The 57,671-nt window shown below is 38.3% G+C and carries 49 protein-coding genes (1 of these 49 only partly in view); 34 read left to right on the forward strand and 15 right to left on the reverse strand.

What is annotated here, in order from left to right:
- The 7 genes from QL995_RS13300 to QL995_RS13330 form a co-directional block, all read left to right on the forward strand.
- Window positions 1-1,012: the 3' end of an NAD-glutamate dehydrogenase gene (locus QL995_RS13300; RefSeq protein WP_290294360.1), read on the forward strand. Its footprint begins 3,830 nt before the window's first position; only the last 1,012 of its 4,842 coding nucleotides appear in the window; the start codon falls outside the window, past its left edge; the stop codon is at window positions 1,010-1,012.
- 120 nt (window positions 1,013-1,132) lie between these two features.
- Window positions 1,133-2,143 carry a quinone-dependent dihydroorotate dehydrogenase gene (pyrD, locus tag QL995_RS13305; RefSeq protein WP_010552659.1) on the forward strand — a complete coding sequence of 337 codons (1,011 nt, stop codon included), beginning with the start codon at window positions 1,133-1,135 and terminating at the stop codon, window positions 2,141-2,143.
- Window positions 2,144-2,260: 117 nt separating this feature from the next.
- The gene (locus QL995_RS13310; protein WP_007586900.1) at window positions 2,261-2,791 is read left to right on the forward strand and encodes a cell division protein ZapC; all 531 of its coding nucleotides are present in this window, start codon (window positions 2,261-2,263) and stop codon (window positions 2,789-2,791) included.
- A gap of 91 nt (window positions 2,792-2,882) precedes the next feature.
- Window positions 2,883-5,000, forward strand: coding sequence for a bifunctional 23S rRNA (guanine(2069)-N(7))-methyltransferase RlmK/23S rRNA (guanine(2445)-N(2))-methyltransferase RlmL (gene rlmKL / locus QL995_RS13315; RefSeq protein WP_007586899.1), 2,118 nt, complete (start codon window positions 2,883-2,885; stop codon window positions 4,998-5,000).
- The gene (locus QL995_RS13320; protein ID WP_290294361.1) at window positions 4,993-5,232 is read left to right on the forward strand and encodes a glutaredoxin family protein; all 240 of its coding nucleotides are present in this window, start codon (window positions 4,993-4,995) and stop codon (window positions 5,230-5,232) included. The genes rlmKL and QL995_RS13320 overlap by 8 nt, the downstream gene beginning before the upstream one ends.
- A gap of 15 nt (window positions 5,233-5,247) precedes the next feature.
- Window positions 5,248-7,161, forward strand: a complete 1,914-nt coding sequence (locus QL995_RS13325) for an ABC transporter ATP-binding protein (RefSeq protein ID WP_290294362.1) — start codon at window positions 5,248-5,250, stop codon at window positions 7,159-7,161.
- Window positions 7,162-7,172: 11 nt separating this feature from the next.
- Entirely contained in the window at window positions 7,173-8,918 is a 1,746-nt protein-coding gene (locus QL995_RS13330) for a DUF3466 family protein (RefSeq protein ID WP_024589193.1), read from the forward strand.
- Between the two features lie 121 nt (window positions 8,919-9,039).
- On the opposite strand, the gene QL995_RS13335 is transcribed toward QL995_RS13330, so the two are convergent.
- Window positions 9,040-9,546, reverse strand: coding sequence for a DUF2062 domain-containing protein (locus tag QL995_RS13335; RefSeq protein ID WP_007586895.1), 507 nt, complete (start codon window positions 9,544-9,546; stop codon window positions 9,040-9,042).
- Here QL995_RS13335 and QL995_RS13340 point away from each other — a divergent pair.
- The 7 genes from QL995_RS13340 to tcdA are packed head-to-tail and all read left to right on the forward strand — an operon-like array spanning window position 9,526 to window position 16,987.
- A complete protein-coding gene (locus QL995_RS13340; protein WP_290294363.1) occupies window positions 9,526-11,793 on the forward strand; it encodes a DNA internalization-related competence protein ComEC/Rec2 in 2,268 nt (755 codons plus the stop codon). The genes QL995_RS13335 and QL995_RS13340 overlap by 21 nt on opposite strands.
- Window positions 11,794-11,853: 60 nt before the next feature.
- Window positions 11,854-13,599 (forward strand): lipid A export permease/ATP-binding protein MsbA, encoded by a 1,746-nt coding sequence (gene msbA, locus QL995_RS13345; protein WP_033027175.1) that lies wholly within the window; start codon window positions 11,854-11,856, stop codon window positions 13,597-13,599.
- Entirely contained in the window at window positions 13,596-14,576 is a 981-nt protein-coding gene (lpxK, locus tag QL995_RS13350; protein ID WP_290294364.1) for a tetraacyldisaccharide 4'-kinase, read from the forward strand. Before msbA ends, lpxK begins: the two co-directional genes overlap by 4 nt.
- Window positions 14,566-14,763: a Trm112 family protein gene (locus QL995_RS13355; RefSeq protein ID WP_002961789.1), complete on the forward strand. Its 198-nt coding sequence runs from the start codon at window positions 14,566-14,568 to the stop codon at window positions 14,761-14,763. The genes lpxK and QL995_RS13355 overlap by 11 nt, the downstream gene beginning before the upstream one ends.
- On the forward strand, window positions 14,751-15,512 hold the full coding sequence (gene kdsB / locus QL995_RS13360; RefSeq protein ID WP_290294365.1) for a 3-deoxy-manno-octulosonate cytidylyltransferase: 762 nt from the start codon (window positions 14,751-14,753) through the stop codon (window positions 15,510-15,512). Before QL995_RS13355 ends, kdsB begins: the two co-directional genes overlap by 13 nt.
- Complete coding sequence (locus QL995_RS13365; RefSeq protein ID WP_010552669.1) at window positions 15,509-16,189, forward strand: TIGR01621 family pseudouridine synthase; 681 nt, start codon at window positions 15,509-15,511, stop codon at window positions 16,187-16,189. Before kdsB ends, QL995_RS13365 begins: the two co-directional genes overlap by 4 nt.
- Complete coding sequence (gene tcdA / locus QL995_RS13370; protein WP_290294366.1) at window positions 16,190-16,987, forward strand: tRNA cyclic N6-threonylcarbamoyladenosine(37) synthase TcdA; 798 nt, start codon at window positions 16,190-16,192, stop codon at window positions 16,985-16,987.
- A 266-nt stretch (window positions 16,988-17,253) separates the two neighbouring features.
- Here the strand turns inward: tcdA and QL995_RS13375 are convergent, their stop codons facing one another.
- The 3 genes from QL995_RS13375 to QL995_RS13385 all read right to left on the reverse strand — a co-directional run bounded on the left by QL995_RS13375 (window position 17,254) and on the right by QL995_RS13385 (window position 20,332).
- Window positions 17,254-17,670, reverse strand: a complete 417-nt coding sequence (locus tag QL995_RS13375; RefSeq protein WP_007586879.1) for a SufE family protein — start codon at window positions 17,668-17,670, stop codon at window positions 17,254-17,256.
- Window positions 17,671-17,703: 33 nt separating this feature from the next.
- Window positions 17,704-18,930 carry a SufS family cysteine desulfurase gene (locus tag QL995_RS13380; RefSeq protein ID WP_290294367.1) on the reverse strand — a complete coding sequence of 409 codons (1,227 nt, stop codon included), beginning with the start codon at window positions 18,928-18,930 and terminating at the stop codon, window positions 17,704-17,706.
- Window positions 18,931-19,045: 115 nt separating this feature from the next.
- Window positions 19,046-20,332, reverse strand: coding sequence for a citrate synthase (locus QL995_RS13385; protein WP_007586875.1), 1,287 nt, complete (start codon window positions 20,330-20,332; stop codon window positions 19,046-19,048).
- 420 nt (window positions 20,333-20,752) lie between these two features.
- On the opposite strand from QL995_RS13385, the gene sdhC reads away from it, so the two are divergent.
- The 8 genes from sdhC to sucD all read left to right on the forward strand — a co-directional run bounded on the left by sdhC (window position 20,753) and on the right by sucD (window position 30,619).
- Window positions 20,753-21,130, forward strand: coding sequence for a succinate dehydrogenase, cytochrome b556 subunit (sdhC, locus tag QL995_RS13390; RefSeq protein ID WP_076914908.1), 378 nt, complete (start codon window positions 20,753-20,755; stop codon window positions 21,128-21,130).
- Window positions 21,121-21,468, forward strand: a complete 348-nt coding sequence (gene sdhD / locus QL995_RS13395) for a succinate dehydrogenase, hydrophobic membrane anchor protein (RefSeq protein ID WP_007586873.1) — start codon at window positions 21,121-21,123, stop codon at window positions 21,466-21,468. The genes sdhC and sdhD overlap by 10 nt, the downstream gene beginning before the upstream one ends.
- Window positions 21,469-23,241 carry a succinate dehydrogenase flavoprotein subunit gene (sdhA, locus tag QL995_RS13400; protein ID WP_007375750.1) on the forward strand — a complete coding sequence of 591 codons (1,773 nt, stop codon included), beginning with the start codon at window positions 21,469-21,471 and terminating at the stop codon, window positions 23,239-23,241.
- A gap of 10 nt (window positions 23,242-23,251) precedes the next feature.
- Window positions 23,252-23,968 (forward strand): succinate dehydrogenase iron-sulfur subunit, encoded by a 717-nt coding sequence (locus QL995_RS13405; RefSeq protein WP_007375751.1) that lies wholly within the window; start codon window positions 23,252-23,254, stop codon window positions 23,966-23,968.
- A 94-nt stretch (window positions 23,969-24,062) separates the two neighbouring features.
- A complete protein-coding gene (sucA, locus tag QL995_RS13410; protein WP_010552673.1) occupies window positions 24,063-26,882 on the forward strand; it encodes a 2-oxoglutarate dehydrogenase E1 component in 2,820 nt (939 codons plus the stop codon).
- A gap of 3 nt (window positions 26,883-26,885) precedes the next feature.
- Complete coding sequence (gene odhB, locus QL995_RS13415; protein WP_007586871.1) at window positions 26,886-28,403, forward strand: 2-oxoglutarate dehydrogenase complex dihydrolipoyllysine-residue succinyltransferase; 1,518 nt, start codon at window positions 26,886-26,888, stop codon at window positions 28,401-28,403.
- A 177-nt stretch (window positions 28,404-28,580) separates the two neighbouring features.
- A complete protein-coding gene (gene sucC, locus QL995_RS13420; protein ID WP_007586870.1) occupies window positions 28,581-29,747 on the forward strand; it encodes an ADP-forming succinate--CoA ligase subunit beta in 1,167 nt (388 codons plus the stop codon).
- Window positions 29,747-30,619 carry a succinate--CoA ligase subunit alpha gene (sucD, locus tag QL995_RS13425; RefSeq protein ID WP_010552674.1) on the forward strand — a complete coding sequence of 291 codons (873 nt, stop codon included), beginning with the start codon at window positions 29,747-29,749 and terminating at the stop codon, window positions 30,617-30,619. The genes sucC and sucD overlap by 1 nt, the downstream gene beginning before the upstream one ends.
- 60 nt (window positions 30,620-30,679) lie before the next feature.
- Here sucD and QL995_RS13430 read toward each other — a convergent pair whose 3' ends face one another.
- Window positions 30,680-31,750, reverse strand: coding sequence for a DUF3083 family protein (locus QL995_RS13430; protein WP_010552675.1), 1,071 nt, complete (start codon window positions 31,748-31,750; stop codon window positions 30,680-30,682).
- A 218-nt stretch (window positions 31,751-31,968) separates the two neighbouring features.
- Between QL995_RS13430 and glnS the strand changes: the two genes are divergently transcribed.
- Entirely contained in the window at window positions 31,969-33,627 is a 1,659-nt protein-coding gene (gene glnS, locus QL995_RS13435; protein WP_290294368.1) for a glutamine--tRNA ligase, read from the forward strand.
- 309 nt (window positions 33,628-33,936) lie between these two features.
- Here the strand turns inward: glnS and fur are convergent, their stop codons facing one another.
- The 5 genes from fur to QL995_RS13460 form a co-directional block, all read right to left on the reverse strand.
- Window positions 33,937-34,380, reverse strand: a complete 444-nt coding sequence (gene fur / locus QL995_RS13440) for a ferric iron uptake transcriptional regulator (protein ID WP_007586857.1) — start codon at window positions 34,378-34,380, stop codon at window positions 33,937-33,939.
- 186 nt (window positions 34,381-34,566) lie between these two features.
- Complete coding sequence (gene fldA, locus QL995_RS13445) at window positions 34,567-35,094, reverse strand: flavodoxin FldA (RefSeq protein ID WP_007586856.1); 528 nt, start codon at window positions 35,092-35,094, stop codon at window positions 34,567-34,569.
- A gap of 14 nt (window positions 35,095-35,108) precedes the next feature.
- Window positions 35,109-35,387: a LexA regulated protein gene (ybfE, locus tag QL995_RS13450; protein WP_002962928.1), complete on the reverse strand. Its 279-nt coding sequence runs from the start codon at window positions 35,385-35,387 to the stop codon at window positions 35,109-35,111.
- Window positions 35,388-35,389: 2 nt separating this feature from the next.
- Window positions 35,390-35,611, reverse strand: a complete 222-nt coding sequence (locus QL995_RS13455) for a DUF2788 domain-containing protein (protein ID WP_002962930.1) — start codon at window positions 35,609-35,611, stop codon at window positions 35,390-35,392.
- 95 nt (window positions 35,612-35,706) lie between these two features.
- Window positions 35,707-36,474: an alpha/beta fold hydrolase gene (locus QL995_RS13460; protein ID WP_290294369.1), complete on the reverse strand. Its 768-nt coding sequence runs from the start codon at window positions 36,472-36,474 to the stop codon at window positions 35,707-35,709.
- Between the two features lie 220 nt (window positions 36,475-36,694).
- On the opposite strand from QL995_RS13460, the gene seqA reads away from it, so the two are divergent.
- From seqA to QL995_RS13495, 7 genes are all read left to right on the forward strand, one after another.
- Complete coding sequence (gene seqA / locus QL995_RS13465; RefSeq protein ID WP_197188717.1) at window positions 36,695-37,291, forward strand: replication initiation negative regulator SeqA; 597 nt, start codon at window positions 36,695-36,697, stop codon at window positions 37,289-37,291.
- Between the two features lie 9 nt (window positions 37,292-37,300).
- The gene (pgm, locus tag QL995_RS13470; protein ID WP_007586850.1) at window positions 37,301-38,938 is read left to right on the forward strand and encodes a phosphoglucomutase (alpha-D-glucose-1,6-bisphosphate-dependent); all 1,638 of its coding nucleotides are present in this window, start codon (window positions 37,301-37,303) and stop codon (window positions 38,936-38,938) included.
- 121 nt (window positions 38,939-39,059) lie between these two features.
- A complete protein-coding gene (astE, locus tag QL995_RS13475) occupies window positions 39,060-40,112 on the forward strand; it encodes a succinylglutamate desuccinylase (protein ID WP_290294370.1) in 1,053 nt (350 codons plus the stop codon).
- Between the two features lie 265 nt (window positions 40,113-40,377).
- Window positions 40,378-41,592: a thiamine pyrophosphate-dependent dehydrogenase E1 component subunit alpha gene (locus QL995_RS13480; protein WP_290294371.1), complete on the forward strand. Its 1,215-nt coding sequence runs from the start codon at window positions 40,378-40,380 to the stop codon at window positions 41,590-41,592.
- A complete protein-coding gene (locus QL995_RS13485) occupies window positions 41,592-42,569 on the forward strand; it encodes a transketolase C-terminal domain-containing protein (RefSeq protein ID WP_008171214.1) in 978 nt (325 codons plus the stop codon). Before QL995_RS13480 ends, QL995_RS13485 begins: the two co-directional genes overlap by 1 nt.
- A gap of 8 nt (window positions 42,570-42,577) precedes the next feature.
- Entirely contained in the window at window positions 42,578-44,161 is a 1,584-nt protein-coding gene (locus QL995_RS13490; RefSeq protein ID WP_290294372.1) for a dihydrolipoyllysine-residue acetyltransferase, read from the forward strand.
- A gap of 149 nt (window positions 44,162-44,310) precedes the next feature.
- A complete protein-coding gene (locus tag QL995_RS13495; protein ID WP_290294373.1) occupies window positions 44,311-44,676 on the forward strand; it encodes a DUF805 domain-containing protein in 366 nt (121 codons plus the stop codon).
- Window positions 44,677-44,746: 70 nt separating this feature from the next.
- Here QL995_RS13495 and QL995_RS13500 read toward each other — a convergent pair whose 3' ends face one another.
- Together QL995_RS13500 and QL995_RS13505 are read right to left on the reverse strand one after the other, a co-directional pair.
- Complete coding sequence (locus QL995_RS13500; RefSeq protein ID WP_007586835.1) at window positions 44,747-45,922, reverse strand: putative manganese transporter; 1,176 nt, start codon at window positions 45,920-45,922, stop codon at window positions 44,747-44,749.
- A 160-nt stretch (window positions 45,923-46,082) separates the two neighbouring features.
- On the reverse strand, window positions 46,083-47,708 hold the full coding sequence (locus QL995_RS13505) for a M28 family metallopeptidase (protein WP_290294374.1): 1,626 nt from the start codon (window positions 47,706-47,708) through the stop codon (window positions 46,083-46,085).
- 113 nt (window positions 47,709-47,821) lie between these two features.
- Here QL995_RS13505 and QL995_RS13510 point away from each other — a divergent pair, with 113 nt between their 5' ends.
- From QL995_RS13510 to QL995_RS13525, 4 genes are all read left to right on the forward strand, one after another.
- Window positions 47,822-48,634 carry a DUF3025 domain-containing protein gene (locus tag QL995_RS13510; RefSeq protein WP_290294375.1) on the forward strand — a complete coding sequence of 271 codons (813 nt, stop codon included), beginning with the start codon at window positions 47,822-47,824 and terminating at the stop codon, window positions 48,632-48,634.
- Entirely contained in the window at window positions 48,631-49,419 is a 789-nt protein-coding gene (locus QL995_RS13515; protein WP_007586825.1) for an ATP-binding cassette domain-containing protein, read from the forward strand. The genes QL995_RS13510 and QL995_RS13515 overlap by 4 nt, the downstream gene beginning before the upstream one ends.
- A complete protein-coding gene (locus QL995_RS13520) occupies window positions 49,412-50,620 on the forward strand; it encodes an ABC transporter permease (protein WP_165721959.1) in 1,209 nt (402 codons plus the stop codon). Before QL995_RS13515 ends, QL995_RS13520 begins: the two co-directional genes overlap by 8 nt.
- A gap of 278 nt (window positions 50,621-50,898) precedes the next feature.
- Entirely contained in the window at window positions 50,899-53,958 is a 3,060-nt protein-coding gene (locus QL995_RS13525) for an ATP-binding protein (RefSeq protein WP_169043701.1), read from the forward strand.
- A 25-nt stretch (window positions 53,959-53,983) separates the two neighbouring features.
- Here QL995_RS13525 and QL995_RS13530 read toward each other — a convergent pair whose 3' ends face one another.
- The 3 genes from QL995_RS13530 to tsaA form a co-directional block, all read right to left on the reverse strand.
- A complete protein-coding gene (locus QL995_RS13530) occupies window positions 53,984-54,817 on the reverse strand; it encodes a UDP-2,3-diacylglucosamine diphosphatase (RefSeq protein WP_290294376.1) in 834 nt (277 codons plus the stop codon).
- A gap of 316 nt (window positions 54,818-55,133) precedes the next feature.
- Complete coding sequence (locus tag QL995_RS13535) at window positions 55,134-56,858, reverse strand: proline--tRNA ligase (protein ID WP_290294377.1); 1,725 nt, start codon at window positions 56,856-56,858, stop codon at window positions 55,134-55,136.
- Between the two features lie 89 nt (window positions 56,859-56,947).
- Window positions 56,948-57,652: a tRNA (N6-threonylcarbamoyladenosine(37)-N6)-methyltransferase TrmO gene (gene tsaA, locus QL995_RS13540; protein WP_007586811.1), complete on the reverse strand. Its 705-nt coding sequence runs from the start codon at window positions 57,650-57,652 to the stop codon at window positions 56,948-56,950.
- Window positions 57,653-57,671 lie beyond the last annotated feature (19 nt).

Consider the following 57,671-nt stretch of genomic DNA (forward strand, 5'->3'; position numbering starts at 1 on the left):
GTACGCAAAAATGGTATTAAAAGAGTCTTTAGTAAGTGATGAAATTACTGAAAACCCTTACTATCGCCAATTGCTTGTGAAGTCATTCCCACGTCCTCTACGTGAGAAGTTTAACGATGCGATGAACAACCATCCACTTCGTAAAGAAATTATTGCAACTAAACTTGCTAACAGTATCGTTAATGATATGGGTTTAAACTTCATGGTACGTATGCATGAAGAAACCGGTGCCAACGAAGCTGAAATTGCAATGTGTTACTCAATTGCTAGCGAAATATTTGAAATGCGCGATACATGGTCTTCTATCAGCGCACTGGATAATAAAATACCAGCAGCGGTACAAACTGAAATGCTTTACCAACTTCGTCGTACTGTTCGCCGTACTACGCGTTGGTTCTTACGTCATCGTAATAAGTCACAAACGATTGAACAAGGAATTGAATTCTTTGCGCCAACATTTAAAGATTTAAGCGATAATTTAAATACATACATGATTGAAAAAGAAAATGATCGTATTGTAATTGAAGCTAATAAGTTAATTGATGCCGGCGTTCCTGCAGATATAGCTAAGCGTATTGTTTCGTTATCAAGCTTATTCTCTGTGATGGATTTAGCTGAGGTTGCTAATAATTCAGGTAAGAGTATTTCGATGGTATCGAATACTTACTTTAAACTAGGCGCGAGAATGGGTCTGCATTGGTTCTTAGAGCAAATAACTAAGCAACCAGTAGCAAATCATTGGCAAGCACTTGCTCGTTCATCTTACCGTGAAGAGCTTGATTGGCAGCAACGTACGTTATCTGAAGTGGTGCTAAATAGCTTTGAAGGTGACGAGAGCGATGTTGATAGTCAAATAGATGAGTGGATGGATAGCCAAGATTTATTACTTCAGCGTTGGAAACAAATGTTGGCTGAGTTTAAAACATCACAAAGCCACGACTTTGCTAAGTTCTCAGTTGCACTTCGTGAACTTATGTTATTAAGTCACAACTGTGATACATCAGGAAAATAATTTAGCTTTAATCAGTTATTTGTTTAGTAAATAAATAACTGATTGTTAAAATTGTTATACAATACCTCAGCCTTGTCTGAGGTATTTTTTTGTCTGAAATTTAAAAAGAGGATTATATTGATGTTTTATGATTTAGCTCGCCGTTTTATGTTTACCCGTGATGCGGAGTGGGCGCATGAGTTTGCACTTAATAATCTTCGTCGTTTTGCTAATACGCCTCTAAATATAGCTTGGTCACAAAGTGTTTCAGATAAACCCGTAAACTTTTTAGGTCTTGAATTTAAAAATCCAGTAGGGCTTGCCGCTGGCCTGGATAAAAATGCAGAATGTATAGATGCATTTAGTCAAATGGGATTTGGTTTTATTGAAGTTGGAACGGTTACACCGCGTCCTCAAGTTGGTAATGACAAGCCACGTATTTTTAGACTTCCAGAGTCAAACGCAATTATTAACCGTATGGGTTTTAATAATAAAGGTGTTGATAATTTAGTCGAAAATGTAAAAGCAGCAAAGTACAGTGGCATACTCGGTATCAATATTGGTAAAAATAAAGATACACCTAACGAGCAAGGTAAAGATGACTACATTCATTGTATGCGTAAAGTATTTGAGCATGCCTCATATATTACGGTAAATATTTCATCACCAAATACCCCAGGGCTTCGTGATTTACAATATGGTGCTGCACTTGATGATTTATTGCAAAGTCTTAAAAATGAACAGTTAGATTTAATTGCAAAGCATAATAAGCAAGTTCCTATGCTTGTAAAAATTGCACCGGATCTCGATCAAATACAAATAGAGCAAGTAAGTGAGTCACTTTTAAATAATAAAATTGATGGTGTAATTGCCACAAACACAACGCTTGAGCGAGCCGCAGTCATGGGGCAGCAATATGCACAAGAGGCGGGCGGTTTATCAGGTCACCCTGTTAGAATGCGCTCTACAGAGGTAGTAAGTGAGCTAAAACGCTTAACACAAGGTAAGCTACCAATCATCGGAGTCGGCGGTATTGATGATGCTACATCTGCAAAAGAAAAGTTAGATGCAGGCGCAAATTTAGTTCAGGTTTATACTGGGTTCATCTACAAAGGTCCACAATTGGTAAAGTCGATCGTTAACGGCTTATAAGGATCAGTTATCTAAGCTTTTGATCGTTAGCTAAATGTTCTAAGCAAACATTTTAAAAGTGGTCAAAAGCGGTTATACTCTGAGCAATAATTATTCAACATACCCAAGGAGGAGTAAATGTTACAAGCATCAAAGCAATGGCAGTGGATTACTTGTCCTGATAAAAATCGTTTGTTACTTGATTTAAATGACGACATGCAATTATGCACGCCTTATAAATTAAGACAGCTCACCGATTCTGTTTTTAAAAATCCACGTTTTAGTCTCGAAGATGCTGCATTTTACGAACAGGTTTATAATTATCTGGATGGATTTGAATTGTGGTCTGCGGCTCAAATTTGTCAAATATCATTAAATGCAACTGCTGTTAAGTATCACTTAAAACCCGTTTTAGCAAAAAGTTGGTTTTTTGAAGAATACACCGGGACAGAGCCAAGCGTAGAGGCAATAGTAAAATTAACATCTAAAGCGCAGTCAGGTGATTTTTTAATTGTAGAGCATTGTCCTGATGCATCTATTTGTTTGAATTTAAGTGAAACCTTTAAATTAGACGAAAACTTATCTTTAGCGCAATTTGAAGTAATCCGTATTTTGAATAATCGAGTACACCCCATCCTAAATCAGCAATATCAAAGTCAAACCGCCTAACCAAATTTAAGTCTTAAGCGTGTCTTTATGGCGTGTTTGTCGCCCAACCTATGTTATAATCCTGCGCAATTAGCTATTAAGGGTTATTACTTTGCAATTTATCGCACTTACTTCTATCGGAATCGAAAATTTATTGGTTGATGAACTAACAGAACTTGGCGCAACCGTGTCTAAGCAAACTGTTGGTTCTGTTCGTTTTGAGGCTGACTCATTACTTGCGCAAAAGGTTTGTTTATCAACTCGTTTTGCAACGCGTGTGCTTATGCTTATTGAAGAAAAAGAAGGCGTAGATGACAAAAATAGCCTGTATAATTTTGCGCGCTCGCAACCTTGGCAAGAATGGTTTGGACCTACTCAAACATTCGCTGTCGACTTCAACGGTACCAATGACTCATTAAAAAACACGCAATTTTCGGGTCTTGTAATCAAAGATGCGATTGTTGACTATTTTAATGATTTATACGAGCAACGTCCTAACGTTGATAAGCAAGATGCTAATGTGCGCGTAGTTGCACGATTAAATCGTTACGGCGTATCGATGTATATTGACTATTCAGGTCCTCGTTTGTCAGAACGTGGTTACCGCCAAGGCCAAGGTAAAGCGCCTATTAAAGAGCACTTAGCTGCTGCATTAATTAAGCGAAGTGGCTGGCTTGAAAATGTAAAACAGCCTTTATTCGATCCATGTTGTGGTGCGGGTACTATTTTGATAGAAGCTGCCGGTATGGCACGAAACGAAGCGCCAGGATTATTCCGTGAAGGTTTTGCTTTTGAGCGTTTACCCAGTTTTAGAGCCGCTAAGTTTAAAGAGCTTAAAGAAGAGTTACTCGCTAATATTACTGATCCTAAATTGTGGTTAATTGGTCACGATTACGATGAGCAAGTATTAAGTAAAGCAATTGATAATGCTAAACGTGCAGAGCTTGACGACGTGATTAAGTTTAAGCAAAGTGATGCAACTAAACTTACAGCTGTTGCAAAATTACCGGGTGTTGTAATTTCAAACTTACCTTATGGTGAGCGTATTGGCTCTATGGCTGAGCTTGTTGATTTACACCGTAATTTAGGCGTTGGCTTTAAAAAGCACTTCAATCACTGGAAACTTGCCTTATTGGGTATGGACGAGAGCTTATTTAAACTTTTAAAACTTGTGCGCCTTAAGCGATATAAATTTAAAAATGGCCCATTAGATGTTGAGCTTAACTTATATCAATTAGATGATAAGCAAGTAAGTTTGACCACAGATGACAAAAAAGCACTCAATTTTGAAGGCTCAACGTCATTCGCAAATAGATTGAAAAAAAATAAGCAAGGCTTAAAAAACTGGCTTAAACAAAATAAAATAGATGCTTATCGCGTCTATGAAGCGGATATCCCTGAATACAATGTTGCTGTAGATATTTATGGTGACTCTGCTGTAATTTTTGAATATGCAGCGCCTAAAGAAATTGATGAAAAAACATCAGAAAAACGCCTGCAAGACGTAATAAGTTTAACGGCTCAACAGCTTGAGATTTCACCTGAAAACATTGCTGTAAAAGTACGTAAAAAGCAGAAGGGCGAAGATCAATACACCGCTATGTCTAAACAAAACCGTACTATGGTTGTTGAAGAGTTTGGTGCTAAGTTCAAAGTTAATTTATTTGACTACTTAGACACAGGCTTGTTTTTAGACCATCGATTAATGCGCCGTTATATTCAAGAAAATGCTAAAGATAAACGTTTCTTAAACCTTTTTGCATACACAGGTACAGCTTCTGTACATGCTGCTCTTGGTGGTGCTAAAGCCATTACTACAGTCGATTTATCAAAGACCTACTTAAAATGGGGCCAAGATAACTTTGATTTAAATGGTATTAGTAATACACGATACCGTTTTGAACAAGCTGATTGTTTAAAATGGTTAGAGCACGCGACAGCACAATATGATTTGATATTTTTAGATCCTCCAACGTTTTCAAACTCAAAACGTATGAAAGACGCGTTTGATGTACAGAGCGATCACATTAAATTATTAACGTGGGTTAAAAAGATTTTAAGCCCATCAGGTACCTTAATTTTCTCTAATAACAAACGTGGCTTTGTGATAGATGAAGTTGGTCTGATTGGTTTAGGTTTAAAAGCCATTAATATTTCAGATAAAACGTTATCACCAGACTTTAAACGTAATAAAAAAATCCATAATAGCTGGTTAATCACACATGGCTAAATGGGTTTTATACCACACTGATGGTTGCCACTTGTGCGAGCAAGCTGAGCAACTTATCACTGAGGTACTTAGTAATACGAGTGAGTTATTACTAATCGATATTATGACTGATGAGCAGCTTATAGCTGAGTATCAAATTACTATTCCTGTATTAAAAAGTGAAAAAGGCGAGCAATTATTTTGGCCTTTTACTTTACACACTGTGCGCAAATTTTTAGCACAAGCAGAATAAGAGCAAATAAGAACTATGGATTTAATTAGAATTTTAAAAGCACAACTTGCTTTTGGTACGCATGCTTTGCTTAACAAAGCAGATGCCGTTATAGAAAGTGGCGAAAGAGTGTGTGTTGTTGGTCGAAATGGCGCGGGTAAGTCAACTCTATTAAAAGTGCTTGATGGCGAAGTTGTATTAGATGATGGTGAAATAAATCAGCTAGGCGGGATTAGAATTTCTCGTTTAGAGCAAGATCCACCAAAAGGCGCAAATGGCACTGTATTTGATTATGTTGCGCAAGGTATGCCTGAGATTGCAAACTTACTAATTGATTTTCATCATGTAAGTAATGAGTTGCAAACAGTGTGTACTGATAAGTTATTGAACAAGCTTGAACGTTTATCAAATCAACTAGAAGCGGCTGATGGCTGGCGCTTTGATAGCCGAATTCAATTAGTGCTAACACAATTAGAATTAACGCCAGAAGCTAAACTTGAGTCTCTTTCTGGTGGTTGGTTACGTAAAGTAGCACTTGCACGTGCACTTGTTAGTGAGCCTGATTTATTATTACTTGATGAGCCAACAAACCATTTAGACATGGCAAGCGTCATGTGGCTTGAGCAATTTTTAAAAGAGTTTAAGGGCGGAATCGTATTTATATCGCATGACCGTGCGTTTATTCGCGCTGTTGCTACGCGTATTTTAGATTTAGACCGTGGTAAGCTTATTTCGTACCCTGGTGATTACGCTACGTACTTAGAGCAAAAAGCCCATGATTTAAAAGTAGAAGAAAGCCAAAATGCATTGTTCGATAAGCGTTTAGCCGAAGAAGAAACATGGATCCGCCAAGGTGTTAAAGCGCGTAGAACGCGTAACGAAGGACGTGTTCGTGAGTTAAAACAGCTTCGTACAGAGCGTAAGCAACGTGTTGACCAAGTTGGTAAAACTGATTTCAATATTGAAACAGCAGATCGCTCTGGTAAGTTAGTATTTGAAGCTAAGAATCTTTGTCATGCATTTAAAAACAAAGTTATTGCTGATGATTTTTCTACACTGGTAATGCGCGGTGACAGAATCGGTCTAGTAGGCCCAAATGGTATTGGTAAAACAACACTATTAAAGCTAATGTTTGGTGATTTAGAACCAAATAGCGGCATAACTAAGCAAGGTGTTAATTTAGAATTTGCTTACTTTGACCAATATCGTGAAAAGCTTGATGAAGAAGCAACAGTTCAAGATAACGTTGCCGAAGGTAAACAAGAAGTGATGATGGGCGGACGCTCACGTCATGTTTTAGGTTACCTGCAAGATTTTTTATTCCCTCCAGCACGCGCTCGAACCCCTGTTAAAGCACTCTCTGGTGGTGAAAAAAACAGATTACTATTAGCTAAATTGTTTTTAAAACCGTCTAATATCCTTGTTCTCGATGAGCCAACAAATGACTTAGACATTGAAACGTTAGAGTTACTTGAGGACATCATTAATCAATACCAAGGTACAGTGCTGATTGTAAGCCATGACCGTGAATTTATTGATAATACATGTTCAAGTGTATGGGCGTTTGAAGGTAACGGTAAAGTTACAGATATTGTAGGTGGCTATAGCGACTATGAGGCTTACGTTAACTATTTAGCTGAACAAGAAAAAAAAACGCAGCAGCAACCAGTAAAAAAAGTTGAAAAAGTAGTCGCTCCAGTTGCTAAACCTGCAGCTAAAACAAATAAACTCTCTTACAAATTAAAACTTGAATTAGAGCAACTACCGAATAAAATGGAAAAACTAGAAGCTGAAATTGAAGCTCAACAAGCTGTAGTTAGTGACTCAGACTTTTTTAAACAAGAGAGTGATGTAACAACTAAAGCATTGAACCATTTGGCACAACTTGAGTCTGACCTTGAAGCTGCGCTTGAGCGCTGGGAAGAACTTGAAGAATTACAGAATCAGTAGTAAGGACTAAAATGAAATATAAATTACTCGCTGCCAGTATTTTAGCGACATTAAGCACTTCAGCAACAAGTGCGACGTACCAGTTAAGTGAATTAGGGACTCTTGAAGACGCTAAATATTCTTATGTAACAGATGTAAGCGAAAGCGGGCATATTATTGGTTTCGCAAATGGTTTATACAATTTACCTATTGATATCAGCTATATAGATTTTACTGAAAATATTATTGAAAATAGCTACGATAATACAGAGGCTGCATTTGATTTAAGTGATAAAGAGATTACCTTTACACTTGATGACATTGAAAATAATGATGCAGTACTTACTAATTCTGATGCACATACTTTCATGGTTAGTTTTTTATCTTCAATTTCTACAAATTTTGAATATCAAAAATTAAGCTCATTAGTTGGCATAAAGTACAATGACACACAAGTAACAGAGCAACCGTTATTTGATGTTGCATCTGTTGATTATGATGGCTTAACGCGTTCAACTATTAACCTTTTTAATGCTGTAAGTGAAGACGGCGTTACTGTTGGTTGGGGCGGTGCTCCTTACGATAAAGTGTCTTTTACACCTGATGGTGAAGATGATGCAGAAACGTGGTTCACACATGAGTTTATAGAACGTGGGATTGTAATAAGTGCTGATGGCAGTATAAGTGTTGAGTTAGAGCCTGAGTTTAATGAATACGGCGGCACAAGCCGCGCTAACGATATAGTCAAAACAAATAGTGGTTACACTGTTGTAGGTAATATCTCTACAAGTATTCCTGATGACAGACAAGATAATATTGATGATAACTGTGATAATGAAGACGAACCAACGTCAGTGTGTATCAACTTATTAAATTCTAATATTTCACGAGGCTTATTTAATAAGCGTGCTGTTAAATGGGAACTTGATGAATCGTTAAATATTATTTCTGTTGAAGAGCTTGGTATGGCACTTACACCTGATGAAGGTGAAACGGAAGATGACGCATTTACGAGTACTGCTTTAGCAGTGAACAACAACGGTACAATTGTAGGTTCATCAAATACGCGTTATTACAAAAATGATGATACGATTCTTACAATGCCAGTTTATTTTAAAGACGGTGCAGTCACTGACTTTATTAATCAAGAAGACGATTGGCAGGCTGGTAAATCAATCGCTATTAATGATAATGATGTAATTACAGGTTATGCGACAAAGCGTATTGAAGGTACTCTTCGTAATAAATTCTTCTATCATGACATCGAAACAGGTAATACAGTTTTTCCAACTGATTATTTTTCAAGTTCAAGTTCTTATGGCAACGATATAAATAATCAAGGATATATTGTAGGCGAAGGGGAAGTGGGTGTATCTGATAGCTCACGACTTAAAGAAGCCTTTATTTACAAAATTGGTGAAGATAAAATCACTAATTTGAATGATTTACTGCCTTGTTATGACACTGATGGCGAAACTGACTACGCTTACTCAATGGTTGAAGCAACAGCTATCAATGAAAATAATGAAATATTTGGTACTGCGACTAAGACAGTTGAAAAACTTGATTCTTTAGGCGGTGTTGTAACTGATATCAATGGTGAAATTGAATACGAAAGTATTGCAGTTGCAGTTAAGTTAACGCCAATTGCAAATGGTGAAGTAGAAAACTGTGCTCCAGTAGAAGCAGAAGTGTATGAGCGTAACTCTGCTAGCTTTCCTTGGTATACATTATTGCTATTACCATTAGTTGGCTTAAGACGTATATTTCGCTTTTAAAGTTTACTAATATTGATTATAAAAAAAACCAACTTAATAAAGTTGGTTTTTTTTCGTCTATAATATTTTATAAGATTAGGATTGCCATGAATCTTATAATTATTATTTAGCTTTAACGCTACTAATTATTTCGCGATAACCATGCCTTTTTAACAGAACGGCGCCAAATAATATCAATACCAAAATAGCCGATAATTGATGCAATAGAAGCACATACTAACGAACCTAGTAAAAATGCAGGACCAATAGTTTCTATGCTCTCTAGAAACCAAGACCAACTAGCTTCAAATACAAAGTGTTGCTCAGGCTGATTAAGTATTAATGTACCCACTAAGTATGAGCCATAAAAAATAGGTGGCATAGTTAGAGGGTTTGTAAGCCATACTAATGCTACTGAGATAGGTAAATTAACTCTAAATAATATAGCGCCGGCTGCTGCTAAAACCATTTGAAAAGGAACAGGGATGAAAGCAAAAAATAACCCGACTGCAAATGCACCTCGAGCAGAACGTCTATTTAAATGCCAAAGATTTGCATCTTGTAAAAGGCGTCCAAATATTCTTAGTGATTTATGATGTCTAATTTTATTTGGATCAGGTAAAAATCTTTGGATCGTTTTTTTAGCCATTTAAAGCAACCATTTACATCAGTGTGGATAAGTCTTGGGTTTGTAATTGGCTGTATAGCAACCGTATTTTATTATCAAACTCTCGAATTTACAGTATTTACAATTTTCATTGTTATAGTGAGCGCTTATTTTAAGCCGTTTTTAAATGTATTGTTAGGCTTTATTTGTGCAATTTGCTTCGTTGGTCTGCATTTTTACGTTTTTTATAGTTTTGAAATACCAAAACCGGATGAAAAGTATGCACTTGATTCTACATTAATTGTTGAAGAGGTTATTTCTGACAAAAAACCTCAATATATTAAAGTTAAAATAGTGGCATTAGAAGGGAGTAATTTTTCGGATTTTAGATCACCCAAAGCAATGCTCAGTGTTAATTCTGCACAGCCTTTAATAGTAGGTGATGAATTTTCTGCTTTAATTCATTTAAAACATTTTCGTAGTAATAAAAATTTTAATGTATTTGATAATGAACGTTATGCTTTTATAAGTAGAATATTATTTAAAGGTAAAGTGCTTAATAAAAATCTTAATATTATAAATAGCGACAAACAAAGCATAATTTTAGATTATCAACACTTCCTTAAAAACACTTATACGGATACAAAACTACAGTGGCTCTATTATGCATTGCTTAGCGGTGAAAAATCTTTGATGAGCTACGCTGATAAACAATTAATGCAATCTCTTGGGCTAAGCCATTTACTTGCTATATCGGGGTTACATATTGGTTTGATTTTTAGCTTCGGTTATCTATTTACTCGATTCATTTTTGCAAAAATTAATTCTTCGATCGGGCAATCATTTAACCTGACTCTTTATTACAGTTCATGCGGATTTTTAGTAGCCTTGGTTTATGTGTACTTAAGTGACTTTTTAGTATCGGCAACGCGAGCGCTTATCATGCTGGGTTGTTATTTATTATTGTATTTTCTTGCTAAGCAGCCGCTGCGTTGGCGGAGCATTTTATTTGCCTTGGTTATTGTTCTTATTGTTAACCCATTTAATTTACTCAATCCAGGTCTCTACTTTTCATTTTTAGCGGTTGCTATCATTTTTACAGTTATTAATAAATTACCAATATTAAACACTCGCATAAAAAACAAAGTTATTTCACTGTTTGTTATTCAAATAGCGTTATTTATTGGTTTATTGCCACTTTCACTCTATTTTTTTAATGGGGTAAGTATTGCAGGTTTGATAATAAATTTAATTGCTATACCGCTGCTTTCAATCATTATCTTACCTTTTTTAATTGTTTTTACATTACTGAGTATTTTCTTAGATATAAGTATTTTAATAAACCTGTTTGATACTGGCTTATATGCGCTATTTAAATTGCTTAATGAAATACCAGAATCGTTAAGGTGGATAACGACTGGCAGAATTGACTCAATATTTGTCGTTTTTACTTATATTATTATGTTGATGGTTTATTTTCTTCCTTATAAATGGCTCGCTTTTATTCCCGCAATAACGCTTTTATTAAATTATTGGCTAACAGAAAAGTCTAAGTGGCAACTACATGTATTTGATGTAGGGCATGGACTTATGGCATTAATTGAAAAAGATAAACAAGTGCTTATTTATGATTTTGGCCCCAGTTATTTCAATCGCTTTAGCCGTACGCGAAGTATTTTATTGCCTTATATTAAAGCAAATAATTTAACAGTGAAAACGGCGATTCTAAGTCATGAAGATAATGATCACGCTGGAGGATTACAACATTTCATAGATGCTGGCTTTGGTGAAACATTACAACAATTTCATCCTAAAAATACACATAATGTATGTGAAGTCATAAACATTGATTTTGCTGGATTAAAAGTACAAAGCTTTAGTACAAAAGGGTTTGGAAATGAAAATGATGATTCATGCGTTGTTAGGGTATCAGATAATACCCATAGTGTGTTACTTACCGGTGATATATCAAAGGCGCGTGAAGCATCGCTATTAGCGGATAATAAATCATTGAAAAGTACAGTAATGTTAAGCCCGCATCATGGCAGCGATACATCCTCAAGTGTTAATTTTATTAATAACGTTGCTCCTAAAGTAGTTATTCATTCAAGTGCCTATAAAGGGCAATGGGAATTCCCTAAGCCTCTTGTCGTCGAACGTTATAACCAAATAAACGCTCAGCAATTTACGACAGGCGTTGAGGGGCAAATCAGTATTAAATTTTATGCAAAGAATTTGTCTATAGAAACAGCAAGAGGGCAGGAAAGTTACTGGTTTATCAAAGATTGACGTTTAGTTTTATCTCATCGGAGGATACAATACAGATTGTTACTGTATTTAGAGAGTGTTATGGATCAAAGTACTACACAAATTTATAAACGTCTTGTCTCATATGTTGGCACCTACAAAAGCGTCGCATTTGTCGCAATTATTGGGATGATAGGCTATTCAGCAATGGATGCTTTATTTATTCAATTAATGAAGCCGTTTATTGATCAAGGTTTGAACCAGCGTAATACAGAAGTTTTAAAGTACGCTCCTTTTGTCGTTATCGCGTTAGTTCTAGGGCGTGGTGTTTTTAACTTTATGTCTTCCTACTGCTTAAGTTATGTAGGCTCCCAAGTTGTACGTTCTTTACGCCAAGAGTTATTTGAGCACATATTGCACTTACCCGTTTCTTTTCATGACAAAAACTCAACGGGAGATTTAATTTCAAAAATCACATTTGATACAGAACAAGTTCAACAGGCGATTACTAAAGCCTTGCTAATAGTTGTACGTGAAGGGGCATTTGTTGTATTTTTACTTGCGGTAATGTTCTATACCAGTTGGCAATTATCACTGATATTTTTAGTGATCATCCCACTTGTTGCTATTATTGTCGCCGTCGTCTCTAAACGTTTTCGCCACATTTCTAAAAACATTCAATCTGCCATGGGGCAAGTTACCCGTAGCTCAGAACAAATGCTGAGCGGACATAAAGTTATTCACGGTTTTGGTGGTCAAGATCAAGAGATTAATCACTTCTCGAAAATTAATAATCATAATCGTCAGCAACGTATCAAAATGGACGCAACTAAAGCGCTTAGTGTGTCTATAATTCAAATTTTAGCGGCAAGTGCCATGGCAGTTATTTTGTGGGCGGTGTCGTTGCCATCAATGATTGATACGATTACATCTGGTGACTTCATGGCATTAATTGCCTCAATGATGATGTTACTGCGTCCGCTAAAACAACTTGCCAATGTGAATAGTGATATGCAACGTGGTATCTCTGCAGCGCAAAGTATATTTTTAGTTTTAGACGAAGAAATGGAAAAAGATACAGGCACTGTTTCGGTTGATAAAGTTAAAGGTTTAATTGAAGTTAAGAACGTAACCTTTAAGTACCCAACGAAAGATGAAGCCGTATTAAACGATTTGTCGCTAACGATTGAGGCGGGTGAAAGTATTGCTTTAGTTGGGCGCTCAGGCTCAGGTAAGTCCACAATTTCTAACTTATTACCACGCTACTATGACTTAGAGTTACCGAGTGAAATTTTACTTGATGGCATAGCACTGCAGGACTATAAATTAACTGATCTGCGTCGCCAATTTGCTTTAGTCTCTCAGCAGGTTGTGTTATTTAACGACACGATTGCTAACAATATTTGTTATGGCATAAAGCACGATGTGTCTGTTGAAGAGTTAGAACAAGTTGCCAAACAAGCGCACGTGTGGGAATTTGTTAAAGACTTGCCAGAGCAATTAAACACCATGGTAGGCGAAAATGGCGTAATGCTCTCCGGTGGCCAACGCCAGCGAATAGCGATAGCGCGTGCAATATTAAAAGATGCACCTATTTTGATTTTAGATGAGGCAACATCAGCACTTGATACCGAATCAGAAAAGCTTATTCAGCAAGCGTTAGAAACGCTAATGAAAGATAAAACCTCTATTGTTATAGCACACCGCTTATCTACTATTGAAAACAGTGACCGAATTTATGTTATTGATAACGGTCGTGTGATAGAAAGTGGCGATCATAGTAGCTTATTAGCAAATGACGGTACTTATTCAGCACTTTGCAAAATGCAGTTTGGTGATCAGGCGTGAGCAAAATAGAGCAAAGCTGGTATAAACCATTTGGTCTAATTGCTTTATTGTTATTACCATTAAGTGCTTTGTTTTGGGTTGTATCGGCATTTCGAAAACTCTTGTACAGCGCTAAAATACTTAAACCTTTTGAGTGCAAAACGCCTGTTATTGTAGTCGGCAATATAAGCGTTGGCGGCAATGGTAAAACACCTTTTGTTTTGTGGTTGTATGAGTATTTGACCGAGCAAGGTTTATCAGTGGGTATTATTAGTAGAGGGTATGGTGGGCAATCAGAAAATTACCCGCTGTTAGTCACTGAGCTTGTAGATGCTCAGCAGGCTGGAGATGAGCCTGTGCTTTTATACCATCGTTTAAAGTGCCCAATAGCAGTTGGCCCTAATAGACAACACAATATCGATTTATTAGAAAAAAATTATACGCTAGATGTCATTATTTCTGATGATGGGATGCAGCATTATAAAATGCCTCGTAGCATTGAGTGTTGTATTGTTGATAGTGAACGCCGCTTTGGTAATGGTTTTGTTATGCCTGCAGGGCCACTACGCGAAACAACTAAACGCTTACAAAGTGTTGATATAGTAATTGAAAATGGCGGTCAGGCTAATAATAGCTACGTGCTGCAAGTAAGTAACCTTCGCTTAGTTAATTCAAGTGATAACGCAAAAAGCAACGTAAGCGAGGCACATGCAATAAGTGCAATTGGGAACCCTAAACGGTTTGAAAACTCATTAGAAGCACAAAATATTAAGCTATTGTCGACTCATCACTTTAGAGATCATTATGCTTATACAGCAGATGATTTTACCCAGTTTGGTGATGATTGCATTATAATGACCGAAAAAGACGCGGTTAAATGTAAGTCCTTTGCAAAACCTAATTGGTATTATTTACCTGTAGATGCAGAGCCTTCCGATAGCGTAATAAACACATTAAATTCATTATTAAAAGAAAAAGGAATACTCAATGGCCTTTGATACAAAATTACTCGAGATAATTGCTTGCCCAGTTTGTAAGGGTAAATTACGCTTTGATAGAGAAAACAACGAACTAATTAGTACTGCAGCTAAGCTTGCTTACCCCGTTCAAGATGATATTCCAGTATTGCTTGAAAACGAAGCACGTGAGTTATCTTTAGAAGAGGTTGAAAAGTGGAATTCGTAGTTGTAATTCCTGCACGTTTTGCATCAACCCGACTACCTGGTAAGCCGCTTGCTGATATTTGCGGTAAGCCAATGGTTCAACATGTTTACGAAAAAGCATGTTTATCAGGTGCAAGTAAAGTGGTTATAGCAACCGATCATCAAAAAGTGTTTGATGCAGTAAGTTTATTTACTAGTGATGTTGTAATGACTCGCGAAGATCACCAATCGGGTACTGAGCGTTTAGCCGAAGTAGTTGATTTACTTGATCTCGACAGCAATACAATTGTGGTTAATGTACAAGGCGATGAGCCCTTACTTGCGCCAGAAAACGTATCTCAAGTTGCTGCACTATTAAGTGATTCAACAGCACCAATGGCAACGTTAAGTGTTGCTATTGAAGAGCGTGATGAAGTATTTAATCCAAACGCGGTTAAAGTTGTTAGTGATATAAATAAAAATGCGCTGTATTTTTCTCGTGCAAGTATTCCGTTTGATAGAAGCACAATGATGAATGACAGCAGTGCTCTTAATTTAGCGCCATTTCAGCGCCACGTAGGTATTTATGCGTACAGAGCGGGTTTTATTAAACAATATATAGAATTGAGCGTATCGCCACTTGAGCTACTTGAATCACTTGAGCAGTTACGTGTGTTGTATCATGGTTATAAAATCAAAATAGAGCAAGCTCAAATAGCACCCCATGCTGGAGTTGATACGCCCGATGACTTAGCTAAAGTGATAACGCATATTAAAAGTAAAAACGTGTGAGTGAGCAAGTAAGTAAGATATTAAAAGTTGTTTATACACATAACGATTTTTATATTTTAGAAAAGCCAGCGGGTCTTAATTTTCATTCAGAAGATGGCCCCGGCTTTGTTGTGTTAGCCGAACAACAATTATCGCAAAAGCTTTATGCCGTTCATCGTTTAGATAAAGTGACATCAGGGCTGATTATTTTAGCGCGAAACAAAGCCGCTGCGGCCAGCTTTACTGTTATGTTTACTGAGCATGCGATTGCTAAATTTTATTTAGCGGTTAGTGACGCTAAACCGAAAAAGAAGCAGGGTTGGATTAAAGGCGATATGGCTAAATCTCGCCGTGGCTCGTTTAAGTTACTAACGAGTAAGCTTAACCCTGCAATCACCCGATTTTATTCGCTAAGTTATAAGCCGGGATTTAGAGGGTATATTTTAAAGCCTTATTCAGGAAAGACGCATCAATTAAGAGTGGCACTAAAAAGTATTGGCTCTGCTATTTTAGGCGATGCAATGTATTCAGGCACGCCATCAAATCGTACCTATTTACATGCATATGCATTGAGCTTTTTATGGCAAGGTGAACAAATACAGCTAACTTTATTACCCGATAATGGTGATGAGTATTTGGCGTTAATTAAACATCAAGATTTTCAAGCATGGCAGTCGCCATGGCAACTGGATTGGTAAATGAGCGAAAAAGTTACAGATATACGTTTTGGCGGAATTAAGCGTTTGTATGGTCATCAACAATTTGATTGGCTTCAAGAAGCACACTTTTGTGTAGTAGGTATTGGTGGTGTAGGAAGCTGGGCGGCTGAAGCACTTGCACGTACTGGTGTTGGTAAAATAACATTGATTGATTTGGATGATATTTGCGCGACTAACGTCAATAGACAAATTCATGCGTTAACGGGCACTATTGGTCAAGCTAAAGTAGATGCAATGAAAGCGCGCTGCGAGCTTATTAATCCACAGTGCCAAGTTAATGTAATAGATGACTTTATTACGCTTGATAATATTCAAGAGCATATTCAAGGTTTTGATTATGTGATTGATTGTATTGATGCAGTTAAAGAAAAGGCAGCATTAATAGCGCATTGCAAACGTAATAAACTTCCTATAATTACTACCGGTGGTGCTGGCGGGCAAACAGATCCTAGCCAAATAACTTTTGGTGATGTAGCTAAAACTACGCAAGACCCATTACTTGCAAAAGTACGTTATATTTTGCGTAAGCAGTATAATTTTAGTAATAATCCTAAACGTAAGTTTAATATTGATTGTGTTTACTCAACAGAGCAATTGGTTTACCCAGGAAGCGATGGCAGCGTATGTCATGCTAAGCAAAGTGCTGATGGCTCGATGAATATGGATTGTAATAATGGTTTTGGATCTGTGACTATGATCACAGGAAGCTTCGGCTTTTTTGTTGCGGCAAAAGCGGTGCGTAAATATCTAGATAAAAAACAACGCTTGCAAGCTTAGGGTCTGTTAATCTTTGCGGATTAAAATTTGTCCAAACTAGGGGGAATTTAATCGCGGCGCGAGATTTGTAACCTAGTGGGCTAAGTAAAAACCGAGCAAGAAAGAGTAAACAGCCCCTAGGAAGAACCCTTTGGGCAGCGTCTGTTTGGCATTAATGCTACGTTATCGCCTATTTATGGGGGATAGCCACACTGCATAGGCTCTGCCTTGCCTAAATACCAAACAGGCTGCTGCAAATTTAACCTTGAAAGATCAACAGACCCTAGTTAACTAAGCTTTTGTTGTGCCATAGTTTGTATTTTATCAACCATGGCTTTAATACCATTACCACGTGATGCGCTTAAGTGGCTTATAAGGCCGAGCTTTTCAAATTCTTCATACGCATTTTTATTCACTACTTGCTCTGGTGTGAGGCCATTGTAAAGCGCTAAAATAATGGCTAATAATCCTTTTACTATACGTGTATCTGAGTCACCAATTACAACAAGTGTATTTTCTGTTAAATCAAATTCAACAAACATCCATACTTTGCTTTCACAGCCTGGTACAAGTGCATCATCAGTCTTCAAAACATCAGCTAAAACAGGTAAAGTTTTTCCTAAAAGCATTATCTCACGATATTTTTGCTGCCAAGCGGGCGCATTTTTTATAGATTCTGTGACTTTGTTAAACGTATTTGTCATGAGTTATCCTAATTAATTCTATTAAAGTGACGTTTAGTCCAGTAAAGCGATACATTTTTTAAGTGAATCAATGAATATATCTACATCTTCATAGGTATTATAAAAACAAAAGCTCGCTCTTAGCGTTCCATTAAGCCCTAAATGTGTCATTAATGGCTGTGTACAATGGTGTCCACTCCTTACTGCAACCCCGTACCCGTCAAGTAAAGTTGCCAAATCATAAGGATGTTCATCATTTAAGTTGAAGCAGAGTGTACCAATATTGTCAGATAGGTTGCTGTATATTGTAATACCATCAACCTTTACCAATTTTTGAGCTGCATAACTAAACAATTTTTGCTCATATTGCTGAACTTTTGCGTGATCTAATTCATTTAAATAGTCTAATGCGGCACCAAAGCCTAAAACTCCAGAGATATTTGGTGTTCCAGTTTCAAATTTTGCAGGCGCAGGACGATAAGTACTGTGAGTTAAGTACACTTTATCGATCATTTCCCCACCTGATTGGTAAATATCAAGGGTATTTAATTGCTCATATCGACCATAAAGCACACCTAATCCTGTTGGGCCGAGCATTTTATGGCTTGAGCAGACATAAAAGTCACAGTTTAATTCACGTAAATCGGGTTTTAAATGCAGTGCACCTTGTGCACCATCCACTAGAACAAGAGAATTGACGTCTTTTGCAGCTCTAATTAGTGGTTTTAAATCGGTGATATTACCCAGTGTGTTAGATGCTTGTGTAATAGCTAATAGGGCAGGTTTTGTTTCTTTTATAAATTTACAGCATTCTTTGGTGTTCAGCGTGCCATTTTTATTTAGTGGAAGCGCTATTAATTTAGCACCCGTTTGTTGACTCACTATTTGCCAAGGCACTATGTTTGCATGATGCTCAAGCGGAGATATCATTATGGTATGACTTTCATTTAAGCGCTTTTTTAATCCGTTAGCGACCAAGTTAATGGCTTCTGTAGCGCCTTTAGTCCATACAATCTCTTTACTAAATACATTGAAATACTCTGCAGTTTTATCCCGTACTTGTTCATATGAATAAGTTGCTTGCTCGCTAAGTGTATGGCGTCCACGGTGTACATTAGCGTTTTGAAACGTATAGAATTCAGTAATTGTATCTATAACTGATTGAGGCTTTTGTGAGGTTGCTGCTGAGTCTAAATAAACAAGCGGGCAGCCGTTTATTGTTTGATTTAATGTTGGGAAGTCGTTTCTAATTTTATTTATATCAAACTTTAAAGCAAGCATGGCTCATCTACATAGTGTTTTTAAGGCAGGAATTGTAATCGGTTTATGATAATTCTCAAGTGTTGTTAATAAAAAAGGCCGCAAAATGCGGCCTTTTTAAACTAACCAACGTTAATTAACGCTTGTCAGTTGATACGTAGTCACGTTGAGTGTAACCAGTATAAAGTTGACGAGGACGGCTGATCTTATGACCAGGTTGAGATAGCATCTCATCCCAGTGAGTGATCCAACCAACAGTACGTGCCATTGCAAAGATTACAGTGAACATGCTTGTTGGAATACCAATCGCTTTTAAGATAATACCAGAGTAGAAATCTACATTAGGGTATAGTTTTTTCTCTACAAAGTATGGGTCTTCAAGCGCAATTTGCTCAAGCTTCATAGCAATATCAAGAAGTGGATCTTGGATATTCAGCTCAGCTAAAACTTCGTGACACGTTTGACGCATTACTGTAGCGCGTGGGTCAAAGTTTTTGTAAACACGGTGTCCAAAGCCCATAAGGCGGAACGGGTCAGCTTTATCTTTAGCTTTAGCTACGTATTCATCAATACGGTCAACAGAGCCAATCTCTTCTAACATGTTTAAACATGCTTCATTAGCGCCGCCGTGAGCAGGGCCCCATAAAGATGCAATACCAGCTGCAATACATGCATACGGGTTAGCACCAGATGAACCAGCAAGACGAACTGTTGAAGTTGATGCATTTTGTTCATGATCTGCATGAAGCATAAAGATTTTATCCATCGCTTTTGCAGTTACTGGATTAACTTTATATTCTTCAGCAGGTACAGAGAACATCATGTGTAAGAAGTTTTCTGCGTAGCTTAAATCGTTACGTGGGTATACAAACGGTTGGCCGATATTTGTTTTATAAGCCATTGCCGCGATTGTTGGTAACTTAGCAACAAGCTTAACTGCGCTTGTTTTACGTTGTTCAGCATCAGTAATATCGAGGTCTTCATGATAGAAAGATGATAATGCACCTACTACGCCACAAAGCATTGCCATTGGGTGAGCGTCAAAGCGGAAACCTTGGAAAAAGTTAGCAATCTTCTCGTCAAGCATAGTGCTTGTAGTGATTTCATTCTTAAAAACTTCATATTGTTCTTTAGAAGGTAACTCACCATTTAAAAGTAAGTAACAAAGTTCAATGTAATTTGAGTCTTCAGCTAATTGCTCAATTGGGTAACCACGGTGAAGTAGTACACCTTTACCACCATCAATATAGGTGATTGCAGATTCACAAGAACCAGTCGACATGAAACCTGGGTCATAAGTAAAGTGACCGTGTGAACCTAACGTACGTACGTCGATTACATCTTGGCCAGCAGTGCCTTGATAAATTGGAAGTTCGATTGGATCTAGTCCATCAATTTGGACTGTGGCTTTTTTATCTGCCATCGTTATGTATCTCCTATTAAGATATCTATTCTGATTTTTAGATTTTAAAGTTCTGAAATCTGTTTTAAGCACATCTTCTCATTTTAACGTGAAAGAGGGGGTTAAAGTCAATTTTTATAAACATTATGCATATATGTATAATAAATATTCGGTATTAATTAAATATAATACTATTGGCTAATTCGCAAACATCTCTAAATAAACAAGAATTGTAAAAAGCCCTGTGGGTATATATACTAACGGTGGTTTTAAACCGTATTGTATTTGGGTAAACATATTCTTAACAGCTTAAAATTTACAGGTTTGTGAACTTTAATTGTTTTGGTACGTTTATTTTGATAGTTCCATCAGTAATATTTGGTGGGTTTTTAGAAAAACAAGTAGATGAGCTCCACTGTGAGCAAAGATGGGCAAGTAACTGTGAAAAAGCAAAGACCTGTAAATCTAGATCTAACAACTATATCTATGCCGGCAACGGCTAAAGCTTCAATTTTTCACCGCGTCACCGGTGTTGCATTATTTTTTGCTTTAACGTTTGTCATTTGGGCTTGGTCTGAGTCTCTCTCTTCAGCTGAAAGTTTTGAATTCGTCAAGGGTCTGTTTAACGGATTCATTGCCAAATTTATAGCTTGGGGCACTGTTTCTGTATTAGGTTATCACCTTATTGGTGGTATCCGTCATATGATTATGGATATGGGACATTGGGAAGAACTTGAATCAGGTAACCTCAGCGCTAAAGTTTCAATGGCTCTTGGTGTTGTGTTTGCCGTATTGGCAGGGGTGTGGATATGGTTTTAAATCAAGCAACTCTAAAACGTGATGGTGTACAAGATTTCGTATCTTTACGTACCACGGCATTAATAATCAGCGCTTACGCGATTTTTATTATCGGCTATTTTTTAGCGACGCCAGAAGTCACTTTCGAAGCCTGGACAGGCCTCTTCTCTAACCTAGCAATGAAAGGGTTTACGTTAATTACCCTTGTTTGCATTATGGTTCATACCCGCATTGGCCTTTGGCAAGTTCTTACAGACTATGTTAAGTGCGCAAAGCTTCGTGCAGTTTTAGGTTTTGTATTAAACCTAATGGCCGTTGCTTACGTAGCTATTGGTCTAATCGTATTATGGGGTGTTTAAGTGAAATATTCTGTTCGTGAATTTGACGCCGTAGTAATTGGTGCAGGTGGTGCAGGTATGCGCGCTGCTTTAGCAATTACAGAATCTGGCAAAACGTGTGCATTAATATCTAAAGTATTTCCAACGCGCTCACACACTGTATCTGCTCAAGGCGGTATTACGGTTGCGCTTGGTAATTCACACGAAGATAACTGGGAATGGCATATGTACGATACCGTTAAAGGTTCCGATTTTATCGGTGACCAAGACGCTATTGAATACATGTGTCAAACTGGCCCAGAAGCTATTACCGAATTAGAAAACATGGGTTTACCATTTTCTCGTTTTGAAAATGGCCGTGTTTACCAACGTCCTTTCGGTGGTCAATCGAAAAACTTTGGTGGTGAACAAGCCGCACGTACTGCAGCAGCTGCTGACCGTACTGGTCATGCTTTATTACACCTTCTATATCAACAAAACGTTAAAAACAAAACAAATGTATTCTCTGAATGGTATGCACTTGATTTAGTTAAAAACGATAATGGTGATGTAGTAGGGTGTACTGCAATTGAGATTGAGACAGGTGAAGTTACCTTCTTCAAATCTAAAGCTGTTGTATTAGCTACTGGTGGTGCAGGTCGTATATTTGCATCAACCACTAATGCTCACATTAACACTGGTGACGGTGTTGGTATGGCAACACGTGCTGGTATTTCTATGCAAGACATGGAAATGTGGCAGTTCCACCCAACGGGTATCGCAGGTGCTGGTACGCTAGTAACTGAAGGTTGTCGTGGTGAAGGCGGCTATCTTTTAAATAAAGATGGCGAACGCTTCATGGAACGTTACGCACCAAACGCAAAAGACTTAGCGTCTCGCGACGTTGTTGCACGTTCAATGATGACTGAAATCCGTGAAGGTCGTGGTTGTGATGGTCCTTGGGGTCCACATCTTAAGTTAAAACTTGACCATTTGGGTGAAGAAACACTTAACTTACGTCTTCCAGGCGTATGTGACCTTGCTAAAACATTTGCTCATGTTGACCCTGCAAAAGAGCCAATTCCAGTAATTCCAACTTGTCATTATATGATGGGTGGTGTTCCTACTAATGTAAATGGACAAGCGCTACAAATCGATGCTCAAGGCAACGAAACAGTAGTTCAAGGTTTATTTGCAGTAGGTGAGATTGCATGTGTATCTGTACACGGTGCAAACCGCTTAGGTGGTAACTCATTACTTGATTTAGTTGTGTTTGGTCGTGCTGCGGGTAACTTCTTAGGTAAGTACCTAAATGACGTTGAAATATCTAAAGCTGCTTCAGAATCAGACTTAGAAGCGTCTCTTGCACGTTACAATCGTTGGGAAAATTCAACGGCTGGCCAAGGTGAAGATCCAGTTCAAATCAAAAAAGACCTACAACAATGTATGCAGCTTAACTTCTCGGTATTCCGTGAAGGTGACTCAATGGCTGCAGGTCTTCAAGAACTTAAAGAAATTCGCGAACGTCTGCAACATGCTCGTCTTGATGATAAATCATCAGACTTCAACACGCAGCGTATCGAATGTCTTGAACTAGACAACTTAATGGAAACAGCTTACTCAACTGCAGTAGCTGCAAACTTCCGTACAGAAAGCCGTGGTGCACATTCTCGCTTTGACTACCCAGATCGTGATGACGAAAACTGGTTATGTCACTCAGTATTCAATCCTGTAACGGATGAAATGAGTAAGCGTGATGTAAACTATGCGCCTAAAACGCGTGAAGCTTTCCCACCTAAAGCACGTGTTTACTAGGAGATAGACGATGGCACAAGTACAATTTTCAGTTTATCGTTATAATCCAGATGTTGACAACGCTCCTCGTATGCAAGAATACACCTTGCAAACAGAGGAAGGTCACGACATGATGGTGTTGGATGCACTTATTCTTCTAAAAGAACAAGATCCTACATTATCTTTCCGTCGTTCATGCCGTGAAGGTGTGTGTGGATCTGATGGTGTTAACATGAATGGTAAAAATGGTTTAGCATGTATTACTCCTTTATCTACGCTACAAAAAAATGGCAAAGGTAAAATCGTAGTACGTCCATTACCAGGTTTACCTGTGGTACGTGACCTTGTTATTGACATGAGTCAGTTCTACACTCAGTACGAAAAAGTTAAACCTTATTTAATTAATGATCAGCCTGCAGCAGGCGAACGTCTTCAAACTATTGAAGAACGTGATAAATTAGATGGGCTTTATGAGTGTATTTTGTGTGCATGTTGTTCAACATCGTGTCCTTCGTTCTGGTGGAATCCAGACAAGTTCATTGGTCCAGCAGGCCTTCTTCATGCTTACCGTTTCTTGGCTGATAGCCGAGATACAGCAACTGAAGAACGTTTAGCGGATTTAGACGATGCGTTCAGTGTGTTCCGTTGTCACAGTATCATGAACTGTGTTAGCGTTTGTCCTAAGGGTCTTAATCCGACCAAAGCAATTGGACAAATCAAATCTATGTTACTAAACCGAGCGGTTTGATAGCTTAGTAAAGGTAAGATGGCTAATATTAAATTATATTAGCCATCTTGTTATAATAACTATTAATTTCTGCGCTAAAAAAAAGGGCTTATAAATGCACGAAGGTGTGATGAAGGCATGGCTAGAATCTTCACATTTAAACGGCGGCAACGTTGCTTATGTAGAAGAGCTTTATGAAGCGTATTTAGACGATGCGACTTCTGTGCCAGACGAATGGCGAGAAGTGTTTGAACAATTACCTAAAGTTGATGGTGTGGATGTTGAAGTAAAACATTCAGAGGTTCGAGCACAGTTTGCACAGCTTGCAAAAAACAAGCATAGAGAAGTAGTGGTAGCAGAGGGTAGTGGCGGTGACCTTAAACAGGTTAAAGTTCTACAACTTATTAATGCTTTCCGTTTTCGTGGGCACCAAAATGCAAACCTAGATCCATTAGGTATTTGGCAACGAGAGCGTGTACGAGATTTAGAGCTAGAGTACCACGACCTATCTTCAAGTGATTTTGACCGCGAGTTTAACGTAGGATCGTTTGCCGTAGGGCGCGATACTATGCCTTTAGGTGAACTATACCAAGCACTAAAAACTACATATTGTGGTTCAATTGGCGCTGAGTATATGCACATCACATCAACAGAGGAAAAACGTTGGTTACAACAACGTCTAGAATCTGTCCAGTCTAGGCCTAAATTCTCAAAAGATGAAAAGCTACGTATCCTTAAAGGGCTTACTGCAGCAGATGGTCTAGAAAAATATTTAGGGTCTAAGTTCCCTGGTGCTAAGCGCTTTTCACTTGAAGGTGGCGATGCGTTAGTTCCAATGCTTAAAGAGCTTATTCACCGCGCTGGTGAAAGCGGCCAACAAGAAGCTGTTATTGGTATGGCTCACCGTGGTCGTCTAAACGTTTTAGTTAATGTACTTGGTAAAAACCCATCAGAATTATTTGATGAATTTGCTGGTATACATAAAGAAACGTTAGGTTCTGGTGATGTTAAATATCACATGGGTTATTCGTCTGACTTTGCTACCAAAGGTGGCAATGTACACATGGCGCTTGCGTTTAACCCATCTCACCTAGAAATCGTAAACCCTGTTGTAATGGGCTCTGTGCGTGGTCGTCTCGACCGTTTAGGTGATAAGTCAGGCATTAAAGCACTACCTATTACCATCCATGGTGATTCTGCTATTGCTGGACAAGGTGTTGTTCAAGAAACGTTTAACATGTCACAAACTAATGCGTTTAGTTGTGGTGGTAGTATTCGTATTGTTGTCAACAACCAAGTAGGTTTCACAACCTCTAAGCAAGATGACGTTCGCTCAACGCCATACTGTACTGACATTGCTAAAATGGTTCAGTCTCCAATATTCCATGTTAATTCTGATGATCCTGAAGCCGTTGCATTTGTTACTCAACTTGCTCTTGATTTTAGAAATCAGTTTAAGCGTGACGTAGTAATTGATTTAGTTTGTTACCGTCGCCATGGTCACAATGAAGCTGATGAGCCTAATGCAACTCAGCCTGTCATGTACCAAAAAATTAAAAAGCATCCAGTGCCGCGTTTAATCTATGCAGACCAACTGATTGCTGAAGGCTCTTTTTCTGAACAAGAAGTTAAAGCCTTAGCTGATGAGTACCGTGATGCACTAGATGAAGGCAGCTGTGTTGTTTCAGAAATACAGCCAGAGACGTCGCATTCTTCTGAGTGGGCCAAATATATTGGTCATGAATGGAATGTTGACTACGATGCTAGCGTATCTGTAGAGAAGCTAAAAGCTCTTGGTGAGAAAGTAGCTTCTTACCCAGAACAACATAAAGCTCAATCTCGCGTTAAAAAGATTTATGACGATCGTAAGCTAATGGCCACAGGTGAAAAACCACTTGATTGGGGTATGGCAGAGACTCTTGCCTATGCAACAATTGCGTCTGAAGGTACTGACATTCGTTTAACAGGACAAGACACAGGTCGAGGAACATTCTTTCATCGTCATGCTGTTGTTCATGGTCAATCCGATGGTACAACTTACACTCCTTTAGAGCATTTAAGTGAAGATCAAGGCACATTTGAAGTCTTTGATTCTGTTTTATCTGAGGAAGCTGTCGTTGCGTTCGAATATGGATATGCTACCGCTGAACCTAAGTCTCTCGTAATATGGGAAGCGCAATTTGGTGACTTCGCCAATGGTGCACAAGTTGTATTTGACCAGTTCTTAAGTTCTGGTGAGCAAAAGTGGGGCCGTTTATGTGGGCTTACAATTTTGTTACCTCATGGCTACGAAGGTCAAGGGCCAGAGCATAGTTCAGCGCGCTTAGAGCGTTTCTTGCAACTATGTGCTGATCACAACATGCAAGTATGTGTTCCTTCAACGCCGGCGCAAGTTTACGCTATGCTTCGTCGTCAATCAGTTCGACCACTTCGTCGTCCTCTGATTGTTATGACGCCTAAGTCGCTACTTCGTCACCCGCTTGCAACTTCATCACTTGAAGAGCTTTCACACGGTGTTTACCATAATATGATCGACGAAGTTGATGATATTAACCCTGAGAAAGTAGAGCGCGTTGTATTTTGTAGCGGTAAAGTTTACTACGAGTTACTACAAGAGCGTCGTAAGCTTGAGCAAGATAATATTGCAATTGTACGTGTTGAACAGTTATATCCGTTCCCACACGATGAAATGCAAACAATTATAGAGCGCTACCAACACGTAACTGATTTTGTATGGTGTCAAGAAGAGCCACAAAATCAAGGTGCATGGTACTGTTCACAACATCACTTTATTGATGCAATCCCACAAGGTGCTAAATTAAAATATGCAGGACGTAAAGCGTCTGCATCACCAGCGTGTGGTTACATGTCAGTACATACTAAAGAACAACAAGCGCTCGTTGCCGACGCGCTTACTATAGAAAATAAAGGATAAGCAATGAGCACAGAAATTAAAGTTCCTGTTCTTCCTGAGTCGGTTGCAGATGCTACCGTTGCTACATGGCATGTAAGTGTTGGCGACAAAGTAACTCGCGATCAAAACTTAGTAGACATTGAAACAGATAAAGTGGTTTTAGAAGTTGTTGCACAGCATGACGGTGTAATAACAGAAATATCACAAGAAGAAGGTGCAACCGTACTTGGCGACCAAGTTATGGGTTTACTTGGTGATGCTGATGCAGCGCCAGCAAGTGAAGGTTCAACTAAAGAAGAATCAGCACCAGCTAAATCAGAAGACGCGCCAGTGGCGCAATCAGCACCAGCATCAGAAGGTAAAGAAGTGGATATTAAAGTACCTGTACTTCCAGAATCAGTTGCAGACGCAACAATTGCTACATGGCATGTACAACCAGGTGACGCGGTAACACGCGACCAAAACTTGGTAGATATTGAAACAGATAAGGTTGTTCTTGAAGTAGTAGCTCAAGAAGATGGCATCATGGGTGATATCATTCACGGCGAAGGCGATACTGTACTAGGCGAGCAAGTAATTGGTTCGGTTAAAGCAGGCGGTGCACCAGCGGCTCCAGCTGCAAAAGCAGACGCAGCGCCAGCAGCAGATTCAAGCGAAAGTTCAGATGTGTTAACACCATCAGTTCGTCGTTTAATTGCTGAGAAAGGCCTAGACGCTTCTAAAATTAAAGGCACGGGTAAAAATGGTCGTGTAACTAAAGAAGACGTTGATACTTTCTTAAAAGCACCAGCGCCAGCGGCTAAAAAAGCAGAAGCTTCTGCTCCAGCTGCACCGATGGGCGATCGTACTCAAAAACGTGTACCTATGACTCGTTTACGTAAAACGATTGCGACACGCCTTCTTGAAGCTAAAAACTCAACTGCAATGTTAACAACATTCAACGAAGTGAACATGGGACCAATCATGAGCCTTCGTAAGCAGTATCAAGAAACGTTTGAAAAGCGTCACGGCATTCGTTTAGGTTTCATGTCTTTCTATGTGAAAGCTGTAACTGAAGCTCTTAAGCGTTTTCCAGATGTAAATGCTTCAATTGATGGTGACGATATTGTTTACCATAACTATTTCGATATCAGCATTGCAGTATCTACTCCACGTGGCTTAGTTACTCCAGTACTTAAAGATTGTGACAAACTATCTGTTGCTGAAATCGAAAAAGGTATTCGTGAGCTAGCACTTAAAGGTCGTGATGGTAAGCTTACGCTTGCTGATATGACGGGTGGTAATTTCACTATTACTAATGGTGGCGTATTTGGTTCATTGCTATCTACACCTATCATTAACTTGCCACAGTCTTCAATCTTGGGTATGCATAAAATCCAAGACCGTCCGATGGCTGTAAATGGTAAAGTTGAAATACTACCTATGATGTATTTAGCACTTTCTTATGACCACCGTATCATTGATGGTAAAGAATCTGTTGGTTTCTTAGTGACTATTAAAGAGTTACTTGAAGATCCAACTCGCTTATTGCTAGATGTTTAATCTAGTTGTATGAAATGTAAGCTGTGAATGAACATTCACAGCTTTTTTTTTGCGCCTTTGGTCGTACTGGGGTTTTCATGTTAAGCCTTGGGATCTATACTAGGTGCGCAATTTGGGATAGTTGTTTATTTGAAAAAATATTCAGCTCTTTTAGTATAAAAAATTGGATAAAGCATCATGAATTTGCATGAGTATCAGGCAAAACAACTTTTTGCCGAATATGGTTTACCCGTTTCTACAGGTTACGCTTGCGATACACCTGAAGAAGCTGCTGCAGCTGCTGAAAAAATTGGCGGCGATATGTGGGTTGTTAAAACTCAGGTTCACGCAGGTGGACGTGGTAAAGCTGGCGGTGTAAAGCTAGTTAAAACTATCGAAGAAGTAAAAGCGTTTGCAGCTAACTGGTTAGGTAAAAACCTAGTTACTTACCAAACAGACGAGAAAGGCCAGCCAGTAGCTAAAATTTTAGTAGAAAGCTGTACTGACATTGCTAACGAATTGTACCTAGGTGCAGTAGTTGACCGTGCATCTCGTAAAGTAGTTTTCATGGCGTCTACTGAAGGCGGCGTTGAAATTGAAACTGTTGCTGAAGAAACACCAGAGCTTATACACAAAGCAGAGATCGACCCGTTAGTAGGTCCTCAAGCTTACCAAGCACGTGAACTAGGTTTCAAATTGGGTCTTAACCCAGTACAAATGAAACAGTTTGTTAAGATCTTTATGGGTCTTGGTAAAATGTTCACTGATTTTGATTTCGCATTACTTGAAATCAACCCGTTAGTAATTACAGACGAAGGCAACCTTCACTGTCTTGACGGCAAAATCGGTATTGATGGTAATGCACTTTACCGTCAACCTAAAATCCGTGAATTCCACGATCCATCTCAAGAAGATGCTCGTGAAGCACACGCAGCAAGCTTCGAGCTTAACTACGTTGCTCTAGACGGTAATGTTGGTTGTATGGTTAACGGTGCAGGCCTAGCAATGGGTACTATGGACATCGTAAACCTACACGGCGGCAAGCCGGCTAACTTCTTGGATGTTGGTGGCGGTGCTACTAAAGAACGTGTTTCTGAAGCATTCAAAATCATTCTTTCTGACGACAATGTTAAAGCTGTTTTAGTAAACATCTTTGGCGGCATCGTTCGTTGTGACATGATTGCTGAAGGCATCATTGGCGCAGTTAAAGAAGTTGGCGTAACCGTACCAGTAGTTGTACGTTTAGAAGGTACTAATGCTGAATTAGGTCGTGAAGTTCTTAAGAACTCTGGTCTAGATATCATTGCTGCTGAATCACTAACAGACGCTGCTGAAAAAGTTGTTGCTGCTGCGGAGGGCAAATAATGTCTGTATTAATCAATAAAGATACAAAAGTTATCTGTCAAGGTTTCACTGGTGGCCAAGGTACTTTCCACTCAGAGCAAGCGCTTGAGTACGGTACACAAATGGTTGGTGGTGTTAGCCCAGGTAAAGGCGGTCAAACGCACCTTGGTCTTCCTGTATTCAACACAGTTCGTGATGCTGTAAAAGAAACTGGCGCAACTGCTTCAGTTATCTACGTACCAGCTCCTTTCTGTAAAGATGCAATCTTAGAAGCTATCGATGCTGGCATCGAGCTAATAGTTTGTATTACTGAAGGTATCCCTACACTTGATATGGTTGATGTTAAAATCAAACTAGATCAAACAGGTACTCGTATGATCGGTCCTAACTGCCCAGGTGTTATTACTCCTGGTCAAACTAAGATTGGTATCATGCCTGGTCATATCCACAAACCTGGTAAAGTAGGTATTGTTTCTCGCTCTGGTACTTTAACGTACGAAGCAGTTAAGCAAACTACTGATGCTGGTTTTGGTCAGTCTACGTGTGTTGGTATTGGTGGTGATCCAATTCCAGGTACTAACTTTATCGACGTTCTAGAAATGTTCGAAAAAGATCCACAAACTGAAGCAATCGTAATGATTGGTGAAATTGGTGGTACTGCAGAAGAAGAAGCTGCAGAGTACATCAAAGCTCACGTAACTAAACCTGTAGTATCTTACATTGCTGGTGTTACTGCACCAGAAGGTAAGCGTATGGGTCACGCTGGCGCAATCATTGCCGGCGGTAAAGGTACTGCTGATGAGAAATTTGCTGCATTAGAAGCTGCGGGCGTAAAAACTGTACGTTCACTTGCTGATATCGGTAAAGCACTTAAAGAGAAAACAGGCTGGTAATCGCTTGTTTTTCTTTAAAAAGGCCCGCATATGCGGGCCTTTTTGTTATTAGATGAAAATTTAGAACGGGTAACTAATATGCTGGAAAAAGCGTACAGATAAGTCTTGGCGTTGTTTATTTATAGCAAGCTCATTACACAGAGTATGGATTGTTTTTTCTACTTGGTTCATAAATCGACCATAGCCCATTTCATGTTTATCCTGCTGCGTTGCCACTACTACAAAATGCAGCGTTTCTACCAATTTACTTGCTTCATAAAAGTGCTTAATTTGATTTTCATTAGATTCAATATCAAAACTTAACTTTTGGAGTTCATCATTACCTTCACTTTTATCTATTTTACTGTTGCGTATAATAGGCGTTGCACCGTTAGCAACCATAGCGCCATGGTTTAAGTTATTATTTTGACACGCCCGTATAAATGCATAAGCAAAGTAGTCATAAAATTTAGCATAATCGTTTGTGTTCATTAGTGTTTGAAACTGCGTTTTAATAGCGCGCGAAACCGGTATAGTAAAAGTGGCGTAAGTCATCTCTGCATAATCATTGGGTATGCTGCATTGTCTTGATTGGTAGCGAGGGTAGAGACTTCTTAATTTGTAACCATAGCTTTCCTTGTTGCCTTTTTCTTTAGCAAATAGGTCATACGTTAAGTGTTGATGGTCGCGTAGTTTAAACTGGGGCTGATTTATTAAGAGTTGTCCTTGTAAAGTGTCTAACACTTTTTGAACTTTATTATGAAATTCTGCAGAGTTGGCTCGTAAATCATCGCCTGTTGCTAAAAATAGAATGCGTATTTTTTTACTCGGTGTACCTTCAGTGTAATAAATCTTATGCGCTTCGTGATAACGGGGATTATAAAAAAAGAGCATTTGTTTATCTGTTTCTAATTGATAAGACTCATCATTAAATCTTACAACGGGTAGTTTATCATTCGCTAATAAGTGCACATTATAAAGCTCGTACTCATCACAAGAAGCAAACAGCTGGCGTGCAATACGTTCATAGCAGCAATTTATATCACTAAAGCTTTTATAAAAATCGTGATTAGGGGTTATTTCAGCTAAAAGGTAGTGGTTAGCGCGTGCATTAGTTGGAATATATACACGATGTTGATTAAGTGTCGCCATCTTTAAATCCTTATAATGTAGGTTATTTACCTACTATAAACTGTTTAGATGACTTAAATATTGCGTTAAAACAAATTTTATTCATAAACAATGGTTCAGCTGAATTAAAGTTAAGCAATATCAAAAATAAACCTTAATCTAGTGCTGTATGTTAGTGTATGTTTTTGTAATAATGCATTAGTTTTGTTATTACGTAATATTTAGAGGACTGCACTCCTATGGCGGAAATTGAGAATCGCCCAAGTAACTTTATTAGAACCCGAATTGATGAAGACTTAGCAAGTAAAAAGCATGCAACAACGCATACACGTTTTCCACCTGAACCAAATGGCTTTTTGCATATTGGTCATGCCAAATCAATTTGTTTAAATTTTGGCATCGCAAAAGATTATAACGGTTTATGTAACTTACGTTTTGACGATACAAACCCAGAAAAAGAAGACATTAACTACGTTAATTCTATAAAAGAAGACGTACAGTGGTTAGGTTTTAACTGGGATGGCGATATAAAGTATTCTTCTAACTATTTTGATACTTTATATGGTTACGCTGTTGAGCTTATAAATAAAGGCTTAGCGTACGTTTGTTTTTTAACTGCAGACGAAGCACGCCAATACCGTGGTACATTGAAAGAGCCAGGTAAAAATAGCCCGTACAGAGGTACATCAGTTGAAGAAAACCTAGCGTTATTTGAAAAAATGCGTGCTGGCGAATTCAAAGAAGGCGAATGTGTCCTGCGTGCTAAAATTGATATGGCTAGCTCATTTATGGTGCTTCGCGATCCAATTATTTATCGCGTACGTTTTGCTCATCATCATCAAACAGCAGACAAGTGGTGCATTTACCCAATGTATGACTTCACGCACTGTATTTCTGATGCACTTGAAGGTATTACACATTCATTATGCACACTCGAGTTTCAAGATAACCGTCGTTTGTACGACTGGGTACTTGATAACATTAGTTTAGAGTGTCACCCACAGCAAATTGAGTTTTCACGTTTAAATCTTGAATACACAATTATGTCTAAGCGTAAGCTAAGCGATTTAGTGGTAAATAACCATGTAGAAGGGTGGGATGACCCACGCATGCCTACAATTGCAGGCCTACGTCGCCGTGGTTATACACCAGGTTCAATCCGTGAGTTTTGTTTGCGTATTGGTGTAACAAAACAAGAGAATATGGTTGAAATGGGTATGCTTGAAGCATGTATCCGTGAAGATCTAAACGAAAATGCACCACGTGCAATGGCCGTACTCGATCCTGTTAAAGTTGTTATTGAAAACTACGATGCAGACAAGGTTGAGGTTTTATCTGTGGCTAACCACCCAAATAAAGAAGAAATGGGTCGTCGTGATGTACCGTTTACTCGCGAAATTTACATCGAACGAGAAGACTTTAAAGAAGAAGCGAATAACAAGTTTAAACGTTTAGTGCTTGATAAAGAAGTACGCTTACGTGGTGCTTATGTTATTAAAGCACAGCGTGTTGAAAAAGACGAAAATGGTGAAATCACAACTATCTTCTGTACTTACGATACTGAAACACTTGGTAAAAATCCAAGTGATGGACGTAAAGTAAAAGGTGTTATTCACTGGGTTTCAGCACCAGAGTCTATTACGGCAGAAGTTCGTTTATACGATCGTTTGTTTAGTGTGCCAAACCCAGCAGCCGCTGATGAGTTTGAAACAACATTAAATCCAGAGTCACTGGTTGTTTTATCAAACGCTAAATTAGAGCCATCGCTTGCTAATTCACAAGCAGAGCAGGGCTTTCAGTTTGAGCGTACGGGTTATTTCTCTCGTGATTCTAAATCAGAGAACGTTGTATTTAACCAAACAGTGGGTCTTCGTGATTCATGGTCTAAGACTCAATAAGTAATATCTAAAAAAACCTGAACTCTGGATAATAAATCTATCTCGAACAGCTATTTTCAGCGCTAACTGCGTTGAATTTACTTGCAATAGGCCAGCTATTGACGCGTGAATTCGCCTTGTTTTCACTTAAAATCTCTGGCTAGAGAAAATAAATTTAAATATCACCATGATTCAATACGTTGGTAAATCTCTTAACCAGAGTTCAGGTTTAATATCCCCAGTATTTACTGGGTATATTCATTACAAGCGCATTTTAGACACAAAAAAACCTGCACTTAGCAGGTTTTTTATTGCTTTTTAAAAGCGGTATTAGCTGTTAGCGTCGCTAAATTCTTTACACGCTGCTTTATCATTACACTCACCGTATAAATATAAAGAATGGTTTGTAAGTGTAATACCATTTTCTTCAGAAATTTCAAGTTGACGACGTTCAATCATCTCATCTTCAAACTCTACCACTTTGCCACACTTCAAACATACTAAATGATCGTGGTGTGTGCTTCCTGAAAGTTCAAATACTGATTTGCCACCTTCAAAGTGATGACGGCTTACAATACCCGCATCATCAAATTGGTTAAGTACGCGGTATACAGTTGCAAGACCAATTTCTTCACCTAGATCCAAAAGAATTTTGTAAACATCTTCAGCACTGATGTGTTGGTTATCTGGAGATTGTAAAATCTCTAATATTTTAATACGCGGTAAAGTTACTTTTAAACCGGCTTTTTTAAGTTCCAAGTTATGATCAGTCATTAAATCTGTCTCAATTTTATTTGGTTATACTAGACATCTTGCAAAGATGTACACGACACATTAGCAACAAACAGGATAACGTGCCTAAGCGTTAAGTGCAAAGAACAATTGATTTATATTGCCACTAAAGCTTAAAACGCTAACTGTTTGATAATTATTTAAACAGCTAGCGATATATGCAGTAAATTAGTCAGCTAATTCACTTAAACACATCTCTTCATATACTTGAGCAGACCATGCTTTAACACGTTGTTCTGTAAGCTCTGGTTGACGGTCTTCGTCGATACCCAAACCTACAAAATGCTTATCATCAGCCATGCCTTTAGATGCTTCAAAGTCATAGCTTTCGCTCGGCCAATGACCAACAACAATAGCGCCACGTTCAGTAACGATATCGTTGATCATGCCCATCGCATCTAAAAAGTACTCAGCGTAATCTTCTTGGTCTCCACAACCAAAAATAGCAACAAGTTTACCTTCAAAGTCTACTTCTTCAAGTTCTGGAAAAAAGTCATCCCAGTCACATTGTGCTTCGCCGTAGTACCAAGTAGGGATACCGAATAAGATTAAATCAAATTCAGCAATCTCTTCTTTAGAGCTTTTTGCAATATCATGAACAGCCACTAGCTTTTTACCCAATTCTTTTTGGATCATTTTTGCTACGTGTTCTGTGTTACCTGTGTCACTTCCGAAAAAAATGCCTACACTTGCCATGGATTTAAAACCTTTTATGTATCAATAGCCAATCTTTCTTGTAAAATCGTTTCAATCAGCGCACTGCGGCTAATATTTTGTGCATCTGCCATATCACTCAATGCTTGATATAACTGCGATGAAACTTTAAATTCAACACGCTTTAAGCCACGTGCTTTATCTCTTTTTATTTGATTACGTTTATTTACCTTTAACTGCATATCCCGTGAAAGGGGATTGGTTTTAGGTCTGCCTGGGCGTTTTTCGTATTCAAATAAATCGAGTGTAGTTCTATCTGTTTCTGACTTCGCCATGCTTAACCTACACCTGCGCCTTGCCAAAATACTTGAATAAGACCTTTAGCAATAAAGCCTGAACAACCTAAAAAGAGCACGCCCCAGACAATGTATTGTCCGAACTTAGGCACATTGCCACTTTTTAGTACGTCTTTAATTGCCATGCCGATGAATATGAAAATACCGGCTAAGCCAAAATACAACCCTAGGGTATCAAATTCGTTAATTAACTGACTGACCATCAACGTATAACCTTTAAATTAAACGGCGCGTACTATAGCATATAATTATTCATATATTTAGTGCGCAAAATCAAAAACACGCGATTAAAATTGCTTTAAACCGCAGTTAAAAAGTCGTTTATCGCTTTATTTACAGCAAGTGGCTTTTGAGCATGAAGCCAATGGCCTGCGCCATGAATTATTTTAGCCTTGGTATTTTTAAAGCGAGCTTTAATTGCAGTACGATGCTCGGGCAAAATATAGTCAGAATCATTACCTTTAATGAAAAGAGCATCGCATAAACAAGAATTGTTTTCATTAACATTGGATGTGATTGTAGAATATTTTTCGTCAAGCACATTTAAATTAAATCGCCATGCAAAATGACCTTCCTCATTTTTAGCGAGGCTTTTAAGTAGAAACTGTCGAACTCCCAGTTCTTCTATGTAAGGCTGCATTAGAGCATCAGCTTGTTTTCTATCGTCAATTGATTGTGCTGAAACCGCTTTTAATGCCTGTAATATTTTTGTGTGCCGAGCAGGGTAACTAACAGGTGCTATATCAAGTACAACAAGCTTATTTACAAGTTCAGGATGTGTAAGCGCTAATTCCATTGCCACTTTACCACCCATAGAGTGCCCAACTAAATGTGCTTTATCTATGTTCAAATGTGCTAATAACTCAACAATATCTTGTGCCATTGCCGGGTAGTTCATTTCATCACTATGAGGAGAAAGCCCGTGGTTACGTAAATCAACGTTAATAACAGTAAAGTGTTCACTTAATGGTTTTGCTATTACATTTAGGTTTTCTAATGATCCAAAAAGCCCATGTATCAAAATAACATTAGGACCTTGCCCTTGTTGCTTGTAATTTAACTGCATACCCGCCTCCTGAAAATTTCGCCATAGTTTGCCGAGCATTGCTCTAAAAAGCAAAAAATACAGCGACTATTTATTAAATTGGGCTTTTGTTTGTTAAATCAACAACAATGAGGTAAATATTAATATGTTTACGGGAGTGCTTGTTGTAACTCGCATTTCTGATTGGTTTGGGTATAATCACACGGGAGAAAAAAATGTGACCCGTAATGACAGGAAGAACATGAAACAAATCGACATAGACGACGAGTTATATCAATATATTGCTAGCAATACGCAAAGTATTGGTGAAAGTGCATCCACTATTTTACGTCGTTTATTAAATCTGAGCGGCGAAAAAATTCAAACCGCAAACGTAGAACTAACTCAAAATAATCAAACTGCGACTACGTCTACCGCCACATTAAAAAGCTCAGAGCCATCTGCTGCTGAGACTTCAAAAAAACAAACGCCTGTAGCTCACGTATCCGTGAAGCAAAAAAGCGATAATGTTTTTAATGTATTAAATAAAGAAGAGCTGGCAATGCAAAAAGGTGTTGTTGGACGCTTTTTGTTTATTTTAAGTGCATTTTACCGCACACATAAAACTGATTTTTCTGCGGTATTAGACATAAAAGGGCGTGACCGTGTTTACTTTGCTACTAGTAAAGAAGCTTTAGTAAATAGCGGTAGTAGTATGAATCCTAAAAACATAACCGATAGTGAATATTGGGTTATGACTAATTCTAATACAACGCGTAAAAAAATGATGCTTCATGAAGTCGCTCTTTGCCTTGGATATAGTGCAGAGCAAGCTGAAAAAATTCGCGATTACCTGTAAGGAAATATAATGGCTATTCACTCAGGCGCAGGCAAAACTGCTCCACAATCGGCACTGGTTAACGTACCTAAATTAGTATCTGCGTATTACTTAAATGAACCTGATCTTGAACAAAATCCAGAGCATTGTGTTGCCTTTGGTACCTCAGGGCACCGTGGTTGTTCTTACGATGTTAAATTTAACGAGTCACACATTCTAGCGATTACTCAGGCTATTTGTGATTACAGAAAACAAAATGACATATTTGGTCCGTTATTTTTAGGCAAAGACACACACGCATTGAGTGAAGCCGCATTTAACTCAGCAATTGAAGTATTAGTTGCTAACGAAGTGCAAGTGATAACGCAAGAAGACGGTGATTTTACACCAACGCCAGTTATCAGCCATGCCATAGTGAGCCACAATAAGCTACACCCAAATGAATTAGCAGACGGGATTGTTGTTACGCCTTCGCATAACCCTCCTGAAGATGGTGGCTTTAAATACAACCCACCTAATGGCGGACCAGCTGATACCGACGTCACTAAATGGATTGAAGACAGAGCTAATCAACTTTTATTAGAAGATTTAGTTGAAGTTGAGTTATTTCCATTCGCTAAAGCATCGCGTTCTGGTTTTATTCGCTACGAAGATTTAATGACTCCTTATATTGATGACTTAGCAAATATCGTTAATTTAAAAGCAATTAGCGATGCAGGTATCAAAATTGGTATCGATCCACTAGGTGGTTCAGGTATTAATTTTTGGCCAGTCATTGCAAAAAAATATAATTTAGATTTAACCGTAGTTAATGATGTTGTTGATCCACGTTTTGCTTTTATGCCACTTGATAAAGACGGCAAAATTCGTATGGATTGTTCATCACCTTATTCAATGGCAAATCTTATTGCACTAAAAGATGATTTTGATGTGTCTATTGGTAACGATCCTGACTACGATCGTCACGGTATTGTAACGCCAGATGGTTTAATGAATCCAAACCACTTTTTAGCAGTGGCAATCGATTACTTACTTAAACACCGTGATTGGAATGAAACCGTAGAAATTGGTAAAACATTGGTTTCTAGCTCTATGATCGACAAAGTAGCTGCTCGTAACAACCGTAAGGTTAAAGAAGTACCAGTAGGCTTTAAATGGTTTGTTGAAGGCTTAAGCAAAGGCAAGCTTGCCTTTGGTGGCGAAGAAAGCGCAGGTGCTGCATTCTTACGTTTTGATGGCTCTGTATGGTGTACAGATAAAGACGGCTTCATTATGGGTCTACTCGCTGCAGAAATACTTGCTGTAACAGGTAAAACGCCATCAGCGCTTTATAAAGAATTAGAACAAGAGTTTGGTTCTCCAATTTATAAACGCCTAGATGCACCAGCCACAAGCGGTCAAAAATCACGTTTAAAAGCATTGAGTGCTTCTGATGTTAAAGCAGATACACTTGCTGGCGAGCCTATTTTGCAAAAATTGACTCATGCACCCGGTAACGATGCCGCCATTGGTGGTTTAAAAGTGGTCACTGAGAATGGCTGGTTTGCAGCGCGTCCATCAGGTACTGAAGATATTTATAAAATATACCTTGAATCATTTAAAGGTGAAGAGCATTTAGCGTTACTTGAAAAAGAAGCTAAAAAGCTTGTAGATTCAGTTATAAGCTAACTTAATCTAATAATTTTAAAACGGCTGATTTATTCAGCCGTTTTCGTTTCTATACCTTGTGTATTTATAAAAATAAATGCATAAGAGTCTACTCTCACATTATTTTTAAAGGGCTTATTATATGTCAGCCAATCCATCTTACTTAAATGAATTAAAACAAACAGGCGATTTTTTAACGCTTAGTCGTGACAACGAATGGCATTTAGATGCAGGTGAGTTTGTTTTAGATAATGGGACTCGTGTAAATATACACGATACCGGAGTCATTGAGTTTCAACCTGCTGTTATAACGTCAAAAGATGTAGTTTATTCAAGCGCTGTACACGGTAACGAAACTGCGCCAATTGAAATTTGTGATGCACTTATTAAACAAATTATAAAAGGCGAGCTGATACTTAAGCAGCGCGCTTTGTTTATTTACGGTAATCCACAATCAATTAATATAGGCCTGCGTTTTGTAGAAGAAAACTTAAATAGATTATTTAATGGTCACCATACAGTTGAAGGTGTACCAATGAATAATGAGCGAAACCGCGCTGCAAAGCTTGAGCAATACGTAAGCGATTTTTATACGCGTGGCGAGCAAGGCAGTAGCCGATGTCATTACGACTTACACACTGCAATTAGAGGCTCTAAAAACGAAAAATTTGCTGTGTATCCATTTTTACATGGTAAGCCATGGAAAAAGTCGCAGTTACAATTTTTATTGAGTTGTGGTGTAAATACCGTGCTTATGATGAAATCTCCTGCAACAACATTTAGCTATTATTCGTCATTTATACACGGTGCTGATTCTTTTACGGTAGAGCTGGGTCAAGTTAAGCCATTTGGTCAAAACGATATGGCTCGCTTTGAAAAAACAAAGCAAACCTTAACTGCATTAATTAGTCAAAATGAAGTTAAATATCCTGAATTTAATGCTAGCGATTTTGAATTGTTTGCTGTCCATCGCACAATTAATAGAACGCAGAACGATTTTAGCTTTCCTTTTTCTGACGATGCCGAGAACTTTACTGGCTTTGCGAAAGGTGAACTACTTGCAACCGACGGTGATACAGCGATTTACGCTGACGTTGAAGGAGAGGCTATTATTTTTCCAAATGCGAGCGTAACATTAGGGCAAAGAGCACTCCTTACTGTTATTCCAATGGATATTGATAGCAATTTCGTCTAATTTAACTCATCAGATCACTATTAACTTAAAGTTAACTATATGATTACTATCAATTAAAGTAACCGTATCGTTAACTTGCCACTTATTTAACCAGTATTTGCTTTTGTTTCGTCCTAGATCTGTTGAATAACACTTTACGTTAACGTAAAGTGTTGGCAGCTTTAATTAAAGATAGTGCAGATGTTGCAAAGTTTAACCAGCAACAATCACCCACAATAATAATTTAAAGGGGCACTGTTTTACCGACAACAAAAGAAGGTAGGTTATGAGTAATCCAAATAACGTATCGCTGAATATTAACCACGAGCTTGAATTTATTGATGGTCAAGCGCTTAATATTCCAACCCTTAGTATTTTAACTGAGGACGGCGACATTCATCCTAGTGCAACCGCACCTGACATTTCAAAACATACCGCTATTAAGTTATATGAAACAATGCGTTTTATACGTTTGTTAGATGAACGTATGCAAGGCGCGCAGCGCCAAGGCCGTGTTAGTTTTTATATGCAATGCCTAGGTGAAGAAGCCGCAGTTACAGCCTCTGCTGCTGCACTTGATCAAGACGATATGATCATGGCTCAATATCGTGAACAGGCAGCCCTGCATTATCGTGGCTTTACGCTTGATCAATTTATGAACCAAATGTTTTCAAATGAATTGGATTTAGGCAAAGGCCGTCAAATGCCAATTCACTATGGTTCTAAAGCGCTAAACTACATGACGATTTCATCGCCATTGGGTACGCAAATACCACAAGCAACGGGTTATGCATATGGCCAAAAAATAAAGCACATCGACGCTAAAACAGGCGAGCTTGCCAGCACAATTGATAATGTGACTATTTGTTACTTTGGTGAAGGTGCTGCATCTGAAGGTGACTTTCATGCCGGTTTAAATATGGCCGCTGTTCACAGAGCGCCGGTTATATTTTTTGCACGTAATAACGGCTATGCAATATCAACCCCTGCTGATGAGCAATTTAAAGGCGATGGTATTGCGTCGCGTGGTGTGGGTTATGGCATTAAAACAATTCGTGTTGATGGCACAGATGCACTTGCTGTGTATGCGGCGACTAAAAAAGCACGCGAAATAGCCTCAACACAAGGTGAGCCTGTACTCATTGAATCGATTGCTTATCGTTTGGGTGCGCACTCTACGTCAGACGATCCAAGTGGTTATCGCTCTAAAGATGAAGAAGCGAATCATCAAACGTGTCCTATTGATAAATTTAGAAAATGGCTGGTCAAGAAAGACTGGTTAAACGAAGAAGACGATATAAAAGCAAAAGAGTCGATTCGTGAAGAAATTTTAGCCGCGCTTAAACGTGCTGAAGTTGTTGCAAAGCCCGCTTTAGAAGAACTGGTATCAGACGTTTACGATACACCAATTCCATTATTGCAACGCCAGTACGAGCAACTAAAAGAACATATAAAACAGCATCCAGATGCTTACCCAGTAACCGCAGGGAGAATTAAGTAATGGCTAAAATGAACATGCTCCACGCAATTAACTCTGCTCTCGATATTACGATGAATGAACACCCTCAAGCCTGTATTTTTGGTGAAGATGTTGGTTACTTTGGTGGTGTATTTAGAGCAACATCGGGCTTACAAGAAAAGTATGGTAAACATCGTGTTTTTAATACGCCTTTAACCGAGCAAGGTATTTTAGGTTTTGCTAATGGTTTAGCTGCTTTTGGTGCGCCTGCATTGGCAGAAATTCAATTTGCTGATTATATTTTCCCAGCGTTTGATCAAATAGTAAATGAAGCCGCTAAATTTCGTTATCGCAGTGGTAATGAATTTAATGTCGGTAACTTAACTATTCGTACACCTTATGGTGGCGGTATTGCTGGTGGTTTATACCATTCACAATCACCCGAAGCCTATTTTGCACACACACCGGGTTTGAAAGTAGTTGTACCGCGTAACCCTTATCAAGCTAAAGGTTTATTACGTGCATCAATTAAAGACGATAACCCGGTCATATTTTTTGAGCCTAAGCGTTTATATCGTGCATCAATTGGCGAAGTGCCAGAAGAAGATTATAGTATTGAATTAGGCACGGCTGAAGTAGTGCAAGAGGGGGCTGATATTACGCTTTTAGCGTGGGGTGCTCAAATGGAGATTATTGAAGATGCAGCAAAGCAAGCAAGTGAGCAAGGTATAAGCTGTGAAGTTATTGACCTTCGTAGTATTTTACCATGGGATGTTGAAACGATTGCTAAATCGGTTATTAAAACCGGCCGTTTAATCGTGAGTCATGAAGCGCCTATAACCAATGGCTTTGGTGCAGAGATAGCCGCGACAATACAACAAGAGTGTTTCTTGCATTTAGAGTCGCCAATTTTACGTGTATGTGGTCTAGATACGCCATACCCGCTGGCACTTGAAAAAGAATACGTACCAGATGCACTAAAAGTGTTGGCTGCAATTAAACAATCAATGGATTTTTAGGGGTTACCATGGCTAAAGATTTTATATTACCCGATATTGGTGAAGGCATTGTTGAATGCGAAGTAGTTGAATGGCTAGTACAAGAAGGCGATACCGTATCTGAGGATCAGCCAATTTGCGATGTTATGACAGACAAAGCATTAGTACAAATTCCGGCAGTGCATGATGGCGTTATTTCAAAGCTATATTATCTAAAAGGTGAGATTGCTAAAGTACATGCCCCTTTATTCGCTATGGATGTAGCAGGTGAAAGCATTAGCAATGAAGTAGTACAAGAGCCAGTACAAGCTGAAAATAAAACTAATGATGCAGCTGATGTGGTTGAGGACTTTATATTACCGGATATTGGTGAAGGTATTGTTGAGTGTGAGATTGTTGATTGGTTAGTTGCTGAAGGCGACGAAATAGAAGAAGACCAAGCGGTTTGTGACGTAATGACCGACAAAGCATTAGTACAAATTCCGGCAAAATATACAGGCACAGTAAAAAAACTATATTACCAAAAAGGCGAAATAGCAAAAGTACATAGCCCGTTGTTTCAAATGACAATTGCAGGCAGTGCAGCAAAACCAAGTGTTGATATAAACCAAGCGGTCGTAAAGGCTCAAACTAATGCCGTCGCTGAAAAAGTTGCCCCTGTTAAAACGCAGCAAGCTGCTAAAGTTATCAATCAAAAAGCGGTTGCATCACCTGCGGTTCGTCGTAAAGCACGTGAACTAGATGTTGATTTAACCTGTGTACCAGGTAGTGGTAAAAATGGACGTATTTACAAGCAAGATATTGAAGAGTTTGTAAAAGGCGAAGTGCCAAATACTATTGATACTTCACCGCTTAATAGCGATGCTTCTCAAAGTGCAGTACAAAACCAAACACAGAATCAAAGCGGTGGCGTACGAGTAGAGCAAATTAAAGGCATTAAAGCGGCCATGGCCAAGCAAATGGTAGCTTCGGTTTCAACTATTCCGCACTTTACGTTTAGTGATGAAATAGACTTAACACTGCTTATAGCTTTGCGTAGCGCTTTAAAAGAGCAGTACAAAGCACAGGGCGTTAAGCTCACCATGATGCCATTTTTTGTAAAAGCACTCTCGCTAGCAATGAAAGAGTACCCTGTACTTAATTCTAAAGTGAACGATGAATGCTCAGAGCTTACCTATTATAACGATCATAATATCGGTATAGCGGTTGATTCTAAAATTGGCTTGTTAGTGCCTAATATTAAATCGTGCCAGAGTAAAAGCATTATTGATGTGGCAAATGATTTAACCCGCTTAACTCATTCTGCGCGAGAAGGCCGTGTTGCACCCGATGATTTAAAAGGTGGGACAATTAGCATCTCTAACATTGGTGCTATTGGCGGCACTATTGCGACCCCTATAATTAATAAACCAGAAGTGGCTATTGTTGCGCTAGGTAAACTGCAGCATCTCCCGCGCTTTGATGAAAGTGGGCAGGTTGTGAGTAAAGCTATTATGCAAGTGAGCTGGTCTGGCGATCATCGTGTTATTGATGGGGGCACTATTGCTCGCTTTAATAACCTATGGAAATCGTACTTAGAAAACCCATCGGCAATGATGATGGCTATGAGTTAATAGCTAAATTGTTAATATGTAATAAAAACCAGCTTTTAGCTGGTTTTTTGTTTTAATGTCAGCTGTTTTTAATTAAGATACAAATGTTACTAAAAAGTAATAAGGTTAACCCCGTTAGGGAATATAAAAAATAACACTAAGGAAATTTCATGGAACATTATATGAACGCGTTGCGTAGCTACGCAGATTTTTCAGGCCGTAATCGTCGTAAAGCATTTTGGATGTTTATGCTAATTAATATTATTTTTTCGCTTTTAACAAGTGTTATAGATGGTATTACAGACACAATGTTCGTAAGCTCTATTTATAGCTTAGCGCTATTTATTCCTGGCTTAAGTATTGGCGCTCGTCGTCTACATGACACAGGCCGTTCAGGCTGGTGGCAGCTACTTTGGTTAGTGCCAGTAATCGGCTGGATTGTTTTAATTGTTTTTCTTGCGCAAGATTCGCACGAAGGCGAAAATGATTTTGGTCCAAATCCAAAAGAATTAGCAGTAGAACCAACTACTGTATAAGTAAGAATAACTTAACATGTTAAAAGCTCAGCAATTGCTGAGCTTTTTTGTTTTTTTATTTCTCATTCTTTTAAATTTCAGCAAAAAAATACAACCCATAACCAACTATTAATGCGGGAATAGACGTATAAAGTGTAGCTATAACTGCAGCTTTGGGCGCCATTGCTATTGCTGGAAATAACGCATCACCATCGTTAGAAATTGCGTTTCCTGCTAAAGCACTAAAGGGAATAATGCCTTGAATATAAAGTGTTGTAACAATTATTTGCGGGCCACAGCCGGGTAAAAATCCAATAAGCACTGCAATTAATGGGGCTAAATAGGCGTAATGTACAAACCACGTTTTTAAATCAAGTCCTGCAATGTTAACCAAAATCTCAAATAGCATAAAAGAGGCTACAACCCATGCCGTTACAAAATGGGTATCTTGTAATACTTTTATTATTTTAGAAGGGGGGTTACATGCATCGTCTTCTGACGTTACTTCTTGATAGCTTTCACCTCTTGACGAAAGCGCCCAAATACTAACAATAAATAAAGCCATTACCGCACCAAATAGCGTAATTACAGTGCTTGTGCTTGAACCAAACTGTGAAAAATCAACATTAAACGCAATCAAAAAGGCAATTATAAGGCTTGGGATAATTGCTACCATCCAAACCGGTCTACTGATTTTAATAATGTTAGTTGAGAGTATTTTAATTTGGTGCTTTTGTTCTTGCGCTGTTGGGCGTAAAAAGTCTTTTTTGTGTATTGTATTAACCAGTAAACCACTGAATGTACCCACAACTAACCCTATCCCCATAATTAACAAGCCTTCAGTAGGGCGGGTAGCAAGTAATAAAAATGCTGCATCTCCCATTGTAGCTGTTAGCACCGCAACAATAGCACCAAAGCTTGCTTGGCCTTTTGTAAATTGAGTAACCACAATAATAGCCCCACCACAGCCAGGTAATGCACCTAAAACCGCTGCAAAGCTAATTTCTAAAATAGGGGACTTGGCACTTAAATAACTAAGCTCTAATTGAGGTAAGTGTTCTATAGCGTAGTAATAAATTAAAAGGGTAGCAGCAACAAACACACTCACTTGAAAAAATGCATCACTTAGTGCGGTCATTGTTATTTCGCGTAATTGCGGTATTGCAAGGCAAGTTAAAATAAATAAAGGCAGCAGTAAGCGTTTATTTTGGCTCAAAAATCGTTTTGAGGCAGGAGTAATAAAACCAATGTGAGGGAGTGAAATCATACAATGCGACCTAATAAATTAACTAGGTCACACTGTATATTTTAATTAAATGATAATCAATATCATTTGCATCTATTTAAATCGATTACTCTGTTTGAGTTTTTCGATAGCCAAATCTAAGTTAGTTTAAATTTGAATTAAAGGCTGTGATTAAATTGGGCTACTTACGCTGAAATTCAGAGTTTGTATTCCACGTTGGCCACTGTTCTGTTTCAGAAATATCAAAACCTACTTTATAAAATAATTGTAAGTCTTGAACAGCACCCGATAAATCCCATTCATCACGGTAACGGTCACATGGTTGATGGTAACAACCGCGAAGTACTAAACTCATACGTTTACGGTAATTAGCCGTTTCTTCATCAGCAGCCACTGTGCCGCCACCTGCGTACATGGCCGGAATGCCCATGTTTGCAAATGCAAAGTGATCAGAGCGGTAATAGCCACCCGATGATGGTTTAGGATCACCTGATATTGTTCTGCCTTGCTCTTTAGCCGCAGTTTCTAAAAACTCATCCATTTGTGATTTACCAATACCAACCACATTCATGTCTTTTACTTTGCCTAATAAATTTAAGCTATCCATGTTTATGTTAGCGACTGTTTTATTAGCTGCAATCACTGGATTTGCTGCATAGTATTTAGACCCTAATAAGCCTTGCTCTTCAGCAGTTACCGCTAAAAATGTCATTGAACGGCTAGGGTGCTTAGGTAATTTTGTAAAGGCTTCGGCTACTTCAATTAGCCCAGCGGTACCCGTTGCATTGTCGTGAGCACCGTTATAAATTTGATCGCCTTTACGTGTTTTGTCTGTACCTAAGTGATCCCAATGAGCTGAGTAAATAACATGCTCATCTGGTTTTTCACTACCAGGTAAAGTGGCGATAAAGTTATACGACACCGATTTTTTAATCGTGTTTTTAATACTAACAGAAGCAGTTAAATCGCCCATATCAACATGGTAAGCACCTTTAGCAGCATTCGTTTTAACGGTATCAAAATCTAAACCTGCTTTAGTAAAAAGCTCTTTTGCTACGTCAGTTGTAACCCAGCCTTCAACGGCTACGCGGTCCATATTGTTGTTTTCTTTTTGAAAACCAAACTGCTCGCCGCTCCACGAGTTTTCAACAACCGACCACGGGTAGGATGCAGGTGCTGTTTCATGAATAATAATTGCACCTGCGGCACCACGGCGACTCGCTTCTTCGTATTTGTATGTCCAACGCCCATAATAGGTCATTGCGTCGCCAGTAAATAAAGCAGGGTCTTTTGTTGCAAAACCCGGATCGTTAACCAGCATTACAACCGTTTTGCCCTTAACGTCTAAGCCTTCGTAATCATTCCAATTGTATTCAGGTGCATTAACGCCGTAGCCCACAAATACAAGTTCAGAATTTTCTATGGTTTCTTGTGCGCTTATGCGGCTGCTACCCATAACCATGTCTTTTTTGTATTGGTAGTCTTTACCGCCAATGCTAAGCACCATGTTCGAATCTGCTTCTAAAGAAACTAATGGCACTTCTTGTAAGTAACTGTCGCCATTACCTGGTTTTAAACCTAAAGCTTTAAACTGCGCAGTTAAATAATTAAGCGTTAGCTTTTCGCCTGGTGATGAAGGAGCACGACCACCAAATTCGTCCGATGCAAGTACTTTTACATGTTTAGCCAGTTCATCAGCTTGGATACTGTTATAACCATTTGTTACATCAGTAGGTGTAATACTTGTTGTTGCGCAACCTGCTAAAACAGCGGTAGCGAGGAGTGTGAGAGAGAAATAATGTTTCATGTCAGCTCTTTTTTTGTTTTAAGTTGTGATTAGTATATTAACTTCTATTAAGTAGAACCAGTTTTTGCGGTAAACTTCTCGTAAATTATAGGCATAAATTGTTAAAGGTTTAAATGAAGCGTTTTACTCCCCCCGAGCAGTGGCAAATCAGTAGTCTAGAAACAGGTGCATTTGCGCATTTACGTGAGCTGTTTAAAGTTAACGAATTAACAGATTGGCCGGCGCCGCAGTGGTTTTCTCCATTTTTAACCGCTATTAATGCGAATAATATTCCTATTACTTTTGAAGATGATGCAAAGGTAGATTTTGGCGATCGTTATTACGAACAAGTTATTTTTGAAACGGGTATTGTACCTACACGCAGTGAGAACTGGCATGACTTATTTGGTGGCTTTATTTGGTGTTTATTTCCTAAAACCAAAGCACTTATTAACCAGCGTCATGTGCAAGATATAGCTGAGCATGGTTTGCAAAAGCGTACTAAGCATCGTAATGCACTAACGCTCTTTGATGAATGTGGTGTTGTATTAGCTATAAGTGAGAGTAAATGGCAGCAGTGGCTTTGCGATCATCAATGGAAAACAGCATTTGTTGAACACAAACATGAGTGGGGTAAAACAATAAAACCTTTTATGTTTGGTCATGCAAATTACGAAATGCTTACTAAACCTTATATAGGCTTAACAGGTAAAGCGTTATTTGTTTGTGTACCGGATGAAATATTTTGTAAAGATTTAGTAACTCAATACCAGTACCTTGACCAAGCCCTTTATGAGATGATTAATACAGATAACTGCTTAGCTGATAACAAACAGCTTTCACCACTGCCTTTATTAGGTGTGCCTGGCTGGCATGGCGAAAACAAAGACGACTCTTTTTACAACAATACAGATTATTTTAGAGCGAAACGAAGGATACGAACATGATAGAAGTTGCTGGGCTTAAAAAGAAATTTAAGCTAACTAAAGATCACAAAAAAAATAAAATAGACGACATCGACCCTCGTGAAGATAAAGATTACTTTCACTCAGTACGAGATGTGAGTTTTAGCTGTGCTAAGGGTGAAGTACTTGGGTTGCTAGGCCCAAATGGTGCGGGTAAAACAACTACACTTAGAATGATTTCAACCGCGTTAAAGCCCGATGAAGGCTCAATAACAATTGCCGGAAACGACATTGTAAAAAAACCGCTACTGGGACGTAAGTCTATCGGTTTTTTATCGGGCTCTACCGGTTTGTATGGCCGCTTAACTGTAAAAGAAAACATAGAGTATTTTGCAAAGCTCCACGGTATGAGCAAAAGCGATATTGCATCGCGTTGTGATGAGCTATTTACATTGCTTGATATGCATAAGTTTGTAGATAAACGCGCAGAAAACCTATCAACAGGTATGAAGCAAAAAGCAAATATAGCGCGTGCTGTTGTGCATCGCCCAGCAGTTGTTGTGCTTGATGAGCCAACAACGGGTCTCGATATAATGACCACGCAAACCGTTATTCAATTTATTAAGGGCTTAAAGGCGCAAGGTACACCTGTTATTTTTTCGACCCATCATTTAGATGAAGTTGCACTTTTATGTGACCGAGTCGCTGTAATTAACGAAGGTATTAGCTGCTTTGATGGAACAGTAGATGAATTTAAACAAGCAGGTAATAGTGATGAGCTTAATCAAGCGTTTATGAACATATTAACGGAGAAACATGATGTTTGAAGTATATAAAAAGGAATTAAAAGAGCTCCTTCGCGACAAAAAAACCCTTATGTTTGTTGTGTTGCTGCCAGTACTTATTTTCCCAATAATATTTGCTATTGTTGCTTTTATTGGCACCCAAGCTGCACTTGACGCCGATCAAAAAGTAAATACATACGTAATTATTAACGGCGAATATGCACAAGAATTTACTGACAAAGTGTTTTACCATAAAAGCTTTGAACTTTATAATGGCAGTAAAACCTTTAATACAATAGAAGATCTCAGAGCAGGTGTTACCGCAGGCGACATAGATATGGGGATTTACTTGCCAAGTAATGCCGTAAAAACTCTCGACAGTGGTGAGCAAAGCAAATGGCAAGTTGTATTTAACGATGCTAAATCAATAAACTATTTATTCGATCGGGTTAAAGAACTTGCTCAGGAATACAGTGACGTACTGCAAGCTGATAAGTTAAAAAGCTTTGGGATAGAAGAGTCTGCGCATAAAGCTATTCTTGACCCTATTGAAGTTGTTAAAGTAGATACAGCCGATAAACGTGAAAATTTAGGTGAAAAAATAGGCGCCTATTTACCTTATTTACTTATCCCATTGGTTTTAATGGGGGCTACTTACCCAGCGATAGATTTAGGTGCCGGCGAAAAAGAGCGCGGCACGTTAGAAACACTCCTACTTACACCTATTACACGTACAGAACTGGTGCTCGGTAAATTTATAACATTACTTACTACCTCTATTGCATCAACCACTATTACGATTGTGAGTATGGGGTGTTGGGTTGCAGTTGCATTAGCATTTGCTGACTTAGATTTCATTAAAACGGCCTTCGGTACGCTAGCAGTTAGTGATTTACTGATGATTTTTTTACTTTTACTTCCGCTGGCTGCCATATTCTCTTCTTTAGCGTTAGCTATCTCAATTTATGCGCGTACATTTAAAGAGGCACAAAATTATATGCAGCCTTTAAGTATGGTCGTATTTTTCCCTATCATTATTTCAATAATGCCAAATATGGAATTGACTGCTAAAACCGCGTTTATCCCGGTAACAAACGTTGCATTAGCCATTAAAGACATAATTAAAGGCACAGTTGATTATACCTTTGTAGGGCTAATATTTTTAGCAACCGTACTTATTGCAGGTGCGTTACTAGCATTTTGTGTTAAATGGTTTAACCGAGAAGATGTATTATTTAGATAATTATATAGATTTAGCATTCTGAAAAAATATAAAAGGTAGCATTGGCTACCTTTTATATTTTAAAGGGATGATTGGTTGAAACAACTATTTTATAGTCTGTGTAAGTCGATATGGTTACTCTCATTCATTTATAATTCATATAGAGAGAGTGCTCTAAATAAAACTAATGATTTAGTCTTTTTATTATAAAAATTATAACGATAACCGATTAGTTAGATGGTCCAATTCTTTCGTTAATGCTCTATACTAATAACAATAAAAATTTATGGTGAAGGTAAATGTTGAAAAAGAATAATTTTTTGAATGTGACAAAAAATAATAGACTAATGCTCGTTGCAACAATAATATTTGTTCTTATAGCTTTACCATCTCTGTATTTGTTTGACCAAAAAGTAAGAAGTGATGTTTATAATTCAGCCCAAATAGAATTAAAACGTGAGCTTGAAACAAAAAGCCTTTCACTAAAAAACCATCTTAAAGATAGTGTTACCGCTATTCGCTTTTTAGACGCAACGCCCCCGATTAAAGGCATTACTCGCGCCACTGAAAACAAGAAAATAGATCCCTTGTTAGGCACGCACATTGACGTTTGGGAAGAGCGCTTAGCGAGTATTTTTAGTGGTTTTATGCGCACAGACGACAGCATACTTCAGGCTCGCTATATTATTCTCGCAGATGGTGGGCAAGAAGTTGTCAGGGTTGATAGAAACCAACTTGGAGAAATTAATCGACTGCAAGGTCTGCAATTACAAAAGAAAGGCCAACGCGATTACATGATAAAAGCGAGTATGCTCGATAATAAAAGTGTTTATATTTCTCCAATTAACTACAACCGTGAAAATGGGCAGATACAAGAACCTTATATAAGTACTTTTCGTGTAGCTAAGCCTGTTTTTGATGAAAAAAATAAAATTTTTGCAATATTAGTCACTAACTACTTTGCTGATAAATTAATAAAAAGTTTAACGGTTGAATCTCCACAAGGAACACAAATTTACCTAATGAATAATGAAGGTGAATTTTTATATCATCCAAACTCTCAATTACGCTTCGGTTTTGAATTTAATAAAGCAAAAACATGGACTGAAGAATTTTCCACTGCAAGCACAATGGCAGAGCAAGGCACTTTACCGCTAAGTAATTACCCAATTGCTTACACGTTAAAAAAGCGTATTTCGCTTGATGGTGATATTGCGATGTTACCTTTAGAGCTTGGTGTAAGTGTTGATACTAAAACGTTGTTTGCAAAGGTGAACGAAAGGCGTCAAAACTTTATTGCAATGCTAGTGGTATTCTTTAGCGTATTTTTAGTTATTGCCTTTTTATACCAACGTTTTATAAACCGTAAGTTGTTAATTAATTCTCTAAAAGAGCAAAACAATAAAGTAATAGAAAATTCTTTGGATGCTATTTTTACAATTGAGCAAAACGGCGAAATTGTTCACTTTAATAATACAGCTAAAGAGGTTTTCGGTAATTCAATCTCAGGCACTAGCCCTGATTTTGTTTCTTTATTTAACTTAAATGAAGCCGATAATAACTGTATAGAAGAGACTATTTCAAACGGATCAAAAATGCCGTTTGAAGCTATCTACACAGATGGTTATGGCAACAAACAATACTTTTCAATTACACTCAGTAGTATTTTTGATGTCTACAATAACCGTTATCAGGTAGCGGCTATTTTAAGAAATATTAGCTCATTAAAAAATACTCAATCAGAGCTTGAAGGCTTAAACAGTACTTTAGAGCTAAAAGTCTCACAAAGGACTGTTGAGCTAGAGCGAGCAATTGATCAAGCATTAGCAGCGAGCCAAGCAAAAAGTGACTTTGTAGCAAATATATCTCACGAAATACGCACACCGATGAATGGCGTTTTGGGTATGCTTGAAATGCTCAAAGAAGATGGCTTAAGTGAACAACAATACCATTACTTAAAATTAGCTAATAGTAGTGCTAACTCTCTGATGAATTTGATTAACGATATTCTCGATTTTTCTAAAATTGAAGCGGGTAAGCTTGATATTGATAATCATACATTTGATGTTGTTACAGTATGTAGCGATATGATTAGTTCTTTAGCGTTACAGGGCCAGCGCAAAGGTCTTGAAGTATTCTTAGATACAAAAGATGTAGTAGATAGAATGGTTATTGGCGACAGCCATCGACTAAAACAAATTTTAATTAACTTAGTTAATAATGCATTTAAATTTACCCACCGAGGCGAAGTAAGTTTAACTGTCGGCTCTAAGTACATTACCGACTCAAAGTTATTAATGAGCTTTACAATAAAAGATACCGGAATTGGTATAGCGCCAGAGAACATAGACAAACTATTTGAAGTGTTTACACAAGAAGATTCAAGTACAACCCGCCATTTTGGTGGTACAGGCTTAGGCTTATCTATATGTAAAAAACTTGCTCAGTTAATGGGTGGTAATATTACGGTTATAAGTGAAAAGGGTGCTGGTAGTACCTTTACCGCAACAGTTGAGCTACATGTAGCACAAGAGAAAAAACTAAACACAGGTATTGAGCTTGCTACAAGTATTAACGTAGCGGCATTAATAGCGCGCGATAACGTTTATAAAAACGTGTGCGATTTATTGCTACTAACCTGTAAAGTAAATGCAGAAAACATTGTAAGACTCGACTACTTTAGTGAGCATAAAGAGTTTGAAGCTGACTTATTATTGATTGACGATGAGCATCCTCAAATTGATGCGTTAATTGATTACTGTAAGCAGTTTAATAAAAAGTACGTCTTAATTTTACGCGACATGGTGACCGATAAACCGACTAAAATGATATTACCTGAGGGTAGCCACATTCTAAATAAACCGCTTACCCAAGATCAATTTAGCTATAAGTTAGCCAGCTTATTTGGTGCCAGTAATGATTGCATTATAGCGCCACCAAAAGGCTTAACAGAAGAACAAGTAGAGCCTGATCTATCTGCTTATCATATATTATTAGTAGACGATAATATGATAAACATTGAAGTTGCTAAGGCGATTTTAAAGCGCACAAAAGTAAAAATCACCTGTGCATCAGACGGTGTAGAAGCATTAGAAGCATTAAGAGAAAACACAGAGCAAGCTTTTGATGTTATTTTAATGGATTGCCAAATGCCTAACTTAAATGGCTACGATACAACAAGTGAAATCAGAAATAGTAAGGCCGGGGTAGACTACACTTACATACCTATTATTGCTATGACAGCAAGCGCAATGGAAGGTGATAGAGAACGTTGTTTAACTGCAGGCATGAACGACTATATTACTAAACCAATCAAGCCAAGAACGCTAAAAGATAAGTTAATCACCTGGCTAAGTTAATAGTTATTAATTGAGAATCAGCTGCTTATGCAGCTGATTTTTTTGGTTTAGCATCCGTTGATATATTTAACTTTGTTATGTCGGCGCTATCGAGTACGGTTTGTGTGTCTGACCAATGTAGTAATTCAATTTTTCCATCTTGCTGCTCTACCAGCGCCGTACAACTCTCAATCCAGTCTCCATCGTTACAATACATAATTCCGTTATCTACTTTTATTTTGGGATGATGAATGTGTCCACAAATAATACCGTCTACGTTTTGTTTTTTAGCTTCATGAATTGCGGCATCTTCGAAGGCTTTAATCGCTTCACGTGCTTTGTGTACGCGAGCTTTTATCCATGATGCAAGCGAGTAGTAATTACCACCAAATAGCTTTCGAATACGATTGGTCCAGCGGTTTAAAAATAATAAAAAGTCGTACCCTGCATCCCCTGCGATACTAATAAGTTTGTTATAGCGTGTCGCGGAATCAAAATCATCACCGTGTACGAGTAAAAAACGTTTATTAGCTTTAGTGGTGTGAATAAACTGCTGGTGGATTTCAATACCAAATAATGTTTGATTTATATAGTTTCTAAACGTTTCGTCATGATTACCGGGAATATAAATGACGCGTGTACCGCTAGCTGCTTTTTTTTGTATAGAGTTTAATACTTGATAATGCGAAGGGTGCCAATAAAACTGACGTTTCATTGACCATAAATCAATAATATCACCCACTAAATAAAGTGTGTCGGATTCTACCGAGTTTAAAAAATCGAGTAAGTAATCTACTTTACAGTCTTTGTAACCTAAATGAACATCAGATATCCAAATAGCAGGGTAGTGTTGCTTCTTAGTGTTTGCGCCATTACTCATTTTCATTCCCTAAAGTATCGAGTGTAATAGTTAAATAACCTGAACTCTGGTTAAGAGATTTACTAAGGTATTGAATCATGGTGATATTTAAATTTATTTTCTCTAGCCAGAGATTTTCAGTAAATTCAACGCAGTTAGCGCTGAAAATAGCTGCTCGAGATAGATTTATTATCCAGAGTTCAGGTTAAATACTTTAGGGAATAAAAATGACAATTATACGACAGTAATACTAAAGCTAAATAACACACATAAAATTTAGGTATAAAAAAACCGCTTTTAAAAAGCGGTTTTAAAATTACTTATAAGTATTTTTAGCTTAACCTTTAACGGCTGCTTTAATTGCATCAATTGCTGTATCGATATCAATCATTAGCTTTTCACCTGTACGGCGATCTTTAAGCTCAACTTTGTTTTCGTCAAGGTTACGCTCACCAATTACTAGCGTAAATGGCACACCAATGAGTTCCATATCGTTAAACATAACACCAGGACGCTCTTTACGGTCATCAAATAACACATCAAGACCTGCATCTTTTAAACCTTGGTAAAGGTTATTTGCAATATCAGGAATACGATGCGATTTGTGCATGTTCATTGGAACAATTGCTAAATCGAATGGCGCGATTGATTTTGGCCAAATGATCCCGTATTGATCGTTGTTCTGCTCAATAGCAGCGGCAACAATACGTGAAACACCAATACCGTAACAACCCATAGTCATGGTTTGGTTTTTACCACCTTCGTTTAATACACCTGCTTTCATCGCTTCTGAGTATTTAGTGCCAAGTTGGAAAATATGACCTACTTCAATACCACGTTTAATTTGTAAAACGCCTTGGCCACATGGGCTCATATCGCCTTCAATAATATTACGAATATCAGCAACTTCGTAATCAGTTACGTCACGATCCCAGTTAATACCGCTGTAATGCTCGTCGTCTTTATTTGCACCGGCAACAAAATCAGCAAGTATGTTAGCTGCTCTATCAACAATAATAGGCATTGATAAGCCGACAGGGCCTAATGAGCCAGGTTTTGCGCCAATAGCAGCAACAATATCTGCCTCTGTTGCCATTTCAAGCGGAGAGTCTACTAATGGGTGCTTTTCAGCTTTTAGTTCATTCAATTCGTGATCGCCACGCAGTACTAAGGCTACTAAACCGCGTACTTCGTTTTCATCAGGCGTACCATAAACAATTAACGTTTTAACACCGCGATGTGGCTTAACACCGTAGTGTTTTTTAAGCTCGTTAATCGTTTTAGCATCAGGCGTTGGAAACGCTTTAAGCTCTTTTGATGCTTCAGGGCGAGGCTCGCTTGGTGCCAGTGCTTCTGCTTTTTCAATATTAGCGGCGTAATCACTGCCGTCACTAAATGCAATTGCATCTTCGCCCGACTCAGCAAGTACATGAAACTCGTGCGATACGCTACCACCAATAGAGCCTGTATCGGCTATAACAGGGCGGTAATCAAGGCCTAAACGCTCAAAAATATTACAATATGCTTTGTGCATCGCTTGATAAGTCGCATCTAAACACTCTTCACTTAAGTGAAAAGAGTAGGCATCTTTCATTGTAAATTCACGAGCACGCATTACACCAAAACGAGGACGACGTTCGTCGCGTACTTTAGTTTGTACTTGGTATAAAGTAACTGGTAATTGCTTGTAGCTGCTTATTTCTTTACGTACGAAATCAGTTATTACTTCTTCGTGTGTTGGACCAAGTGCAAACGTACGGTTATGACGGTCTGTAAAGCGCATAAGCTCAGGACCAAATTCATTCCAACGGCCAGACTCTTCCCACAAATCAGCCGGTTGAATAACAGGCATTAGCATTTCAATTGCACCCGCTTTGTCCATCTCTTCACGTACAATATTTTCTACTTTACGTAGCACGCGTAAACCAGAGGGTAACCAAGTGTATAAACCCGAAGCGACGCGGCGGATCATACCGGCTCTAAGCATTAACTGATGCGATACGATTTCAGCATCTGATGGCGTTTCTTTAAGTGTTGCGAGTATATATTGGCTTGTACGCATGTTTTTTCCGAAATAGAGTAATTATATTCTTTTAATAGAGCTTAAGTTTACCAGCGGATGCTTTTACACTAAAGCGCTAACTGAGTTATTTAGTTTTTTTCTATACTTGTTACTACGTTATGTTCGCCATTGACTTGCCAGCGAATATTATAATTATACAAAGTCATGCCATAGCTCTGCTCGCCGTCTTTTTGTTTTTTATATGCAGGGCGGGGATCTTGTTTTAAAACATTGGCAATAAAATCATGTAAATCTGGGTATTGTGTTTGCGCATTAACAAACTCAATTGCTTGAGGGCTAAATTCAACCGTCATTTGTGTTTCTGGGCGCGTGTCAGCAAAGCCAGCACTTGCATCCGGCATAGAGTCTGAGTACGGCAAATACGGTTTTATGTCAATAATCGGTGTGCCATCAAGTAAATCAATACCAGCGAGTAATAAGCTAAGTTGTCCGTTTTTATATTCAATACCTTCAAGTTTTACGGCGCTCATTCCAATTGCGTTTGGTCTGAATGTAGCGCGGGTCGCAAATACACCTTTTCGCTCATTGCCACCCAAACGAGGCGGGCGCACCATAGCAGAATAACCTTTATCAGCCGTTTCATGAAAACGAAATAACAACCATATATGAGTAAATTCATCTAAACCACGTACAAACTCTTCGCGATTAAAATCGGGGGCAAATATAAGCTTTGCTTTAGCTTGTGGCACTAAACGAGGTTGCCTAGGTATAGCAAACTTTTGTTTATAAGGAGATTGAATGTGGCCAATAGCCGAAATGGTATAATCGCTCATAGTACTCGGGTACAAATAA

It is taken from the genome of Pseudoalteromonas sp. APC 3358, assembly GCF_030408075.1.
Taxonomy (GTDB): Bacteria; Pseudomonadota; Gammaproteobacteria; order Enterobacterales; family Alteromonadaceae; genus Pseudoalteromonas; species Pseudoalteromonas arctica.

Coding starts and splice junctions, on each gene's coding strand:
- QL995_RS13310 (WP_007586900.1), top strand. CDS start 2,261: ATGTTACAAGCATCAAAGCAATGGCAGTGGATTACTTGTCCTGATAAA.
- odhB (WP_007586871.1), top strand. CDS start 26,886: ATGAGCACAGAAATTAAAGTTCCTGTTCTTCCTGAGTCGGTTGCAGAT.
- fur (WP_007586857.1), bottom strand. CDS start 34,380: ATGACTGATCATAACTTGGAACTTAAAAAAGCCGGTTTAAAAGTAACT.
- QL995_RS13480 (WP_290294371.1), top strand. CDS start 40,378: ATGAGTAATCCAAATAACGTATCGCTGAATATTAACCACGAGCTTGAA.
- QL995_RS13430 (WP_010552675.1), bottom strand. CDS start 31,750: ATGGCGACACTTAATCAACATCGTGTATATATTCCAACTAATGCACGC.
- QL995_RS13530 (WP_290294376.1), bottom strand. CDS start 54,817: ATGAGTAATGGCGCAAACACTAAGAAGCAACACTACCCTGCTATTTGG.
- tcdA (WP_290294366.1), top strand. CDS start 16,190: ATGAGCGAAAAAGTTACAGATATACGTTTTGGCGGAATTAAGCGTTTG.
- QL995_RS13330 (WP_024589193.1), top strand. CDS start 7,173: ATGAAATATAAATTACTCGCTGCCAGTATTTTAGCGACATTAAGCACT.
- QL995_RS13335 (WP_007586895.1), bottom strand. CDS start 9,546: ATGGCTAAAAAAACGATCCAAAGATTTTTACCTGATCCAAATAAAATT.
- QL995_RS13500 (WP_007586835.1), bottom strand. CDS start 45,922: ATGATTTCACTCCCTCACATTGGTTTTATTACTCCTGCCTCAAAACGA.
- QL995_RS13320 (WP_290294361.1), top strand. CDS start 4,993: ATGGCTAAATGGGTTTTATACCACACTGATGGTTGCCACTTGTGCGAG.
- sucD (WP_010552674.1), top strand. CDS start 29,747: ATGTCTGTATTAATCAATAAAGATACAAAAGTTATCTGTCAAGGTTTC.
- glnS (WP_290294368.1), top strand. CDS start 31,969: ATGGCGGAAATTGAGAATCGCCCAAGTAACTTTATTAGAACCCGAATT.
- QL995_RS13510 (WP_290294375.1), top strand. CDS start 47,822: ATGAAGCGTTTTACTCCCCCCGAGCAGTGGCAAATCAGTAGTCTAGAA.
- QL995_RS13505 (WP_290294374.1), bottom strand. CDS start 47,708: ATGAAACATTATTTCTCTCTCACACTCCTCGCTACCGCTGTTTTAGCA.
- QL995_RS13375 (WP_007586879.1), bottom strand. CDS start 17,670: ATGACAAATACGTTTAACAAAGTCACAGAATCTATAAAAAATGCGCCC.
- tsaA (WP_007586811.1), bottom strand. CDS start 57,652: ATGAGCGATTATACCATTTCGGCTATTGGCCACATTCAATCTCCTTAT.
- QL995_RS13515 (WP_007586825.1), top strand. CDS start 48,631: ATGATAGAAGTTGCTGGGCTTAAAAAGAAATTTAAGCTAACTAAAGAT.
- QL995_RS13485 (WP_008171214.1), top strand. CDS start 41,592: ATGGCTAAAATGAACATGCTCCACGCAATTAACTCTGCTCTCGATATT.
- ybfE (WP_002962928.1), bottom strand. CDS start 35,387: ATGGCGAAGTCAGAAACAGATAGAACTACACTCGATTTATTTGAATAC.
- QL995_RS13405 (WP_007375751.1), top strand. CDS start 23,252: ATGGCACAAGTACAATTTTCAGTTTATCGTTATAATCCAGATGTTGAC.
- QL995_RS13535 (WP_290294377.1), bottom strand. CDS start 56,858: ATGCGTACAAGCCAATATATACTCGCAACACTTAAAGAAACGCCATCA.
- QL995_RS13525 (WP_169043701.1), top strand. CDS start 50,899: ATGTTGAAAAAGAATAATTTTTTGAATGTGACAAAAAATAATAGACTA.
- QL995_RS13460 (WP_290294369.1), bottom strand. CDS start 36,474: ATGCAGTTAAATTACAAGCAACAAGGGCAAGGTCCTAATGTTATTTTG.
- QL995_RS13495 (WP_290294373.1), top strand. CDS start 44,311: ATGGAACATTATATGAACGCGTTGCGTAGCTACGCAGATTTTTCAGGC.
- sucA (WP_010552673.1), top strand. CDS start 24,063: ATGCACGAAGGTGTGATGAAGGCATGGCTAGAATCTTCACATTTAAAC.
- seqA (WP_197188717.1), top strand. CDS start 36,695: ATGAAACAAATCGACATAGACGACGAGTTATATCAATATATTGCTAGC.
- QL995_RS13455 (WP_002962930.1), bottom strand. CDS start 35,611: ATGGTCAGTCAGTTAATTAACGAATTTGATACCCTAGGGTTGTATTTT.
- QL995_RS13490 (WP_290294372.1), top strand. CDS start 42,578: ATGGCTAAAGATTTTATATTACCCGATATTGGTGAAGGCATTGTTGAA.
- astE (WP_290294370.1), top strand. CDS start 39,060: ATGTCAGCCAATCCATCTTACTTAAATGAATTAAAACAAACAGGCGAT.
- QL995_RS13325 (WP_290294362.1), top strand. CDS start 5,248: ATGGATTTAATTAGAATTTTAAAAGCACAACTTGCTTTTGGTACGCAT.
- QL995_RS13520 (WP_165721959.1), top strand. CDS start 49,412: ATGTTTGAAGTATATAAAAAGGAATTAAAAGAGCTCCTTCGCGACAAA.
- msbA (WP_033027175.1), top strand. CDS start 11,854: ATGGATCAAAGTACTACACAAATTTATAAACGTCTTGTCTCATATGTT.
- fldA (WP_007586856.1), bottom strand. CDS start 35,094: ATGGCAAGTGTAGGCATTTTTTTCGGAAGTGACACAGGTAACACAGAA.
- QL995_RS13380 (WP_290294367.1), bottom strand. CDS start 18,930: ATGCTTGCTTTAAAGTTTGATATAAATAAAATTAGAAACGACTTCCCA.
- sucC (WP_007586870.1), top strand. CDS start 28,581: ATGAATTTGCATGAGTATCAGGCAAAACAACTTTTTGCCGAATATGGT.
- QL995_RS13355 (WP_002961789.1), top strand. CDS start 14,566: ATGGCCTTTGATACAAAATTACTCGAGATAATTGCTTGCCCAGTTTGT.
- pgm (WP_007586850.1), top strand. CDS start 37,301: ATGGCTATTCACTCAGGCGCAGGCAAAACTGCTCCACAATCGGCACTG.
- pyrD (WP_010552659.1), top strand. CDS start 1,133: ATGTTTTATGATTTAGCTCGCCGTTTTATGTTTACCCGTGATGCGGAG.
- sdhD (WP_007586873.1), top strand. CDS start 21,121: ATGGTTTTAAATCAAGCAACTCTAAAACGTGATGGTGTACAAGATTTC.
- QL995_RS13385 (WP_007586875.1), bottom strand. CDS start 20,332: ATGGCAGATAAAAAAGCCACAGTCCAAATTGATGGACTAGATCCAATC.